The sequence below is a fragment of the Limnohabitans sp. Hippo4 genome, from assembly GCF_003063605.1.
GTDB lineage: Bacteria > Pseudomonadota > Gammaproteobacteria > Burkholderiales > Burkholderiaceae_C > Limnohabitans_A.
Window position 1 is genome coordinate 173,015 of record NZ_NESE01000001.1, and the last position, 57,671, is coordinate 230,685.

43 protein-coding genes and 2 tRNA genes (2 of these 45 running past the window's edge) are annotated in these 57,671 nt (G+C 51.2%); 19 read left to right on the forward strand and 26 right to left on the reverse strand.

Features of this window, described 5'->3' with window-relative positions:
- A protein-coding gene (locus tag B9Z46_RS00775; RefSeq protein WP_158268375.1) for a TonB-dependent siderophore receptor crosses the window boundary here: on the reverse strand, positions 1-2,011 show its 5' portion. The gene continues 827 nt to the left of window position 1, outside the view; 2,011 of the gene's 2,838 nt are visible here — the first part of the coding sequence; it begins with the start codon at positions 2,009-2,011; the stop codon falls past the left edge of the window.
- Positions 2,012-2,343: 332 nt separating this feature from the next.
- On the opposite strand from B9Z46_RS00775, the gene fabI reads away from it, so the two are divergent.
- Both fabI and B9Z46_RS00785 read left to right on the forward strand, forming a co-directional pair.
- Positions 2,344-3,129, forward strand: a complete 786-nt coding sequence (gene fabI, locus B9Z46_RS00780; protein WP_055360735.1) for an enoyl-ACP reductase FabI — start codon at positions 2,344-2,346, stop codon at positions 3,127-3,129.
- A 228-nt stretch (positions 3,130-3,357) separates the two neighbouring features.
- Positions 3,358-6,036, forward strand: coding sequence for a TonB-dependent receptor (locus B9Z46_RS00785; RefSeq protein ID WP_108254205.1), 2,679 nt, complete (start codon positions 3,358-3,360; stop codon positions 6,034-6,036).
- 85 nt (positions 6,037-6,121) lie between these two features.
- Here the strand turns inward: B9Z46_RS00785 and B9Z46_RS00790 are convergent, their stop codons facing one another.
- The 3 genes from B9Z46_RS00790 to B9Z46_RS00800 are packed head-to-tail and all read right to left on the reverse strand — an operon-like array spanning position 6,122 to position 12,613.
- Entirely contained in the window at positions 6,122-9,208 is a 3,087-nt protein-coding gene (locus B9Z46_RS00790) for an efflux RND transporter permease subunit (RefSeq protein ID WP_108254206.1), read from the reverse strand.
- Positions 9,208-10,323 (reverse strand): efflux RND transporter periplasmic adaptor subunit, encoded by a 1,116-nt coding sequence (locus B9Z46_RS00795; protein ID WP_108254207.1) that lies wholly within the window; start codon positions 10,321-10,323, stop codon positions 9,208-9,210. The genes B9Z46_RS00790 and B9Z46_RS00795 overlap by 1 nt, the downstream gene beginning before the upstream one ends.
- Before the next feature lie 16 nt (positions 10,324-10,339).
- Positions 10,340-12,613 carry an arginine/lysine/ornithine decarboxylase gene (locus B9Z46_RS00800; protein WP_108254208.1) on the reverse strand — a complete coding sequence of 758 codons (2,274 nt, stop codon included), beginning with the start codon at positions 12,611-12,613 and terminating at the stop codon, positions 10,340-10,342.
- 118 nt (positions 12,614-12,731) lie between these two features.
- Here B9Z46_RS00800 and B9Z46_RS00805 point away from each other — a divergent pair.
- Positions 12,732-12,822: transfer RNA gene (locus B9Z46_RS00805), tRNA-Ser, on the forward strand.
- Between the two features lie 44 nt (positions 12,823-12,866).
- Complete coding sequence (locus B9Z46_RS00810; RefSeq protein WP_255416900.1) at positions 12,867-14,123, forward strand: MFS transporter; 1,257 nt, start codon at positions 12,867-12,869, stop codon at positions 14,121-14,123.
- On the opposite strand, the gene B9Z46_RS00815 is transcribed toward B9Z46_RS00810, so the two are convergent.
- From B9Z46_RS00815 to B9Z46_RS00830, 4 genes are read right to left on the reverse strand one after another with little or no spacing between them, the layout of a single operon-like run.
- Positions 14,120-15,892, reverse strand: coding sequence for an ABC transporter ATP-binding protein (locus B9Z46_RS00815; protein WP_108254210.1), 1,773 nt, complete (start codon positions 15,890-15,892; stop codon positions 14,120-14,122). The two genes, B9Z46_RS00810 and B9Z46_RS00815, sit on opposite strands and share 4 nt — an antisense overlap.
- 26 nt (positions 15,893-15,918) lie before the next feature.
- The gene (locus B9Z46_RS00820) at positions 15,919-16,977 is read right to left on the reverse strand and encodes an ABC transporter permease (protein WP_055360728.1); all 1,059 of its coding nucleotides are present in this window, start codon (positions 16,975-16,977) and stop codon (positions 15,919-15,921) included.
- A gap of 24 nt (positions 16,978-17,001) precedes the next feature.
- Positions 17,002-17,940, reverse strand: coding sequence for an ABC transporter permease (locus B9Z46_RS00825; RefSeq protein ID WP_055360727.1), 939 nt, complete (start codon positions 17,938-17,940; stop codon positions 17,002-17,004).
- 12 nt (positions 17,941-17,952) lie between these two features.
- Positions 17,953-19,767 (reverse strand): ABC transporter substrate-binding protein, encoded by a 1,815-nt coding sequence (locus tag B9Z46_RS00830; RefSeq protein WP_158268376.1) that lies wholly within the window; start codon positions 19,765-19,767, stop codon positions 17,953-17,955.
- A gap of 240 nt (positions 19,768-20,007) precedes the next feature.
- Here B9Z46_RS00830 and B9Z46_RS00835 point away from each other — a divergent pair, with 240 nt between their 5' ends.
- Positions 20,008-22,038, forward strand: coding sequence for a M3 family metallopeptidase (locus tag B9Z46_RS00835; protein ID WP_108254212.1), 2,031 nt, complete (start codon positions 20,008-20,010; stop codon positions 22,036-22,038).
- Between the two features lie 100 nt (positions 22,039-22,138).
- On the opposite strand, the gene B9Z46_RS00840 is transcribed toward B9Z46_RS00835, so the two are convergent.
- From B9Z46_RS00840 to B9Z46_RS00850, 3 genes are all read right to left on the reverse strand, one after another.
- Positions 22,139-23,305: a branched-chain amino acid ABC transporter substrate-binding protein gene (locus B9Z46_RS00840; protein ID WP_108254213.1), complete on the reverse strand. Its 1,167-nt coding sequence runs from the start codon at positions 23,303-23,305 to the stop codon at positions 22,139-22,141.
- A 120-nt stretch (positions 23,306-23,425) separates the two neighbouring features.
- On the reverse strand, positions 23,426-23,869 hold the full coding sequence (locus B9Z46_RS00845; protein WP_108254214.1) for a DNA polymerase III subunit chi: 444 nt from the start codon (positions 23,867-23,869) through the stop codon (positions 23,426-23,428).
- A gap of 17 nt (positions 23,870-23,886) precedes the next feature.
- Positions 23,887-25,356: a leucyl aminopeptidase gene (locus B9Z46_RS00850; RefSeq protein WP_108254215.1), complete on the reverse strand. Its 1,470-nt coding sequence runs from the start codon at positions 25,354-25,356 to the stop codon at positions 23,887-23,889.
- Positions 25,357-25,379: 23 nt separating this feature from the next.
- Here B9Z46_RS00850 and lptF point away from each other — a divergent pair, with 23 nt between their 5' ends.
- The 5 genes from lptF to B9Z46_RS00875 all read left to right on the forward strand — a co-directional run bounded on the left by lptF (position 25,380) and on the right by B9Z46_RS00875 (position 30,181).
- On the forward strand, positions 25,380-26,489 hold the full coding sequence (gene lptF, locus B9Z46_RS00855) for an LPS export ABC transporter permease LptF (protein ID WP_108254216.1): 1,110 nt from the start codon (positions 25,380-25,382) through the stop codon (positions 26,487-26,489).
- A complete protein-coding gene (lptG, locus tag B9Z46_RS00860; protein WP_055360720.1) occupies positions 26,486-27,592 on the forward strand; it encodes an LPS export ABC transporter permease LptG in 1,107 nt (368 codons plus the stop codon). The genes lptF and lptG overlap by 4 nt, the downstream gene beginning before the upstream one ends.
- Before the next feature lie 21 nt (positions 27,593-27,613).
- On the forward strand, positions 27,614-27,997 hold the full coding sequence (locus tag B9Z46_RS00865) for a sirohydrochlorin chelatase (protein WP_108254217.1): 384 nt from the start codon (positions 27,614-27,616) through the stop codon (positions 27,995-27,997).
- Positions 27,998-28,068: 71 nt separating this feature from the next.
- The gene (locus tag B9Z46_RS00870; protein WP_055360718.1) at positions 28,069-29,010 is read left to right on the forward strand and encodes a CysB family HTH-type transcriptional regulator; all 942 of its coding nucleotides are present in this window, start codon (positions 28,069-28,071) and stop codon (positions 29,008-29,010) included.
- A gap of 10 nt (positions 29,011-29,020) precedes the next feature.
- The gene (locus tag B9Z46_RS00875; protein ID WP_233245866.1) at positions 29,021-30,181 is read left to right on the forward strand and encodes a pyridoxal phosphate-dependent aminotransferase; all 1,161 of its coding nucleotides are present in this window, start codon (positions 29,021-29,023) and stop codon (positions 30,179-30,181) included.
- Here B9Z46_RS00875 and def read toward each other — a convergent pair.
- From def to smc, 4 genes are read right to left on the reverse strand one after another with little or no spacing between them, the layout of a single operon-like run.
- On the reverse strand, positions 30,178-30,717 hold the full coding sequence (gene def, locus B9Z46_RS00880; RefSeq protein ID WP_108254219.1) for a peptide deformylase: 540 nt from the start codon (positions 30,715-30,717) through the stop codon (positions 30,178-30,180). The two genes, B9Z46_RS00875 and def, sit on opposite strands and share 4 nt — an antisense overlap.
- Positions 30,704-32,821: an NAD-dependent DNA ligase LigA gene (gene ligA / locus B9Z46_RS00885; RefSeq protein WP_108254220.1), complete on the reverse strand. Its 2,118-nt coding sequence runs from the start codon at positions 32,819-32,821 to the stop codon at positions 30,704-30,706. The genes def and ligA overlap by 14 nt, the downstream gene beginning before the upstream one ends.
- A 41-nt stretch (positions 32,822-32,862) precedes the next feature.
- The gene (locus B9Z46_RS00890; protein ID WP_108254221.1) at positions 32,863-33,909 is read right to left on the reverse strand and encodes a cell division protein ZipA C-terminal FtsZ-binding domain-containing protein; all 1,047 of its coding nucleotides are present in this window, start codon (positions 33,907-33,909) and stop codon (positions 32,863-32,865) included.
- Between the two features lie 47 nt (positions 33,910-33,956).
- Positions 33,957-37,484: a chromosome segregation protein SMC gene (gene smc / locus B9Z46_RS00895; RefSeq protein WP_055361947.1), complete on the reverse strand. Its 3,528-nt coding sequence runs from the start codon at positions 37,482-37,484 to the stop codon at positions 33,957-33,959.
- 136 nt (positions 37,485-37,620) lie between these two features.
- Between smc and dapC the strand changes: the two genes are divergently transcribed.
- The 5 genes from dapC to B9Z46_RS00920 are packed head-to-tail and all read left to right on the forward strand — an operon-like array spanning position 37,621 to position 43,455.
- Positions 37,621-38,832 (forward strand): succinyldiaminopimelate transaminase, encoded by a 1,212-nt coding sequence (gene dapC / locus B9Z46_RS00900; protein ID WP_055360713.1) that lies wholly within the window; start codon positions 37,621-37,623, stop codon positions 38,830-38,832.
- Positions 38,829-40,001 (forward strand): succinyl-diaminopimelate desuccinylase, encoded by a 1,173-nt coding sequence (gene dapE / locus B9Z46_RS00905; protein WP_108254222.1) that lies wholly within the window; start codon positions 38,829-38,831, stop codon positions 39,999-40,001. Before dapC ends, dapE begins: the two co-directional genes overlap by 4 nt.
- Before the next feature lie 12 nt (positions 40,002-40,013).
- Positions 40,014-40,940, forward strand: coding sequence for a 50S ribosomal protein L3 N(5)-glutamine methyltransferase (gene prmB / locus B9Z46_RS00910; protein ID WP_108254223.1), 927 nt, complete (start codon positions 40,014-40,016; stop codon positions 40,938-40,940).
- Entirely contained in the window at positions 40,937-41,473 is a 537-nt protein-coding gene (locus tag B9Z46_RS00915) for an N-acetyltransferase (RefSeq protein ID WP_055360710.1), read from the forward strand. Before prmB ends, B9Z46_RS00915 begins: the two co-directional genes overlap by 4 nt.
- The gene (locus B9Z46_RS00920) at positions 41,470-43,455 is read left to right on the forward strand and encodes an ABC-F family ATP-binding cassette domain-containing protein (RefSeq protein ID WP_055360709.1); all 1,986 of its coding nucleotides are present in this window, start codon (positions 41,470-41,472) and stop codon (positions 43,453-43,455) included. The genes B9Z46_RS00915 and B9Z46_RS00920 overlap by 4 nt, the downstream gene beginning before the upstream one ends.
- Positions 43,456-43,561: 106 nt before the next feature.
- Here B9Z46_RS00920 and B9Z46_RS00925 read toward each other — a convergent pair.
- The 6 genes from B9Z46_RS00925 to tolB all read right to left on the reverse strand — a co-directional run bounded on the left by B9Z46_RS00925 (position 43,562) and on the right by tolB (position 48,185).
- Positions 43,562-43,637 (reverse strand) — tRNA-Lys (locus B9Z46_RS00925).
- A 26-nt stretch (positions 43,638-43,663) separates the two neighbouring features.
- Positions 43,664-44,467, reverse strand: a complete 804-nt coding sequence (locus B9Z46_RS00930) for a ThiF family adenylyltransferase (RefSeq protein ID WP_108254799.1) — start codon at positions 44,465-44,467, stop codon at positions 43,664-43,666.
- Between the two features lie 13 nt (positions 44,468-44,480).
- Positions 44,481-45,584, reverse strand: coding sequence for a YeeE/YedE family protein (locus B9Z46_RS00935; protein WP_055360707.1), 1,104 nt, complete (start codon positions 45,582-45,584; stop codon positions 44,481-44,483).
- A gap of 3 nt (positions 45,585-45,587) precedes the next feature.
- Positions 45,588-46,361, reverse strand: a complete 774-nt coding sequence (gene ybgF / locus B9Z46_RS00940) for a tol-pal system protein YbgF (protein ID WP_055360706.1) — start codon at positions 46,359-46,361, stop codon at positions 45,588-45,590.
- A 15-nt stretch (positions 46,362-46,376) separates the two neighbouring features.
- Complete coding sequence (pal, locus tag B9Z46_RS00945) at positions 46,377-46,880, reverse strand: peptidoglycan-associated lipoprotein Pal (protein WP_055360705.1); 504 nt, start codon at positions 46,878-46,880, stop codon at positions 46,377-46,379.
- A 21-nt stretch (positions 46,881-46,901) separates the two neighbouring features.
- A complete protein-coding gene (gene tolB / locus B9Z46_RS00950; protein ID WP_369907399.1) occupies positions 46,902-48,185 on the reverse strand; it encodes a Tol-Pal system beta propeller repeat protein TolB in 1,284 nt (427 codons plus the stop codon).
- A gap of 78 nt (positions 48,186-48,263) precedes the next feature.
- Here tolB and msbA point away from each other — a divergent pair, with 78 nt between their 5' ends.
- Positions 48,264-50,081, forward strand: coding sequence for a lipid A export permease/ATP-binding protein MsbA (msbA, locus tag B9Z46_RS00955; protein ID WP_108254224.1), 1,818 nt, complete (start codon positions 48,264-48,266; stop codon positions 50,079-50,081).
- Here the strand turns inward: msbA and rng are convergent.
- The 5 genes from rng to gcvA all read right to left on the reverse strand — a co-directional run bounded on the left by rng (position 50,078) and on the right by gcvA (position 55,146).
- Positions 50,078-51,553, reverse strand: a complete 1,476-nt coding sequence (gene rng, locus B9Z46_RS00960; protein ID WP_055360702.1) for a ribonuclease G — start codon at positions 51,551-51,553, stop codon at positions 50,078-50,080. The two genes, msbA and rng, sit on opposite strands and share 4 nt — an antisense overlap.
- A 20-nt stretch (positions 51,554-51,573) precedes the next feature.
- Positions 51,574-51,858 (reverse strand): DUF4936 family protein, encoded by a 285-nt coding sequence (locus tag B9Z46_RS00965; RefSeq protein WP_055360701.1) that lies wholly within the window; start codon positions 51,856-51,858, stop codon positions 51,574-51,576.
- Between the two features lie 9 nt (positions 51,859-51,867).
- A complete protein-coding gene (locus B9Z46_RS00970; RefSeq protein WP_055360700.1) occupies positions 51,868-52,467 on the reverse strand; it encodes a UbiX family flavin prenyltransferase in 600 nt (199 codons plus the stop codon).
- A gap of 23 nt (positions 52,468-52,490) precedes the next feature.
- The gene (locus B9Z46_RS00975) at positions 52,491-54,122 is read right to left on the reverse strand and encodes a UbiD family decarboxylase (protein WP_108254225.1); all 1,632 of its coding nucleotides are present in this window, start codon (positions 54,120-54,122) and stop codon (positions 52,491-52,493) included.
- 76 nt (positions 54,123-54,198) lie between these two features.
- Positions 54,199-55,146 (reverse strand): transcriptional regulator GcvA, encoded by a 948-nt coding sequence (gcvA, locus tag B9Z46_RS00980; protein ID WP_108254226.1) that lies wholly within the window; start codon positions 55,144-55,146, stop codon positions 54,199-54,201.
- 166 nt (positions 55,147-55,312) lie between these two features.
- Between gcvA and B9Z46_RS00985 the strand changes: the two genes are divergently transcribed.
- The 3 genes in view from B9Z46_RS00985 to B9Z46_RS00995 are tightly spaced (at most 12 nt apart) and all read left to right on the forward strand, a layout consistent with a single transcriptional unit that may run on beyond the window.
- The gene (locus B9Z46_RS00985; RefSeq protein ID WP_158268377.1) at positions 55,313-56,200 is read left to right on the forward strand and encodes a xanthine dehydrogenase family protein subunit M; all 888 of its coding nucleotides are present in this window, start codon (positions 55,313-55,315) and stop codon (positions 56,198-56,200) included.
- A gap of 12 nt (positions 56,201-56,212) precedes the next feature.
- Positions 56,213-56,719 (forward strand): (2Fe-2S)-binding protein, encoded by a 507-nt coding sequence (locus B9Z46_RS00990; protein ID WP_304597960.1) that lies wholly within the window; start codon positions 56,213-56,215, stop codon positions 56,717-56,719.
- A 2-nt stretch (positions 56,720-56,721) separates the two neighbouring features.
- On the forward strand, positions 56,722-57,671 hold the 5' end (the start) of the coding sequence (locus B9Z46_RS00995; RefSeq protein WP_199220516.1) for a xanthine dehydrogenase family protein molybdopterin-binding subunit. 1,447 nt of this gene lie beyond the right edge of the window; only the first 950 of its 2,397 coding nucleotides appear in the window; it begins with the start codon at positions 56,722-56,724; its stop codon lies off the right edge, out of view.

Sequence of the window (57,671 nt, forward strand, 5' to 3'; positions counted from 1 at the left end):
ATACATCGATGTCTTTTGTAGGCGAATAGATCATGCCCAATGAGAAGCCTTTTGATTTCTCTGGTTTCAGATCTGGGTTGGAACCGCCCACACCAGAGACGCTCTTGGAACAATCAGCTTGTTCTGCACCAGCAACGGGTGTTACGCCATCAGGACAACGAATAGGATCAACTGTACCATTCAAGAAGAATTGTGCACCACCAGAAGCTACCTGAGACAGGGCGGGCGCACGGAAGCCTTCTGAGTAAGTACCCCGGAATGCTAAGCCCTCATTGGCAATCCACTTGGCGCCAACTTTAGGCACAAAATTTGTTTTGAAACTTGGATATTTGTCAAAACGACCGGCAAAGTCCATTTCAAAGGTTTTTGAGAACGGCGTACGCACTTCGAAGAAGGAAGAGACGACATCGCGTTTACTTTGAATGGCAGTTGTAGAAAGCCCCAAAATATCCCCGCGAGCATTGGCGGGATCTGGATCGATGGAAAGCCGCTCTTGGCGAGCTTCAACGCCAACAGCCAAACCAATTTTGCCACCCGCCAACTGGCCAAGCTCAGTCGTAGCTTTTGCATCCCATTGAGCAATTTCAGCAATGCCGACATTGGTCAAATCTTTGGTGATGGTGGGATCTGCCGCCAAAGATGCTAACGAGCGCTTGTCAGTGATCAGCTTGCGCAATGTTGGCAAGTACAAGAAGCCGTAGGCTGTTTCTTCACGGCGAGATTGGTTCCAGAGTACAGCGCTCTCCCAATCCCATGCACCTTGAACGCCCTTCAAGCCGCCCAATAAGCGGACATTTTGATTCAGTAAGTCGTTACCTGTTTTAAGATTTTCAAATCGATAAACGACGGCTGAACGTGCATCTGTGAAAGGATTGTCTGGATGGCCAATTGGTAAAATCGCTTGGAAAGGCTCTGCAATACCACCAACTAAGAAGTTGGTGGTTGGCGATGTACCGCTAATGGTTCGTGCAGGAGCGCGATATGTGCGACGTGTGTCGTTGAAAGCAAATTCACTGAATGCAGACAAATTTTCATTGATTCTGAACTTGCCGATTCCTAGCAAGCTGAAATCTTCGCCCTCGGTTTGCACATCGGTAAATGCATCGCCATCGTAGTTACAGAATGTTCGGCCAAACAAGAAACTGGACGAAGCAATACCGTATGCGGCACTGCCCACCAATTGCTTGGATGGATCACAGTTCAGTTTGTTCAATATGTTGGGAGAAGTCGCATTTCCAGTCGTGAAGAACGATTTGGAATTGAGTGCACGCTCTTTGAAGAAAAAAGGCTGATCTGTTGCGTAGCTGTAATACGGGATCAAACGGTTGTTCATTGCTGCGTATTCAGAGGCACGGATGTCAAATGAGCCATCACGCACCGTTGTCTTGTTTTGAGAAGACAAATCGAATGACAACATCAGGCTTTTGCCATCTGCTTTGTAATTGCCAATGCCTACAGTGCCATTGACATTGCGACGACCAAATTCTTGGTTGTCATTGGCACCAATGCTGGTTGAAATTTCGCCACCCACAAAACCGGTTTTGGTGATGAAGTTGATCACACCCGCCATGGCATCAGAGCCATAAACAGCTGAAGCACCGTCCTTGAAAATTTCAATGCGCTCGATGGCAGAGACTGGGATGCTGTTCAAGTCATACAAGGTCGATTGACCATTGTTGGGATTGGCATACGCGGAAGGCGTCATGCGACGGCCATTCAGCAAAATCAATGTAGAGGTAGAACCCAAAGCACGCAGAGATGCGGTGGCCACGCCACGTGAGAAACCATTTTGATCCGGTGTGTCGTTGTAACCTCCCACGCCCATTGAAGGGACCGCCTTCAACAATTGCAAAACACTGGTGGCACCCGATTGCTGAATCTCTTGGGCAGAGATTGTTTGAATGGGAGATGTTCCCTCTTTATCAGCACGCTTCAAGTTCGAGCCAGTGATGGTGACTTCCGCAAGACCCGATTGCTGGGCGAATGCCATGGGCGAAACACCAGCAGTCATGAGAACCATAACAGCCAGGCTAATTTTGGATGGCTTAAACATCAAGCGACCTTTCAAATCAAAAAATAATAGATTTGATGTTTTTAGTCGAAAAGTTACTTTTGTTAACTTGGGAATTACACGAGTAGGGTCTTGATGACGACAAACCTTCGTTTTCTATAGAATTCAAAATATACAGACAACGAATACTTGGTAATTACTTTAAAAATAATATTGATTCATTGAATCAATTCAAAAAGTTAGCAGTGTTGCAAGCAGCCAACAAAGAGCGTCATCGTCTAGTACAGGCCAGCATGTCAAAATGTCGAATTAGATAACTTTCCTTTCACACCATGAGCTTCCTTGCTGGCAAAAAAATCCTGATCACAGGCGTTCTCTCCAACCGTTCTATCGCTTACGGCATCGCCAAAGCTTGTCATGAACAGGGTGCTGAATTGGCTTTCAGCTATGTGGGCGAGAGATTCAAGGACCGGATCACAGAATTTGCGGCTGACTTTGGCTCCAAGCTGATCTTTGACTGCGATGTGGGAGACGATGCGCAAATTGACAAATTGTTCAAAGATTTGTCGCAACACTGGCCACAATTTGACGGTTTTGTTCACAGCATCGGCTACGCCCCCAGGGAAGCCATCGCCGGCGATTTCATTGAAGGCCTCAGCCGTGAAGGCTTCAAAATTGCGCACGACATCAGTGCGTATTCATTTCCAGCCATGGCCAAGGCAGCCCTCCCATACTTGCGCGAAAACGCTGCTTTGCTCACCTTGACCTATTTGGGCGCCCTCAAAGTGGTACCAAACTACAACACCATGGGTTTGGCCAAGGCATCCTTGGAAGCCTCTGTGCGCTACTTGGCAGACTCTTTGGGACCCAAGAAAATTCGCGTCAACGGCATCAGTGCCGGCCCCATCAAAACTTTGGCCGCCAGTGGCATCAAAGACTTCGGCAAAATTCTGAGTGCTGTTGCAGCCGCATCCCCCATTCGCCGCAACGTCACCATTGAGGATGTTGGCAATACAGCCGCATTTCTGATGAGTCCTTTGTCAGCAGGCATCTCTGCCGAAATTGTGTATGTCGATGGTGGTTTCAGCCATGTTGTGGGTGGTATCGGCGAAGCTTAATTTTCTAGTCACATCCCCCTCCCAAAAACAACGTCTTAGGGCGTTGTTTTTTTTTAACATTTCCAAAAATCAGAATAGCAATTTTCACAAATTTGTCAGATATTTAGAGGATGAGTAACTGAAATGTAACTTTTGGTCTTTTCTCAGCCGTACACGAGTGTCTGGTTGTTCCGAAAAGACCATTTTTCACTTCATTCTCATATTCATTTAGTTACAAAAGGATTAAAAATGCCTCGATTCAAAATCAGCACCCTGAACCGCCACTTGTGGCTGGCTTTCGGTGGCACTGCTTTGACCATGGCGAGCCTGCAAGTTGCACAAGCTCAACAAGTCGAAACCGTGACCATCACTGGCTCGTCTATCAAGCGTTCCATCGAAAACCAAAGCGCCCTGCCCGTTTCGATCTACTCTGCAGAAGAGTTGAAATCCGTGGGCGTCACGTCCACTGAAGAAATTGTTCAGCGCATTACAGCCAGCCAATCCAGCACCGGTGGCAGCCAAAGCATTGGCTCTGGCACAGGCGGTGGCTCTTACGCCAGTTTGCGCGGTTTGGGTTCCAACAAAACTTTGATTTTGTTGAACGGCCGTCGTTTGGCTTTCTTCGGTATTGGCGCTAGCGCTGTTGACTTGAATGCCATTCCTTTTGCCGCACTCGAGCGCATCGAAGTATTGCGTGATGGCGCTTCTGCCATTTATGGTACGGACGCCGTTGGCGGTGTGATCAACTTCATCACGAAGCGTGATTACCAAGGTGTTGACATTGCCATTGACAACACATACCCATCACAACAATCTGGCCAAATCAAGCGTTTCACTTTCTCAGGTGGACAAGGTTCATTGGCCAAAGACGGTTACAACTTGTGGTTCTCTCTGGACAACAAAACACAAGCTTCCGTCAAGGCAACTGACCGTGCATTTGGCGCAACGGGTGTGATTCCGTCAGCTGGTTTGAACAAAACCTCAGGCACAACCTTCCCTGCCAACTTCAACTACTACAACACAGCAGGCGCCATCAAGTCAGGCAACGTCACATTGCCCAATTGCGCCCCTCCTGGATCGATCTTCATTTCTGGCACAACTTGCCGTTATGACTACACATCGGCCATTGACATCATTCCTGAAACAGAGAATTTGAACATCAATGCAAAAGGTACGTTCCGTTTGAGCGACAGCCGTTTGTTGACAATTGAAGCCGTTCACTCAGAGAACACCAATATCGCTCGTGTTGCGCCCGATCCAGTGACCGGTATGACAATGCCTGTGACTAGCCCGTTCTATCCCACAACCTATGCCGGTTTGGACGCTACAAAAGGTTTGATCGGTATTGGCTGGCGCATGGTGCCAGCAGGCCGTCGTGAAAACACATCTAACTCCACAGCCAACCGTGTTGTGGCTGATTTGTCAGGTGTTGAAGGTGCATGGGAATACAAAACTGGTTTCTACTCTGCTTCCAGCACAGTTTCTGATGGCCCAACCAACGGTTATGTCAGCAAAACCAAAATTCAAGCGGGCGTCACAAGCGGTTTGTTGAATCCTTTTGGCACTAACACGCAAGCAGCTTTGGATTACATCGATGCGGCCAAAGCACGTGGCACATTCTCTACAGGTCGTGGTACTGCCACAGGCGTAGATGCCCGCTTCAACCGTGACTGGTTCAAGATGGACGGTGGCAACGCCGCTATTTCGATTGGCGCAGAAGCACGTCGTGAAGGTTATTCAACCAACACCAACGACGACCTGGTCAACAGCGTGCCATCCGCTGGTCGCAGCCCTTACCACGTCAATGACGCATCACGCACAGTGACCGCTGTTGTGACCGAAGCCTTGTTCCCTGTGTCCAAGCAGTTGGAATTGCAAGCCGCTTTGCGCGCTGACAATTACAGCGACTTTGGCAGCAGCGTGAATCCTAAAGTAGGCTTCCGTTACACATTGTCTCCCACTGCAGTGATTCGTGGCTCTGCCAACACTGGCTTCCGCGCACCATCCTTGGATGACGTGTTCGGTCCTCAGTCACGCACCTTCTCAAGCAATGCTTATGACGATCCTTTGTTGTGCCCAGGCGGTAAAGCAACTGCATCTGGCATCACATCACGTGATTGCGGTCAGCAGACTCAAGCTTTGAACGGTGGTAATCCTGACGTTCAACCTGAGAAGTCCAAAGCGATCAGCTTCGGTACAGCTTTCCAGCCCGCGAAAAACTTGCTGATGACCGTTGACTATTGGAACGTTCAAGTGAAGAGCCAAATTGGTTCCTTCCCTGAGCAAACCATTTTCGACGATCCAGCCAAGTACGCCAGCAAGATCATTCGTTGCAACACTTTGAGTGCTGCCGAAGCATCTAACTGGGAACGTTGCCAAGTGGTTGCAGGCTCTAACGCCATTGCCTACATCAAAACATTGACCGACAACTTGGGCAATGTGAAGACCAATGGTTTGGATTTCAGCGCTGCTTACGCCACCACCATTGCCGGTTTGAAAACCAACTTCAACTACGATGGCACTTACGTCAACAGCTACAAATACCAACGTGAAATCGGTGGCGAGTACATCGAAAACGCTGGCAAGTACAAAGACTCTAGCCCCATCTTCCGTTGGAAGCACAACCTGACCACCACCATGGCGCAAGGTAACTACCGTTACAGCGCAGGCGTGCGTTACATGTCTGGTTACACCGATGAGAATGCCGATCCTTCATACATCAATGAAGTGAAGTCATACACATTGGTTGACTTCGGCGTGAGCTACACAGGTATCAAAAACCTGACATTGGGCGCCGTGTTGCGTAACGTGTTTGACACAAAGCCACCTTTCACAAACCAAGGTGCTACGTTCCAACAAGGTTACGACCCACGTTACACAGACCCCCTGGGTCGTGCATTGGCTGTGAAAGCGAACTACAAGTTCTAATCACCACAGTCCCAGATCATGACTGGGACTGGCCACAAAAAACCGCTCCTCGGAGCGGTTTTTTTATGCCTGCTCAAATTGAATATTAAGTCGCATCGTCTTTGACAAGGTAAGAGTAAATCACGGGCACCACCACCAAGGTTAAAAAAGTAGACGTCAATACACCACCAATGATGGCGCGTCCCATGCCTGCTTGTAATTCACCGCCTTCGTTCAGCGCCAAGGCCAAGGGCAGCATGCCAAATATCATGGCAAAGGTGGTCATCATGATGGGGCGCATGCGAACTTGTCCAGCTTCCAGCAATGCATCTTTCACTGACAAGCCTCGCTTGCGCGATTCATTGGCAAAGTCGATCAACAAAATGGCGTTTTTGGTCACCAAGCCCATCAGCATCACCATGCCAATCATGGAGAACAAGTTAAGGGTGGTTTGAGTGAGCCACAAAGAAAGCATCACGCCCATCAAGGCCAAAGGCAGCGATGCCATGATGGCAATCGGCTGTTTGAAACTGTTGAATTGACTGGCCAACACAATGTAGATGAACAGCACAGCCATCAACATGGCACTCAAGATGGCCGAGAAGGCATCTTGCTGATCTTTGGTCGATCCTTGCAAATCAAAGTAAATGCCTTCCGGCGGTGTAGTTGCTTTCATCATGGCTTGAACATCAGCGCCTACATCGCCGGCTGGACGGCCTTCAACACTAGCAAAGATGGCTTCACGGCGCATCAAATTTTGGCGCCGGATCACTTCTGGGTTGGCGGTCGGTTCAATCCGAGCCACTCTGGCCAATTCAATGGCTTGCCCTTCTTTGGTGTACGCAACGGGCAATTTGTGCATTTGCACCAAATGCTGACGATCGAGTTCAGGCAACCTTAAAACCACCTGAATCTGCTCACCATCACCTGCCAGCCAGGTTGTGGCAACTTCACCATTGACATAAGCTCTCAGCGTCTGCGCCACTTGCGAAGCGTTCAAGCCCAGTTCACGAATGGCCAATGCATCCAGTTTGACGCTGTAGGCTGTCAGTCCAGGCTTGACGGAAAGGTCCACGTCCACAATGCCAGGAATGCTTTTGATCTTTTCAGAAAAGTCTTTGCTGAATTGCGCCAAACGTTCGGCATCGTTGCCCAACACCGCAATGTAGATCGGCCTGTCCAAGCCGATGGCCACTTCAATGCCTGAGATGGGCTGCGTCAACTTGCGAAGAACTTCTTCAATTTGTTTTTGCGTGCGTTGCCGTTCATGTTTTGGTTTTAAGACAATGTTGACGGCCGCCTGATTTCGACCCACCAAAAATCCAGCATCACTGCCACCAATCACGGTCACGACCGTTTCAACTTCAGGCACAGATCGAATGGCCGCCTCCACTTGGGCCAACTTTTCGCTACTGCGTGGCAAGCTAGACCCCACCGGCAAGCGCATGGTGATTTGAATCAGTCCACGGTCTGTCTGTGGAATGAATTCTGTTCCAACCACTTTGGTCAGTAAAAATGCAATCACCAAGCTCAACACCGCACCCCACAGCACCAACGCACGATGCGACAGTCTCAACCCTGGAACGAGTTCAAACTTGCGAGTGTCAAAAATCCAGTGAACCAAAGACTCGTAAGACGCGTGGCATCCTGCCATGAAACGATCGACCCTCGCAATCAAATAGCCGAGCACGGGCACCCGGTCCAAATTGGCATTGGCGGGCTCTGGCCAAACACTGGACAACATCGGATCCAAGGTAAAACTGACCAACAAAGAGATGATCACTGCGACAACCACCGTGATTCCGAATGGGAAAAACAAGCGACCTGTGATGCCATCCATGAAAGCCATCGGCACAAATACAGCACAAATCGCAAAGGTCGTCGCCAAAACGGCCAAGCCAATTTCTTGAGTGCCTTCCAGAGCCGCTTGGACATGCGATTTGCCCATGGCCAAATGCCGCACAATGTTTTCACGCACCACAATGGCATCGTCCACCAGCAAGCCGATGCACAGTGACAAAGCCATCATGGTCATGAAGTTGAGTGTGAATCCAAAAGCCTGAACGGCGATGAAACTGGAAATGACCGAAATGGGCAGGGTCAATCCTGTGATCACCGTGCTTCGCCAAGACTTCAAGAAAAGCAACACAATGGCCACCGTCAACAAAGCGCCTTCAATCAGCGTTCTTTGGACGCCCACCAATGAAGCCTTTACCCAATCGCTGTTCAAGCTGATTGTGCGAATTTCAACATCTGCGGGAATTTGATTCTTGAGTTCAGCCAAGGCCTCTTTGATGCCCTCGCCTGTGCTCACAATGTTGGCATCTTGCTGTTTGAATACTTCAATGCTGATGGCACGCTGACCGTTGATACGCGCCAAGGATTCAAGTTCTTTTTCGCGCAGGTAAAGATTGCCAAGATCTGCCACAGTCACAGGCAATCCGCTTCGTTGCTGAACCACGGTGGCGTTCAAGTCCAAATAATTTTTGGACCGACCTTCCATTCGCAAAATGCCATCCTGAACGTCATTGGATATCAAGCCAATGGGTGCATCTTGATTTTGAGCTTTGAGGGCATTGCTGATGTCTATGGGAAGAACAGCATTGGCACGCAATTTTTGTTGGTTCAAGTCGATGCGAATTTCTCGCGTGGCATTGCCAGAAATTTTGATGAAGGCAATGCCATCAATTCGTTGCAAACGACGAACCACTTGCAATTCCGCCAACATCGACACATCGCGATGCGTCTTGGATTGCGACAAAACCCCAATCACCGCCACAGGCTCTGAGGCCTCATTGTTAACGCGCAAAACCAAGGGGGTTTTGGCATCTTTGGGAAATGCAGCCTGCACAGCTGCAATTTTGTCCCGCACATCTTGCATGCCACGGGCCATGTTGGCATTCAAATTGAATTCGACACTGGTTTGGCTGCGACCTTCGAAAGAGCGTGAGGTGATGCGTTTCACACCGGCAATGCCATTGAGTGCTTCTTCTATTTTTTTGGTGATTTCTTCCTCCACCGATTGCGGCGACGCACCTGGGTAAAGCACATCGACATAGGCAATCGGCAAGTTCAAATCAGGCAGTTGTTCTACCCCCAACTTGACATAAGAAAAGATGCCCAAGACACACAAGGCAATCATCACCATGACCGCAAAGACAGGCCTTGCAATCGATACACGCGTGACCCACATCAGCGCTTGACCTCAACCTTGGTGCCCTCTTTCAGGCCCTCAAATCGAAGCGCCAACACAGCGTCAGTGGCTTTCAGGCCATCCAAAATGTAAATGCGCTGACCTTGTGAATCCTTCATGCCGGTCGTGACGGTCTGACGTTTGAGCACGCCCTCTTGAATGACCCAAACGATGCTCTTGCCACCTTCTTCTTGGACGGCTGTGATCGGCAAGGTCAAACCCTCTTGGTTTAATGCATAGGCGTATTGCGCCATTCCCATCAAACCCGGGCGAAGCATGGGTGGCAAACTTGCCTGCTCTAGCGTGAGATACACAGGCAGTGCACGAGATCCCGCATCGTTACCAGGACCAATGCGATCCAAACGAAGCATAACGGCCTGACTGACGCCTTCAAATTGAACGGGCATCTTCAAGCCTGGTTTGAGAAATTGACCTGCAGCAGCGTCAACCATGGCCTTGAACTCCAAGCGGACTGGGTTCAGCAATTGAAGCACTTCTTGTTCTGGCGAAATTTTTTCACCTGCGTTGACCAACCGACGTGCCACAACCCCGGCAAAAGGTGCCGTGATCGCAGCATCAGCAACTTGTTTTGAATGTGCCATGGCGGCCGACTCGGCTGCTTTCAACTGCGCTAAATTAGCGGCCAAATTAGCCTGCGAAGAAGCCAAAGCCGTTTCAGAAATAAAGCCTTGTCGTGACAATTCTTGATTGGCTTTGTGCTGCGACAAGCTCAACTGGTAGGCCCGTTGAGCTGAACTCACTGCTGCTTCACGCTCCTCAGTTCTTGAACTTAAGTCACGTATATCTACTTCAGCCAGAATTTGGCCTTTTTGAACCGTTTGACCTTCGGCAACATTCAAACGGAGCAAAGTCCCTGCCGTTTTACTGCGCAATGTGGCTGTTTCAGAGGCAATCAACACCCCCGACATTTCAATCCGTCCAGACAGCGCCTGCAATTGGGCTTGCGTCACCTCAGAGGCTTGGAATACTTTCACCAGGACATCTTTGACTGGCGCTGCTTTGGCCCTTTGATGCTGCCAATACCAAGTACCGCCACCCAAAGACAGCAGCACGATCAAAGCAAGAAATAAGTGGGTTCGTGATTTGAAGTTCATTCAAGGACAGAAGTGATCAATCGACGCGAACGCAATCAGCGTAGTAACGCTTTACACCGTCTTCGCCCTTCTCTTCCACCAAACCGTGAATGTCGGTTTCAAAGCCAGGACACTGCAGATTGAACTCACGAGAGAACTTCAAATAATCCACGATCTTCTTGTTGAAGACTTCGCCGGGCACCAACAATGGAATACCTGGAGGATAAGGTGTCACCAATCCCACGGTGATGCGGCCTTCCAATTCATCGATGGCCACGCGCTCTGTTTTGCGACGGGCAATTTGCGCATAGGCATCTGCCGGGGTCATGGCAGGCGTGAGGTCGGACAAATACATTTCCGTTGTCAGGCGTGCGATGTCATATTTGGCGTACAGCGCGTGAATGTGCTGGCACAAATCACGCAAGCCCATGCGCTCATATTTGGGCTGCTTCTGGCAGAACTCCGGCATGATGCGCCACATAGGCTGGTTGCGATCGTAGTCATCTTTGAATTGCTGCAAGGCAGTCAGCAAAGAATTCCAGCGACCTTTGGTGATGCCAATGGTGAACATGATGAAGAAGCTGTAAAGGCCGGTCTTCTCAACCACCACGCCATGCTCTGTCAAGAATTTGGTCAACACGGAAGCCGGTATGCCCGTCTTGTCAAACTTGCCATCCAAATTCAAACCAGGGGTCACGATGGTGGCCTTGATGGGGTCTAACATGTTGAAGCCATCGGCCATCTGACCAAAGCCATGCCACTTGCTGCCCTTTTTGCGTGAATCGCTGCGAATGATCCAGTCCTCAGCGCGTCCAATGCCCTCATCGACCAAGTTCTCGGGGCCCCACACTTTGAACCACCAGTCTTTGCCGTACTCGTCATCCACTTTGCGCATGGCACGGCGGAAATCCAAAGCTTCGGCGATGCTCTCTTCCACCAAAGCTGTACCGCCAGGAGGCTCCATCATGGCCGCAGCAACGTCGCAGCTGGCAATGATGCTGTACTGAGGGCTGGTGCTGGTGTGCATCAAATAGGCTTCATTGAACAGGTGCCTGTCCAACTTTGTATTTTGAGAATCCTGAATCAACACATGGCTGGCTTGGCTGATACCCGCCAACAGTTTGTGAATGGATTGAGTGGCATAGACCACAGAATTCTTGGGACGTGCGCGCTTCTTGCCCATGGCGTGGTAGGTGCCATAAAACGGATGGAACGCTGCATGAGGCAACCAAGCTTCGTCAAAGTGGAGGTTTTCAACATAGCCATCCAGCATGCCCTTGATGGTCTCGGTGTTGTACAGCACACCGTCATAGGTCGACTGCGTCAGAGTCATGACGCGTGGCTTGACCTTTTTGGCATCAATGCCTTTGAGCAAGGGGTTGGCCTTGATCTTGGCTTGGATGTTGCTCACTTCAAATTCACTTTGAGGGATAGGACCAATGATGCCGTAATGGTTGCGCGTGGGTTTAAGGAAAACAGGAATCGCGCCAGTCATGATGATGGCGTGCAAAATTGATTTGTGACAGTTGCGGTCAACCACCACCACATCGCCAGGTGCCACGGTATGGTGCCAAACCATCTTGTTGGACGTGCTGGTGCCATTGGTCACAAAGAAACAGTGGTCGGCGTTGAAGATGCGCGCCGCATTGCGTTCGCTCTCGCCAATCGCGCCGTTGTGGTCCAACAACTGGCCCAATTCTTCAACAGCATTACAGACGTCAGCACGCAACATGTTTTCACCATAAAACTGGTGGTACATCTGGCCTACAGGACTCTTCAAAAAGGCGACACCACCTGAATGGCCTGGGCAGTGCCATGAGTACGAGCCGTCTTCTGCATAGTCGAGCAGGGCTTTGAAGAATGGCGGTTGAACACCTTCCAAATAACTTTTGGCTTCACGGATGATGTGACGAGACACAAACTCAGGCGTGTCTTCAAACATGTGAATGAAACCATGCAATTCACGCAAGATGTCATTGGGAATGTGGCGCGAGGTTTTGGTTTCACCGTAAATGTAAATGGGCACATCTGCATTCTTACGGCGCACTTCTTCAATGAAGGCGCGCAAACTTAAAACGGCAGGGTCAAGGTCTGGGCCTGGTGTGAACTCTTCATCGTCAATCGACAAAATGAAGGCACTTGCACGCGATTGCTGCTGCGCAAACTGTGACAAGTCACCATAACTGGTCACACCCAAGACTTCAAAGCCCTCGGTTTCAATGGCCTGAGCCAAGGCACGGATACCCAAACCTGAGGTGTTCTCAGAGCGGTAGTCTTCATCGATGATGACGATCGGAAAACGAAATTTCATAGGGGACCTGCCTTGGGTCAAAAATTGGACAACAGGGGCGAAGTGTAATGAATAAACGGGCCATCAGAAGCGGTTTGGGTCAAGAATGTGCCTCTAAACTGCTATACTTGCGGGCTTCGGAGCGGTGGATGAGTGGTTTAAGTCGCACGCCTGGAAAGCGTGTGTGGGTTCATAGCCCACCGCGGGTTCGAATCCCGCCTGCTCCGCCAAATTCAAACCCCGCTAGAACCTTGTTTTAGCGGGGTTTTTCCTTTTGAACATCTTTCGCAGTCCCCTCTTTCAAATTCCCGGCTACCGACGGATGTGGCTCTCCATTTTGTTCAGCAATTTGGGAGGTCAAATCACCATGTTGGCTTTGCCCCTCACAGCGGTGTTCCTGTTAGACGCCAGCCCCACCCAAATGGGCCTGCTCACGGCCATGGAAATTGCCCCCTTTGTGTTGCTCTCACTGCCAGGTGGCGTGCTCATTGATCGCATGCAAAAACTTCCCCTGTACATTGCCGGTGAAATTTTCATGGGCTGTACCTTGCTTCTCATTCCACTGGCGTGGGCGCTGGACATGCTCAACATGCCCTTGATGTATGCGGTCAGCTTTGCACTGGGCACTGTTTACACCATCGCCGGGTCGGCCTCTCAAATTGTTCTGACCCAACTTGTCGGACGTGAAAAACTGGTTGAAGCCTATTCACAAAACGCCATTGCTGGCTCTATGGCAGAAGTACTGGGCCCTGGCATGGCAGGTTTGTTGATACGCGTGTTTGGTGCGCCCTTGGCGTTGGTCATGGATGCTTTGCTTTTGATAGGCTCGGTGGTGATGTTGCGTGGCATCCGAATTCACGAAGTAGTTCCACCTCGGTCCACCTGGAAAGACCGATCATTCAAAGATGAATTGATGAAAGGTGTGAACTTTGTCAAATCACAAAAAATGCTCATCGAAATGGCAGCCACAGTGGGTGCTTGGCAATTTTTTGCGCAATTGGCTTTGTCAGTTCAAATTATTTTTGCTGTCAAAGACTTAGGCTTAGACGAAACCTTGGTCTCAATGAGTTTTGTCGCATTGGGCATTGGTTCTGTGTTGGGCGGCATGGCGGGGCCCAAATTGTCATCGCGCTTTGGTCCTGGACCCGCGCTCATCTTGGGAATCGCCATCACATCGTTTGGATGGATCAGCTTGTTGGCCCTAGAAAGTTACTTGCCAAGTTTGTTTTTGTTCTCTTGGATGCTTCTTTGTTTCAGTTGGGGCGCCACCTTGCTGTTTGTGAATTTCTTATCGCTTCGGCAATCATTTACGCCAACAGAACTCTTAGGCCGCATGACCACCACCATGCGTTGGTTGATTTTGCTACCAGCAGGTCCTGGCGCCATTTTGGGAGGCTGGATGGCCGAACACTGGGGCATGCGAAGCTCACTCGGCGCAGCAGGCGCAGGCACGCTTCTGGTGGTACTGATCGCCTATTCAAGGCCTTATTTGAAAAGCCTTAAGGCCTTGCCAGAAGCAAAAAGTGCTTAAACAGCCATCGCGTGCTGAACTTTGGGAACGGCGGCCAGCAGGGTTTGTGTGTAACTGTGCTGCGGCTTGGCATAAATGCTTAGCGCATCACCTTGCTCCACCACTTGACCCTTGTTCATCACCAACAAAGTGTCAGACATGTAACGCACCACTTCCAAATCGTGCGATATGAACAAATAGCTGAGCCCAAGGTCTTTTTGCAAGTCCTTCAACAGATTCAAAACCTGCGCTTGGACAGAAACATCCAAAGCCGACACGGCCTCATCCAAGATCACCACCTCTGGTGACAAGCTGAGCGAACGCGCAATGGCAATCCGCTGACGCTGGCCACCTGAGAACTCAAAGGGATAGCGCTTCAGCGCTGACGCAGGCATGCCAACTTTGTCTAGCAGCGCCAAAGATTGCTTTTCCCAATCGGCAGAACCAGCGCCAATGCCGTGCAACTGCATGGGCTCGCTCAAAATTTCACCCACGGTAAACCTTGGGTTTAAAGATGCATAAGGATTCTGAAAAACAATTTGAAGACGACGCTTGTACTTGGCAAACGCCTGATTCGACATCTCTAGCAAGTTCTGACCATCAAACAGCACCTTGCCTGCCGTGGCTTCATGCAAGCGCAACAAACACAGCCCCACCGTTGTTTTGCCAGAGCCCGACTCCCCCACCAAACCAACCGTTTGACCGCGCTGTAGTTTGAAGCTGACATCTTCAACGGCGACGAAATCATCACTCTTGAACCAATCGCCAGAACGTTTGAATACTTTGCGTAAATTTTGAACTTCAAGCAAAGCATGCTCAGATGCACTCATGGGAGCATCCGCTGCAGAGGCTGTGATGGTCACAATTTCAGGATTGTCTGAATTGTTTTGAGGTAGATGAGAGGTGGGTTGGGCCGACATCCAATCATCAATGGTTAACAAACGTTTGCCTTGTCGTTCTGCACTGGGTCTGCAACTGAGCAAGGCCTTGGTGTAGGGATCTTGAGGCGCACTGAAAATGGTTTTAACGGGACCGGCTTCACGAACCGTCCCTTTGCGCATTACCACTGCATGATCGGCCACTTCACTGACCAAGCCAAGGTCATGGGTAATGAACAACATGGCCATTCGGCGTCGCTCGCGCAGTTCAGCCAACAGCATCATGATTTGACGCTGCACAGTGACATCCAGCGCTGTGGTGGGTTCGTCTGCAATCAACAACTCTGGCTCACAAGCCAAGGCCATGGCAATCATGACGCGTTGCTGCTGTCCACCTGACAATTCATGCGGATACGCATGGATGCGTTTCTGCGGTTCTGGAATACCCACCTCCTCCAGCAAGTCGCGCGCACGGCTTAAGGCTTCTTTGCCGCTGATGCGCTTGTGAATTCGGAGCATTTCAGCCAGCTGATAACCCACGGTGTAAACAGGGTTGAGCGACGTCATGGGATCTTGGAAAATCATGGCGATTCGAGAACCGCGAATCAACTGCCACTCGGGGCGGCTGAGATTCAACAAGGAGCGTCCGTCGTAGTCAATTTTGGAGTGAATCGCCACCTTGGCATTTTGACTTGGCAAGAGCCCCATGATGGCCAAGGCGCTGACAGACTTGCCACTTCCAGATTCACCGACCAAGGCCACAGTGCGTTCACGTGGAATGACGAAAGAAACTTCTTCGACAGCTCTGACCGGTGCTTTGGATGCACTGATGAAATCAACTGTGAGATTTTTAACCTCCAACAAATTGTCGGAGATGTTGGCAATGGGTGGGGGTGTGCGACGTGTAGCCATGCTTGAAATAGTCTCTCAATATCGTCTCAATGAATCACTTTGGGATCGAGTGCATCCCGCAGTGAGTCTGTCAGCAGTGACAAGGCAGTCACAAAAATCGACATGGCCAATGTTGCTGCCAGCAATTGCCACCAAATGCCAACCAGCAAGTCATTTTGGGCTTCCGTCAACATGGTGCCCCATGACACACCATCCACTGGTACGCCAAAACCTAAGAACGACAAAATGACTTCGGCTTTGATGCATGAAACAGTCAGCAACGAAAATTGGACCAAGATCACGTGACTGACATTGGGCAAAATGTGCACAAACATGCGGCGGTTGTTGGATGCGCCAATGGCGTCTGCCGCCCTCACATAATCACGGTTTCGATGCTTCAGATATTCCCCACGCATCAGTCGATATGTACCAGTCCAACCCGTTGTCCCTAAAATGATGACCACAGCCATGGTGCCTTTGGTATTGAGGACAGCGGCAATTGCCAAGATCAACAAGATGCCTGGAATGGAGTGAAATACGTTGTACAGCCAATTGCTCAAATCATCCACGATGCCGCCGTACCATCCCGATACCGCACCCAACACAGAACCCAAGACGGTTGCCATGAGCGCTGCGGCCAATCCCACCAAAATACTGGTTTCAGCGCCTTTGATGGTTTTCGACAGCACATCCCTGCCCCATTTGTCAGACCCCATTGGCAAGCTGGTGGCCAATGCATTGACTTTGTCACCACTGGGCTTCACGGCTTTTTGAGCGGACTCCCATTGGGCGGCAATAGGATCGACGATGTCAGTGGGTGTAGGTTCATACAGCACAACTTCTGGCATTGATTTGGCGTTGTTTGCTGATTGAATGTCGCCCAGCGCCCAAGAAGGTGGTGCATGACTGACGGCCACCTCTTTTTCCCAATCGTGTGCAACAGAGCCCAACAAGGTCGACAAGACCAGCAGCAAACTGAGGACAACGGTGATGCCACTCCAGACCCCTACTTTGTCTGACTTGAAACGGCGCCAAGCTAAGGCCCAAGCACCTTCACTGGCGGCGATCTGCGGTACAGCAACCGCGTTTGAAATAGATGTTTGCATACAAAAATGAAATTCAATGATGCATCAGCGAAGCTGAACGCGTGGGTCCGTGATGCGATAGAGAACGTCGCCGATCAAGTTGAAGACCATGGTGGCAATGGCCACATAAATCGTGACGGCCTTGATGACCGGAAAGTCGCTGCGTTCGACCGCCAAAATGATTTCACGTCCCACACCAGGAATGCCAAAGAAGCGCTCTAACAAAAACGCTCCCAGCAACAAACCTGGCAAGTTTGAAATGACAAACGTGATCACAGGGATCAGCGCGTTGCGCAGCACATGGATGAACATCACCCGAGGCTCAGACAAGCCTTTGGCGCGCGCAGTGCGAACGTAATCTTGGTCAACCTCATCGAGCACAAAGCTTCTGAACAATCGCGTATTGGGCGCAATGCTGACCAACAAGCCCAACAGGATGGGAAGTGGCGCATAGGTTGTGATGTTTTTCCAGTAGTTGTCACTCCAACCTTGCACTGGGAACCAACCCAATCGATAAGCCAACACATATTGGCCCAGAATGATAAAGACCAAAATACTGACCGACATCAGCGCCGTGAAAACGACCATGGTGCCACGATCGATCGAAGATCCACGGACCCATGCCAATCCTACAGCCAGCACCAAAGCGATCAGTGTTTCAATGACCAGCAAAGGCGCCATCAAGGTCAGTGACGCGGGCAGGCGTGTGGCAAAAATATCGGCCACCGATTCCCCAGTGGTCCAACTGTTGCCGAAATTAAATGTGGCCACTTGTTGGACGAAGATCCACAACTGGATGTGCAAGGGTTGGTCCAAGCCCAATTCTGCGCGGATGCTGTCAATTTGCTCTTGATTGGAAAACAAGCCAGCCAACACGTAGGCCGGGTCACCACCGATCCAATTGAACAAGAAAAAAACCAGCAAAATAACACCCGCCAAAGTGGGAATCATTTGCCATAAACGGCGAAGGATGTAGGCACTCATGCTCAATCCCTCTTAAGGTTTTTGAATGTCATAGTAAATCCAATCACCCAAGATCAAGGGGTGTTTGCGGTAGCCCTCCACACGCTGATGACTGAGGCGTGTGGCAATGCCAGTTGAACTGAGACCCAACACACCATTGACTTCCATCAAACGGTACAAGTTGTGCAGAACTTTGGTTCGTTCAGGACCATCTGGCAAACGTTTGAGCTTTTCAAAGTTGGCGTCGTATTCGGCATTTTCAAAGCATGCGTAATTGTTTTGCCCAATGGTTTTGGAGTACAGCAACTTCATCACAAACTCGGCTTCAGATGAACGCGTCCAACCCAATGCCCAGGATGGAATGGCGCACTGCTTCCCCTGCTTCAGCATTTCTGGAAACTTGTCTTTTTTGACTTTGAGCCGAATGCCAATGCGGTCCATGGATTTTTTCCAAAGTTCATCGCGCTCACGGTCAATGGAAGAAGTCGAGGAATAAATGGTGAAGACCAAGGGCTTGCCATCGGGCATGCTGCGGTAGCCTTTGGCGTCTTTCTTGTAGCCAAACTCGTCAAGAAGTGCATTGGCAGACAGAGGGCTGAATTTCACCAAGCTTTTGTAATTGGGGTCGTGACCCGCAATCACGGGCGACACCATTTGCTGCGCTTTCACTGCTTGACCTTTGCGAATTACCCGAATTTCTTCATCCACATCAAAGCCCATGATGATGGCACGTCGCAGCGCAATCTTCTCGGGTGTGTAACCCCCAATGACAGGGTCTTTCATGTTGAAGAATTGGTAGCGAATGTCGGGCTCAACACTTCTGTACATGTTGACGCCTTGCGCCACCCATGTTTGCTGCAAATCATTTTTGGGCGTTAAAGCTTTTTCGATGAAGGAAGGCGGCACCGCCACCACGTCAATTTCTTTACCACTGAAGGCCAACCACATCGATTGCGGCTCTTCAATGATGCTCACCTCAACGCGACCCACTTGAGGCATTTTGCGACCTTGCATTTGACTGGCAATGCGCAGCTCTACAGGGTTGTTAGCAGGCGGTTCAAAATCCCAAACAAAGCCAGGGTACTCTGGGTTGGCTTTGAGAATGATCTTGGAACCACGGACCCATTTTTCGAGGATGTAAGGGCCCGTGCCCACCGGATTGGCCATCAACTCTTCAAATCCATATTTCTCCACCACTTCTCGCGCCATGCCGCCGGCAAAGGGATTGGTCAAGAGGGAAAGAAAATTGCGATCGGGTTGGTTCAGTTGAATGGCCAAGGTGTAACGATCAATGACATAAATGCCAGGATGACGTTGGTCATAATCAAATTTGCCGCTGGCAACAGCTTTTTTGCGGGCATCCGCAAAGCCGAAAATTTTGTCATCGAAATCTGAGACTTGGGGACTTCTGTTTTTAGGGTCTGCGTGCCTTAACAAGGTGTAGACAAAATCTTGCGCGATCAACTCACGGCGTTGGCCCTTGAAGGCTTCATGGGGCGTAAAAAACAAGCCCTTCTTGACTTTGAAGGTGTAAGTTCTGCCATCAGCAGAAACCTCTGGCATGGCTTCTGCAGCGTGCGGAACAATGCGCGTCGGCATGGCCATCCAGTCGTATGTCACCAGGGGCTGGAAAATTGCTGCGGTAATGGTGTTGGAATACAGATCATTGACACGAACGGGATCAAATCCAGTTTCGGTGCTTGGGAATGCAATTTTCAGAACCTTGTCTGGATCCGCAGGATTGGCTTTGGGATTTGGCCCTGGATTGGCAAAGGCCAATTGCGCGCAACAAAGCCCTACCAGGCCTAAGAAAGACAGGTGTTTTTTGAATTTCAGTTTCAAAAGCATGCCCCATTGATCCAATAGATCTAATCGCGTCGAAAACTCCACAGCCATCCTCTACAACAATGTTAAGACACAGATTCAGACACCGATAATGGGTCAAATTATTCAGCCCTGGAGAATAATCTAATTCAAAGAAGTTCCCTTGAACTTTTTAAAATTGAAGGGCTATTTAAGGGGCTTTGCCCCACACCTCAGGTAAACCCTTAAAGTCAAAATTCCGTTCGCACTCATCAAAATACTGACATGACCAATCCTTTATTGCAAACATGGCAAACGCCTTTTGGCATGCCCCCCTTTGAGTCGATTCAAGCGTCTCATTTTGAAGAAGCCTTTGACAAAGCCTTGTTGCAGCATCAGGCAGAAATTGCCGCCATTTCTAACAATTCAGAACCCCCAACGTTTGAAAACACATTGATTGCGCTTGAAGCCAGTGGCGATTTGTTGAATCAAACCTCCAATGTTTTTTTCAACCTCAGCGCCTCCCACAGCTCGCCTGACATTCAAAGCCTTGAAAGAAATCTAGCGCCCAAATTGGCCGCGCACAGTGCCGCGCTGTACCTGAATGCAGCCCTCTTTCAGCGCATTGATGCACTGAATCAAACCAAACATCAGCTTCAATTGGATGCTGAAAGCATTCGTTTGATTGAACGTTATCACTTGGACTTTGTGCGAGCAGGTGCCAAGCTCCAAGCAAAAGACCGCGAAAGCTTCGCTCAAAACAGCGAAAAGTTGGCCAGTCTGTTTACACAGTTCTCGCAAAATGTTTTGGCGGATGAGTCCAGCTTTTGCCTCACACTCACCAAAGACGAGGAGCTTCAAGGCCTGCCTTCCTTTGTGCGTCAATCTGCACAAAAACTTGCAAAAGACAGAGGTCTGACAGAACCCAACGCACATGCTTTCACTTTGTCGCGATCTTCCATCACGCCCTTCATGACGTTTTCGGAGCGACGGGACCTTCGCAAAACCATGTGGAACGCATGGTGCCAGCGGGGTGAGCATGCGGGTGCGCACAACAACGAGCCCATCATGAAGGAAATTCTCAAGCTGCGATTGGCGCAGGCTCGGCTACTGGGTTACAAAGATTTTTCGGAATATGCACTGGCAGACACCATGGCAGGTAGCGCCCAACAAGCGCGCGACTTGCTGATGCGCGTCTGGCAACCCGCTCGCTTGAAAGCTTTGCAAGAACGTGAAGACTTGAAAAAACTATCTGGCTTGAATGACCTTGAAGCTTGGGACTGGCACTTCTGGACAGAACGTGTCCGAAAAGAAAAATTTGATTTGAACGAAGCTGAAATCAAGCCCTATTTGCAACTGCACAAACTGATGCAAGCCATGTTTCATGTGGCCAACCGTTTGTTTGGCGTGAATTTCAAAGAAGTCAACAACATTGCCAAGTACCATGACACTGTGACGGGCTGGGAAGTCACAGATGCCAACGGCCAACATGTGGGTTTGTTCTTAAGCGACAACTTTGCGCGCAACACCAAACGGTCTGGCGCGTGGATGAGCACCTACCGTGATCCGATGCACCTCAGTACGTCGGTCAGGCCGATTGTTGTGAACAACAACAACTTCTCCCAAGGCCCCGAAGGTCAACCCACCTTGCTTAGCCTGGATGACGCCAGAACCTTGTTCCATGAATTTGGACATGGCTTGCACGGTCTGTTGTCACAAGTGCGTTTTCCAAGATTGTCTGGCACCAGTGTGTTGCGAGACTTTGTCGAATTTCCTTCTCAGGTCTACGAAAACTGGTTGATGCAGCCTCAAATTTTGAAGGAATTTGCGTTGCATGCTGAAACCGGCCATGCCATGCCCGATGACTTGATTCAAAAGATTTTGGATGCTCAAACTTTCAACCAAGGCTTTTCAACAGTCGAGTATGTTTCCTCTGCGCTGGTAGACCTGGCTTTGCATGAAACCACCGACCTAGACGCTTTGAACTTCAAGGACTTTGAAGCCCGCACGCTGAAGGCCATCGACATGCCACCGGCCATTGGCATGCGCCATCGCTTGCCGCATTTCTCTCACCTGTTTTCATCCAACAGTTATGCATCTGCCTATTACGTTTACATGTGGGCAGAAGTTTTGGACGCTGATGGCTTTGACGCCTTTTTGGAAGCAGGTGATTTGTTTGCACCCGAACCAGCCCACAAGCTTTACGAGCACATTTACTCAGCGGGCAACAAGCAAGATCCAATGCAAGCCTACATTGCGTTCAGAGGCCGTGCGCCCACTGTGACACCCTTGTTAACCAAACGCGGATTGGCCTGATCAGCAGCCAAGATCCAACAAAAAAGCCCCGACAGTGTCGGGGCTTGATAGGTGCAAAAAGTAGGGCTTGAAGGCCCTACTTTTTTGAGCCGGCTATGGCTTAACGAACCACAGCGATTTGTTCGCGCTTGCCACCTTTGTAAGTGTACAAAGTCAAAGCGCCGTTTTTGATGTCGCCTTTTTCGTCAAATGCGATGTTGCCAGTGACGCCTTTGTAGTTGATCGCTTTCAAAGCGGGCAAGTACTTGGCTGGATCGGAAGAACCGGCCGTCACCATGGCTTGTGCCATGACTTTCACAGCGTCATAAACGTAAGGTGCGTACACCTGCACGTCAGCGTTGAACTTGGCTTTGAAGTCAGCACGGAACTTGTCCATGCCAGCTTTTTGTTCGCCTTCAACACCACCGGCTTCAGCGCAGAAAACGTTTTCGTCGGACATGCCTTCAGCAGCCAATTTGGCCAATTCTGAAGTGCAGATGCCGTCGCCACCCATGAACTTGGCGTTGATGCCCAGTTGTTTCATTTGCTTGAGCATGGGGCCCGCAACAGCGTCCATGCCACCGAAGAACACGACGTCAGGCTTTTTGCCTTTGAGTGTGGTCAGAATGGAATTGAAGTCAGAAGCTTTGTCAGTTGTGAACTCGTGACCCACCAAGTTGCCACCAGCCGCTTTGACTGCTTTTTCGAATTCTTCTGCAACGCCTTGGCCGTAAGCAGTACGGTCGTCGATCACGGCAATGTTTTTGCCTTTGAGTGTTTCAACAGCGTACTTGCCCAATGTGCCACCCAAGTGCACGTCGTCAGCCACAACGCGGAAAGCACCAGCGTAACCTTGGCGTGTGTACTTGGGGTTTGTAGCGGAGGGAGAAATTTGGGGAATGCCAGCTGCGTTGTACAACTGTGATGCAGGAATGGTGGTACCAGAATTGAGGTGACCGATCACGCCTTGAACTTTGGCATCGACCAATTTTTGAGCAGCTGCAGTACCTTGCTTAGGATCGGCTGCATCGTCTTCTGCCAACAATTCAAATTTGACAGCTTTGTCGCCAATTTTGATGCCAGCTGCATTCAACTCTTCGATCGCCATTTTGGCGCCGTTTTCATTGTCTTTACCCAAGTGGGCAATGGCACCGCTGGTAGGGCCAACGTGACCGATTTTGATGACTTGAGCGTCATCACCACCTTTTTTGCCACAGGCAACAAGTGTCAAAGCAACAGCGGCTACAGCAACAGCTGTCAGAGGGGTCTTAAGGGAAGACAAGTTCATTCAAAGCTCCGAAATTAAAGTGGATTTGCTTCAATCAAGCAAGGCGTAACAATACCGCAAAAATGGGGGCTGTCAAAGAGGCTTTTCATGAATAAAGGCACTTTTTTGACAAAACCAAGCTCAGGCGGGTCCGCTGCTCGCCAAATCGTAACGATTGATTTGAAATCCAAGTTGGGTGTAGTGCTTCCAGCGCTGTCTTGCTGAGGCTTTGTCCTCATCGTCAGGGCCGACCACCTCAATCAATCGAGGCACTTGGTTCAAATCATGTGGGACAGAATGATTCAAATTTAAATAAACATCAAAGCCTTGCAAGCTCCGAAGTTGGACCCAATTTTCAGCCATGACAACAGTTGAACGATCAACACATTCGGGGGCTTCGCTGATCCAACAATGGGGCACAAAATCAGTTGGCCCCAGCTGCCACAAATCTTGATTGAGACGCTGAATCTTTGCGGACTCACCCCAAACACCCACACGTTTTCCTTGCGCATTGGCTTTGCGCAACAAACGGCTGAGGTACAGCCATTTGTCGGGCGCATTGAAATGAAAGTCAACTTGCGTCATTTGCAAATCTCATTGATTTACTTGGCGCGCGCTTTGGTCTTGCCTGTGGTTTCTTGAGACAACACATAGTTCAGCAAGAGGCCAACTGGACGCCCTGTAGCGCCTTTGGCCGCGCCACCCTTCCACGCCGTTGCGGCAATGTCCAAGTGGGCCCAAGGGTATTTTTGAGCAAAGCGGTGCAAAAATTTGGCACCAATGATGGCGCCACCGGGTCGACCACCCACATTGGCGACATCGGCAAAGTTGCTCTTCAAAGCCTCTGCATATTCGTCATCTAGAGGCATTCTCCAGCACAGGTCCATGGCGTCATCGCCAGCTTTTTGCAAAGCATCTGCCAGGGCATCTTCTGTGGCAAAGAGGCCAGATCGAACAGCGCCTAGCGCAATCACGCAGGCACCCGTCAGAGTGGCAATGTCAATCACCGCCTTGGGTTTAAAGCGCTCTGCGTACGTTAAGGCGTCGCACAAAATCAGTCGCCCTTCAGCGTCTGTGTTCAAAATCTCGATGGTTTGACCGCTCATGCTGGTCACGACATCACCAGGCTTGATGGCTGTGCCATCGGGCATGTTTTCGCAGGCAGGAATGAGGCCAACCACATTGACCGCTGGTTTCAAAATACTGAGTGACTTGAATACGCCAAGTACGCTGGCTGCGCCGCCCATGTCAAACTTCATCTCATCCATTTCTGGCGCCGGCTTCAGTGAAATACCCCCTGTGTCAAAGGTAATGCCTTTGCCAACCAAGACGGTCGGCGCTTCGGTTTTGGCAGCGCCTTGGTATTTCAACACGATGAAACGCAGAGGTTCGGCCGAACCCTGAGCCACAGCCATGAAGGATCCCATGCCCAATTTGGCCACTTCCTTGGGGCCGAGGACTTCACAGGAGATATGACTCGCTTTGGCCAAAGTTTGTGCCGCCTTCGCTAACAGTGTGGGGGTGGCGTGGTTGGCTGGCCGATTGGCCCATTCTTTTGCGAATTCGATGCCTTGCACCATGGCAATGCTTGTTGCAAAGGCATGCTGAAGCGTGGCATTGGCGCCCACAAGGCCCAAGTCAACTTGTTTTAAGTGACGCGCTACTGGATTCGATTTTGTGCTTGTGTAAACATAGGTTGAATCCGCCAAAGTCAGCACCGCGGATTGCAGGGCCTCTGCGGTCGTCGCTTCTGAAAAAACCATCACCGCATTGGCTGTTTTTGCTGTTTTGAGATGCGCAGCAACAGCCGCCACCGCTGTTTTTACGTCGGCCGCACGGGCTTCGCCTATTCCGACCATCAGAATCTTGGCGGCCTTCACGCCAGGTAACGCGTAGGCATTGAGCAGTTTCCCCGCCTCGGCTGACAGGTCCTTGGCCTTGATGGCTTTGCCAATCAAGTCAGAAAGAGGGTCTTTCCCTGCTTTAAAGTGCTTAGAAATGAGGACAATCAGGGTGTCCGTCGAAGATTTGGCAGCAGCTGCCAAGGAAAGTGTTTGTAATTTGAAGTTCATAATTGAGGTTTAGTAGCGCATCAATGTTATTCCATTCTTCCATTCGAAAAGACTTGGCTCGAAGTTTTGGTGCCACGGTCGTGGTTTTGGCCACCATCGTGATGACCATTATTTTGATCCGAACGCTGGGTCAAGCTACGCGCGGGTCGGTCAATCCCTCAGAAGTCATGTTGGTGATGGGCTTGACAGTCATCGGTCATCTGACCACGATTTTGACGCTGAGTTTGTTCATTGCAGTGGTGTCTACCTTGTCTCGCATGTATGCAGACAGTGAAATGGTCATTTGGTTTTCGAGTGGCAGAGGCCTCGTTTCTTTTTCAAAACCGCTGTTGAGATTTGCATGGCCTATCTTGTTGGCCATTGCTTTGCTTGCCTTGTTTGTCTGGCCCTGGAGCAACCAACAAATTCAAGACTTGAGGGATCGCTACGAACAACGCAATGACATCGAGCGCGTCGCACCCGGTCAATTTCAAGAATCCGCTGGTGGCAAGCGCGTATTTTTCATCGACAAGGACAGTCCTAACAATCAGACGGGGCGTCATGTTTTTGTTTCAAGCATTGAAGGTGCCATCGAAACCATCACCACGGCCCAGCAAGGTCAAATTGAATGGCATCAGGGCGAACGTTTTTTAAGCCTGCAGCAAGGGCAGCAAATGTTGCGCAATCATCAAACAGGTGAAGTACGCATCACCGAATTCAAAGATTACCAATTGTTGATCGACCCCACGTCCAAGTTGGTCAACACCGATGTTCAAAGCCGCATGATCAGCACCTTAGGATTGTTGAAAGCACCCACGGCCATCAACCTGGGTGAATTGTCCTGGCGCCTTGGATTGGCCTTTGCGGCATTCAACCTGATGATCATGGGCTTGGCGGTGGCCAGCGTCAATCCTCGCGTTGGTAAAAGTTATCACCTGGCTGTGGCCTTGTTTTGTTTTGTGGGCTACTACAACATGGTCAATGTGGGCCAAAACTGGATCGCATCGGGCAGAACCACCCTGCCCGCCTTCATGCTGCTGCTCCATGGCGGTGCTTTTTTGCTCGCCATCAGCTGGCTCACAGTTCGCCATCTGAATTTGTCTTGGCGAAGTTTGTTCACGCTAGTCCAGCCGAAAACCAGGAGTGCGGCATGAAAACCGTCCGAAAACTCATTCACAGCGAAATCATTCGCGCGGTCAGTTTTGTCGCTTTGGGCTTCTTGGCTTTGTTCGTCTTTTTTGATTTGGTAGACCAACTTCAAACCCTGAGCAAAAACAAGTTACAAGGCTATCAGCTGCAACATGCCTTGATGTATGTGGCCTTGCTGATTCCCAATCACTTGTATGAGTTGCTGCCTATCTCGGTCTTGATTGGCTCTATCTTTGTCATGGCGCGATTTGCGCAAAGTTCCGAGTTCACCATCCTTCGCACTGGGGGACTTGGACCTTGGCGGGCGCTGCAAACCTTGTTTCAACTGGGCCTGATTTTTGTCACAGTGACTTTTATTTTTGGTGATTACATTTCGCCTTGGTCCGATCGGCAAGCTCAACTTTTGAAGGCCAACTACCAAGGCCAAATTACGGTGGGTCAAACGGGCGCTTGGCTGCGTGAAAAACAAACTGATTCACAATTTGCTGTCAACGTTCGCGGCCTTAGTAGCACCGGTCAGCCAGAGAACATTCGCATCAGCGAGTTTGACAACGATGGACGTTTGAAATCGATCACCTTGTCTCCTCGCGCTGAATTCACTGACGACGGTGCTTGGCTGCTCAAGCCTGTCGATCGACGTGTGTTCCACATGACCCGTGGCGACGAAGCGCGCATTGAGGTCATTCAATTGCCTGAATGGAAATGGCAAACTGAGATCACTTCAGAAATGATCAGTGCAGCGCTACTGAGTCCAGATCGCATGAAAACGATTGATCTGTTTCAGTACATGCGCCATTTGGCGGCCAATGGTCAAAGCGCACAAAAGTACGAAATTGAATTTTGGCGAAAAGTTTTCTACCCACTCAGCTGCTGGGTGATGTTGACCTTGGCTTTGCCATTTGCTTATTTGCACTTTCGCTCGGGCAACATTGCTGGCTATGTTTTTGGTGGCGTAATGGCAGGCATTAGTTTTTACCTCTTGAACAATGTCTTCGGTTTCATGGGCAATCTGCAAAACTGGCAACCTTGGCTCACAGCTGCGGCACCGGCCATGATTTACAGCATCATTTCTTTGGCCACTTTTGGGTGGTTGGTTCTCAGGCAGTAAGGCTGCGTTGATTGGCAATTCATGACATCTCCATCTCGTCAGCAAGGCATTATTTTGTTTGCGCATGGCTCACGCGATGCCCTCTGGCGCTTACCCATTGAGGCCGTGGCTCAACGTATACAAACCGTGTCGCCCCAAACCGATGTCGCTTGCGCCTATCTGGAATTAACAGCGCCTGACTTGCCCACCACGGCGGCCATGATGATTGCGCGCGGCATTCAACACATCGTCATCGTTCCCATGTTTTTGGGTGTGGGAAGGCATGCCCGCGAAGACCTGCCCGTTTTGGTACAGCAGCTTCAAAAAGATCATGCAGACGTTCAGTTCGATCTTAGACGTGCCATTGGGGAGGAACCCCAATTAACGCAGGCCATGGCCAACATCGCCTTGGCTTCCTTGCCCTGATTGAAGCAGCAAAGCACGCCAGCTATAGATCTGTAAGGCATAATAAACACATTCTTACAGGGTTTATTGATATGAACTTACATCAATTCCGGTTTGTACAAGAAGCTGCACGGCGCAACCTCAACCTGACCGAGGCGGCCAAAGCGCTGCACACCTCACAACCAGGTGTCTCCAAAGCCATCATCGAGCTTGAACAAGAACTGGGCATCGATATTTTTGCCAGGCATGGCAAGCGACTCAAGCGGATCACAGAACCTGGCCAGCATGTGATGAAAAGCATTGAAGTCATCATGCGAGAAATCGGCAACTTGAAGCGCATTGGTGAGCAATACAGCGCGCAACACAACGGCACGCTGTCGATTGCCACAACGCACACGCAAGCCCGCTATGTCTTACCTGTGCCCGTTGCACGCCTGCGCGAACAATACCCTCAAGTCAACATCAGTTTGCACCAAGGATCACCCGATCAGGTCGCACGCATGTTGTTGGATGACACGGCAGAAATTGGCATGGCCACAGAATCATTGGCAGATTATGATGATTTGGTCACATTGCCCTGTTACGAGTGGCAACACATGTTGGTCTTGGCGCCCGACCATCCTTTGGCCAAGAAAAAACACCTGCATTTGGAAGACATAGCCAAAGAACCTTTGATCACCTACCACCCTTCATTCACAGGCCGCACACGCATTGACGCAGCGTTTGAAAGCAAAAAGTTGCATCCCAGAATTGCCCTGGAAGCCATTGATTCAGACGTGATCAAAACATATGTGCGATTGGGACTCGGCGTCGGCATCGTGGCTGAAATGGCTGTCAAAGACGATCCTGTCGGAGATTTGGTGGCGAGGCCTTTGGGCGACTTGTTAGGCAAAAATGTGGCGCGCGTGGCCTTCAAACGTGGCGCTTATTTGCGTAACTTTGTTTATCAGTTTGCCGAATTGTTGAGTGACCGATTGACGGCTGCTTTGGTTGCAAAAGCCATGACAGGCCATGTGAACGACTATGACATGTGAGGCAGCCATCATGACACCGCAAGTAACTTCCAAACATCCCAAGATGGGCACCACCATCTTCTCCGTCATGTCGGCCTTGGCGGCTGAAACTGGTGCTGTCAATTTAGGCCAAGGCTTTCCAGATTTTGAATGCGACCCCCACTTGGTCGATCAAGTGACGCAGGCGATGAAAGAAGGCCTGAACCAGTACCCGCCCATGCCGGGCGCGGCGCCCCTTAGAGAAGCAGTCTCCCAAAAAATTGAAGCCTTGTATGGTCGTCATTACGACCCTCAAAGCGAGATCACGGTCACCGCAGGTGCCACCCAAGCCATCCTAACGACCATGTTGGCTGTGGTTCATCCAGGTGATGAAGTCATTGTTTTAGAACCTTGCTATGACTGCTACGTACCTAACATTGAGATGGCAGGCGGCATAGTTGTACGTGTGCCGCTAACGCCTGGCACATTCAGGCCAGACTTCGTCAAAATTCAAGCAGCCATCACACCCAAGACCCGCGCCATTTTGATCAACTCACCGCATAACCCCAGCGGCATGGTCTGGCGTCACGAGGACATGCTCAAGCTTCAAGACATTTTGGCGCCCACCCAAGTGCTGTTGATCAGTGATGAGGTCTACGAACACATGGTGTACGCCCCATTGAAACATCACAGCGCTTCTAGTTATGCAGGTTTGGCGGCAAGGGCTTTTGTAGTGTCTAGTTTTGGCAAAACATACCATGTCACTGGCTGGAAAGTTGGCACAGTTGCAGCACCCGCATCGTTGACTGCTGAATTTCGCAAAGTGCATCAGTTCAATGTCTTCACAGTGAACACGCCAGTTCAGCATGCACTGGCCAGGTACATGCAAAATCCAAGGCCTTACTTGGATCTTCCGCAGTTTTACCAACGCAAGCGCGATTTGTTCAGAGACGGACTTTCCAAGACGAACTTCAAGATGTTGCCTGGTGAAGGCACCTATTTCCAATGCGTCGACATCTCTGAACTGTCTGTACCGGAAAAGAATTTGGGAGAGTCCCAATTCTGTCAATGGCTAACGCGGGAAATTGGTGTGGCCGCCATTCCCATGTCGGCCTTCTATGGAGATGGCTTTGACCAAAACGTGATCCGGTTTTGTTTTGCCAAACAAGACAGTACTTTGCAGTCTGCGTTGGCACGTTTAGCCAAGCTTTAAGCCGATTTTTCAGGGGCCAACTCGGGGAACAAAACTGAATTGAATCCAAACTTAGAAAAATCACGAACGCGCTGAGGGTACAAAATACCCATCAAATGGTCACATTCATGTTGGACCACTTTGGCATGGAAGCCCTCAGCGGTTCGGTCAATGGCGTTGCCCAATTCATCAAAACCTGTGTAGCGAATACTTTGCCAGCGAGGCACCACAGCGCGCAAGCCAGGCACAGACAAACAACCTTCCCAATCGTTTTGCAACTCATCACTCAATGGTGTGATGATGGGATTGATCAGCACGGTATAAGGTACTGGCGCAGCGTCGGGATAACGTGAGATGACTTGACCCGTGCCAAAAATAACCACTTGCACATCCCAACCGATTTGAGGTGCTGCCAAACCGGCGCCATGGGCCGCCAGCATGGTTTCTTTCATGTCTGCCAAACCTTGAATCAATTCGGGCGTGTTGAACTTTTCGATAGGTTGTGCAACGCGCTGCAAACGGGGATCGCCCATTTTTAATATTTCACGCACTTTCATCTTGATTTCCTTGAAGCAATTGAATCAAGCCCGCTTCATCCAAAACTGGAATGCCAAGGGCTACCGCTTTGTCTAATTTACTGCCGGCTTCTGCGCCCGCCACCACATAACTGGTTTTTTGGCTAACGGAACCCGCAACTTTGGCACCCGCAGCTTCCAGCATTTCTTTGGCTTCATCACGGCTGAGGGTAGGCAAAGTTCCGGTCAATACCACCGTTTTACCCGACAAAATTTGCAACTGTCGTTCTGCTGGTGGCCCCTCATCCCAATGAACACCACATGCACGAAGTTGGGCCACGATTTCTTGATGGTGGGCTTGTGCAAAAAAAGTGATGACACTTTTGGCAACCACAGGACCCACATCTGCAACTTGCAAAAGTGCTTCTTCATCTGCATTCATGAAAGCATCCAGGGTACCGAAGTGCCTTGCAAATTCTTTGGCTGTCGCCTCACCGACGTGACGAATACCCAAACCGTAAATGAAACGTGGCAGCGTCGTGGACTTTGAAGCTTCTAATGCTTTGAGAATGTTGAATGCTGACTTTTCAGCCATTCTGTCGAGTTGAACCAAGGCGGTCAGACCCATCTTGTACAAATCAGGCAAAGTATTGACGATCCCTGCGTCGACCAATTGATCAATCAATTTTTCACCCAGTCCGTCCACCTCTACGGCGCGGCGCTGGGCGAAATGCAGGAAGGCCTGTTTTTGCTGAGCTTTGCAAAACAATCCACCATTGCAACGGTAGTCTGCTTCACCCTCATCCCTCAGTGCAGGACTGCCGCAAACGGGGCAAATTTTGGGCATGGTGAATACCAGCGCTTCGGGCTTGCGCTGGTCCAAGACCACGCTAACCACCTCAGGAATCACATCCCCCGCACGGCGAACAATGACCGTATCACCTATTCGCACATCTTTGCGACGGGCTTCATCTTCATTGTGCAAGGTTGCGTTGGTCACAGTGACACCACCCACAAACACGGGGGCCAATTTGGCGACGGGTGTTAACTTGCCAGTGCGTCCCACTTGGACATCAATGTCCAATACCTGTGTCATTTCTTCTTGGGCTGGGTACTTGTGTGCTACAGCCCATCTGGGCTCGCGCGTCACAAACCCCAACTGCGCTTGAAGCCCAAGAGAATTGACTTTGTAAACCACGCCATCAATGTCATAGGGCAAGGCATCTCTTTCAGCGGCAATTTGCGCATGAAATTCAATCAAACCTTCCGCGCCTTGAACGCAGCGCGTTTGTTCTGCGACAGGAAAGCCCCAGCGTTTTAGGCTTTGAAGCAATTCATAGTGCGTTTGAAAGGCTTGAAATGCTGACGAGCCCTCTTTAACCTCGCCCAAACCATACGCAAAAAAACTCAAAGGACGCTGTGCAGCGATGTTGGAGTCCAACTGGCGAACAGCCCCTGCAGCGGCATTGCGTGGATTGACAAAAGTTTTCTCCCCTTTGGCGCCTTCCGCAATTTTTTGACGCTGCCGCTCATTCAAGGACTCAAAGTCATCACGGCGCATGTAAACCTCGCCACGAACTTCCAAAACATCTGGAACGTCTGATGGCAGTTGCAAAGGTATTTGACCGATGGTTCGAATGTTGTGCGTCACATCTTCACCAAACTCACCATCACCGCGTGTGGCGGCTTGAACAAGCACACCATGCTCGTAACGCAAGCTCATGGCCAAGCCATCAAACTTCAATTCAGCAACATAGTCAACTGCAGGATCGGCATCGCTCAGGGCCAGCTCTTTCCGCACCCGCGTATCAAATGCAATGGCGCCACTAGATTCGGTGTCGGTCTCTGTGCGAATGCTCAGCATAGGCACTTGATGGCGAACGGTCTGAAATTCAGGCAGCACAGAGCCGCCGACGCGTTGGGTCGGTGAATCGGGTGTTCTCAAATGGGGGTGTGCAGACTCCAGCGCTTGCAACGCACGAAACAAACGATCGTATTCAGCATCAGGTACCTCGGGCGCATCGAGGGTGTAATAGCAATGCGCGTGATGGTGAAGCTGTCTTCTTAAGTTCGCTGCTTGCTCAGCGACATCCGCAGCAGGTGACGCTTTGCCATCGTTAGGATCTGAAAATAAATCTAGATTCACGGTCTAACCATGCCGAGTCTGAGGGGCAAAAACGCAAACGCTTAGGAGAACAAGCGTCGTGCTTGAGGCGAACCTGCAGAAAGCTCTCGCTGATCGAGGGCGTCGTACAGTTGCTCCAAGTCGGCTGCAATGGCGTTCAAGTCATCGTCAGTTAATGCGTGTCCTGCACCGTCTGTGATCACGCCATCCATTTCGTTCCCCAAGATGCGGGCTGCTTCACGCAAGCGCGCAAACGCATGCTCATCACGAGGTACTTGTGGCACATCCAAGCTCAAAGTGAACTCACGAATGGCAGACAAGGCAGGGTCATCGGCCATGGCAGCCTGAGAATCAAAGGACAAAGACAAAATGGGTGGCAAGCCTTGTACAGGCGCAGCCAACACCATGCGGCCGGGAATAACGCCCGCCACAAAACCCCATCGCGCAGCATGCTGTTGAATGTAGCCAGGACTCCAAGCAGATGACGTTGCACAAATGGTGAAGCTCAGTTGCGCGTCATGCTCACTGGCAAATTGATCCAACTCGCGCCCACGTGCCACCTCTTCCAACATGTCTGGAAACTCAGGGGCACCATTGATAGCGTCGGCAAAAGCTTGGGCTTTGATGACGAATTCAGAAAATTCAATTTCGTTCAAGGGGCCCACGCGATTGGCCAATTGCACACCCGCTTGAAATGAGTGATATCGGCGGCCTGCAACAGGGGTCTCCCATTCACCACTGGTGTCACTCAGACCTTCAACGGCAAATGGCTTTGTTCCGACACGGCGGGTAGCAGGCAAGGCTGCCAAGGCTGCATCGCCAGACACTGCCGCGTCGACTTCAATGGGAGCAATGACGTCGATCAGCGCATCCAAAGGTGGCTTTTTATCGGGAACAGGCAAAACATCCAAAGCATCGTCCAAGAAGCTGGGATCCTTGGGTCCAGCGGATGGATCTGGCTCGTGAATTTGAAGGCCAGGGTCTTGCGCGGCAGAATCTGGATCAGCTTGCCTCGGTGCATTTTGGCGTGCTATCCAAAAGTTGTACAAAACAACTCCCACAAGTGTCAAACCACCGACCAAGGCCAAACTGTTTTGCAATGAGCTCATGTGTGATGTGCGTAAGTGAAGGTTGAAACAGGTGCGCTCATTTCAATTCAAGTGAGCTCGGCCATCGAAACCGCAGCTTCCATGTCCACAGCCACGATGCGAGATACACCCTGCTCTTGCATCGTGACGCCAATGAGTTGCTCTGCCATTTCCATTGCGATCTTGTTGTGGCTAATGAACAAGAACTGTGTTTCCTTGCCCATGCTTTTCACCAGTTTGGCATAGCGCTCGGTGTTGGTATCGTCGAGTGGCGCGTCCACCTCGTCGAGCAAACAGAAAGGTGCTGGATTGAGCTGGAAAATGGCAAACACCAAGGCAATGGCTGTGAGGGCTTTTTCGCCACCCGACAACAAGTGAATGGTTTGGTTCTTTTTGCCAGGCGGCTGAGCCATCACCTGAACACCCGAGTCCAAAATTTCGTCACCCGTCATCACCAAGCGCGCGTTACCGCCCCCAAACAATTCAGGGAACATGCGGCCAAAGTGCTCATTCACAATTTTGAAGGTACCACCCAACAAGTCGCGTGTTTCAGCATCAATCTTCTTGATCGCGTCTTCCAAGGTGGTCATGGCTTCCGTCAAGTCAGCCGTTTGCGCATCTAAGAAGACTTTGCGTTCGCGCGCCGCAGTCAACTCGTCCAAAGCCGCCAAGTTCACAGCACCCAAAGCCGCGATTTCTCGGTTCAAACGGTCAATCTCAGACTGAAGGCCCGTCAATCGAACATTGCCTTCTTCAATCGATTTGGCCAAGGCTTCAAGATCAGCCTCTGCATCGACCAGCAACTGCGTGTATTGCTCCAAACCTAAGCGAGAGGCTTGCTCTTTCAATTGCAACTCAGTGATGCGTTGTCGCAAGGGGTCCAGTTCGCGCTCAAAACTCATACGACGCTCATCGCTGGCGCGCAACCTGGCAGTCAGGTCGTCGTATTCACTGCGTTTTGCACCCAAGACCTGCTCGCGCTCCATCTTCATGGCGAGGGCATTTTGCAGACCTGCTTGTGCAGCTGCATCGGTCAGGCGAGACAGTTCATCTTTCGCACGTTCTTGTTCAGCCGCTATGGATTGGATTTGTTGTGCGGCTGTTTCAAGTCCACGTTGCAACTCTGAACGACGCGCATCCAAGCTGCGCTGTGAAAACGTGGCTTCTTGCGCCAAACGCTCCAAGGTCCGTTGTTGTTCGCGGCACTCTGACAATTTGCGTTCGGCTTCAATGACACGTTCGTCCAATTGGGCGTGACGCTCCTGGCTGTCGGCCAATTGCATGTCGAGTTCTTCAAATCGTCCTTCCGCGGTCATGCGGCGTTCTTGCAAATCTTCAAGGCTCAAGTCGACCTCGGCCAAGTCGCTGGCAATTTGATCACTGCGTGCACGGGTTTGCTCAGCCCACTGGGACAAGCGCAAAGTTTCAACTTGGAGTTCGTACGCTTTAGATTGGGCTTCAGAAGCCTCTTGACGCACAGACACCAAACGTTGTGACGCATCTGAGTAAGAGGCTTCTGCGCGGACAGAAGCCGATCTGGTTTCCTCCGCAATCAGTGTTTGTGCACGCAATTGTTTTTCGAAATTTTCAATGTCTTGCGCACGGGCTAACAGACCAGCTTGTTCAGAATCTGGTGCGTAAAAACTGACACTGTGTTTGCCAACCGCATGACCCGCCTGAACCACAAAGCATTCGCTGCCTTGCAGTTGATCGCGCCAAGCCATGGCATCTTCCAAAGAAGGCGCCGTGAAACAACCTTGCAACCAATCCGTTAACAGTGCAGACAAACCTGCATCGGAGAGGCGCAACAAATCAGACAAGGGTCGGCAGGCTGAGGGCAAGCCTTTGCGAGCCACAGTGGCAGTGCCATTGGGAGGCGCATAAAAAGACAGCTTGGCAGGTGGGGCGTCTGAAGCAAAGGCCTTGACCATGTCGAGGCGAGAAACCTCAAGGGAAGACAAACGCTCACGAAGCGCAGACTCCATGGCATTTTCCCAGCCGGGCTCCATGTGGATCTTGCTCCACAAACCTTGCAAATTGTCCAAGCCATGCTTGTTCAACCAGGGCTTGAGCTTGCCGTCGGTTTTTACCTTTTCTTGCAAGGATTTAAGCGCCTCGATCTTGGCAGACAGATCGGCCAACTTGGCAGACTCATCGTTGACTGCTTGCTGCTTGTCACGACGTTCTTGGTCCAAGCGCGGTGTTTGTTCTTCGAGTTCCTGCAAGCGTGCACTGGACTCTTTGGCCAATTCTTCGGCTTGTCCCAATTGCGCTTGCAAATTCAGCAAGCGCTGTTCGTCAGGGGCGTCCAAGGCATTGCGATCAGCAACCAAGCGCTCACGGCGCATGGTCAGTTGGCGGGTTTGGTCTTCAATGTTGCGTTGATCTGCGGCCAACACTTGAATTTGCTGCTGGACTTGAACCACACTGCTGCGCTGTTCGTTGGCTTTGGCTTGCGCTTGGCGCAGAGCTTCTTCCAAATCTGGCAAGGCTTGGGCTTGCTCTTCGACTTGAGCGGCCAAAGTGAGGGTTTGATCTTCGGCTTGGAGGGCTTGCTCTGCCAAAGACTCCAACTCGGCTTGGGCTTGAACTTGACGGTCTGACCAATCGGCCGTTTGTTCTTGCAATTGCGCCATTCGCTGTTCAGCGCGCTGACGACCTTCCACCACAAATCGAATTTCGGCTTCCAAACGGCCGACTTCTGCGCTGGCCTCGTACAGCAAACCTTGAGCTTGATTGACTTGATCACCTGCGGCGTAATGCGCTTGACGAACTGTTTCCAGATCGGCTTCAACGTGCCGCAAATCGGCAATGCGGGCTTCTAAGTCAATGACAGCTTTGTCAACGTCGGCCTTGATTTTGACTTGATCAGATTCGGCATCTGCACGTTTGAAATACCACAGCTGCTGTTGCTTTAATGTGCTGTCGGACTTCAAGTCATTGAAGCGCTGCGCAACTTCAGCTTGCTTTTCCAACTTCTCAAGGTTGGCGTTGAGCTCCCGCAAGATGTCTTCAACACGCGTTAAATTCTCGCGCGTGTCAGACAATCGATTTTCAGTTTCGCGTCGACGCTCTTTGTATTTGGACACGCCAGCAGCCTCTTCCAAAAAGAGGCGCAACTCTTCAGGGCGAGACTCAATGATTCGGCTGATCGTGCCTTGGCCGATGATGGCGTAGGCGCGGGGTCCCAAGCCTGTCCCCAAAAACACGTCTTGAACGTCGCGGCGTCGAACAGGCTGGTTGTTGATGTAGTAACTGCTGTTGCCATCGCGCGTCAGCACACGTTTCACTGCAATTTCTGCAAACTGGCCCCACTGACCACCCGCACGGTGATCTGCATTGTCAAAGACCAACTCCACGCTGGCGCGGCTGGCTGCTTTACGGGTATTGGTGCCATTGAAGATCACGTCTTGCATGGACTCGCCACGCAACTCAGACGCTTTGGACTCGCCCAAAACCCAGCGGCATGCGTCCATGATGTTGGATTTGCCGCAACCATTAGGGCCAACAACTCCCACCAATTGGCCAGGCAGCACAAAATTGGTGGGTTCTGCGAAGGATTTGAATCCTGATAATTTGATGGAATTAAGGCGCACAGCAGTCAGAAATTGGGTCAAAAGGCACACCTTGTGCCTCAAGCCTCCATGTTAACCGACCCGAACCAAGGATCTGACGCAGATTTCCCCTCAAATTGGGGAGAAATTGACCACAACTATCCCGGATAATTGAGGAATGAATCCATTATTGGCCACCCTTCAGCCCTACCCCTTCGAGCGCCTCCGTCAGTTGTTTGCCGGTGTCACCCCCCCAACCAACCGCAGCCCCATCAGTTTGGGCATTGGTGAGCCCAAACATGCAACGCCCGAATTCATCAAAACAGCCCTGATTCAGTCCCTTGATACCGCCCTGTCTGGCTATCCCGCCACCTTGGGTGAGTTGCGCATGCGTGAAGCCTGTGCCCAATGGCTCAAGCGTCGTTATGCCATTGAAGTCAACCCAGCCACTCAAATTTTGCCGGTCAATGGCTCGCGAGAAGCCTTGTTTGCGTTGGCGCAAGCCGTGCTAGACCCCACCAAGCCGGGCGCGAAGGTGATCAGCCCCAACCCCTTCTACCAAATCTACGAAGGCGCGACGCTTTTAGGTGGTGCTGAACCGTTTTACGTGGCCAATGCGCCAGAAACCGACTTTTCAGCCAATTGGGACGCCGTGCCCGATGCCATTTGGGCCCAAACCCAGCTGGTATTTGTTTGCTCCCCAGGCAACCCCACAGGCAAGGTCATGCCGCTGGCAGAGTGGAAAAAACTGTTCGAGTTGAGCGAAAAATATGGCTTCGTCATTGCCTCCGACGAGTGCTACAGCGAAATCTATTTCCGTGATGAGCCGCCATTGGGTGGCTTGGAAGCTGCCAGCCAGTTGGGTTACAAAGAGTTCAAACGTCTGATTTCATTCACCAGCCTGTCCAAGCGAAGCAATGTGCCTGGCCTGCGAAGTGGATTTGTGGCAGGTGACGCAGCCATCATCAAAGACTTTTTGCTTTACCGCACTTACCACGGCTGCGCCATGAGTGGCGTGGTTCAAGCTGCCAGTGTGGCTGCTTGGAATGATGAAGCCCATGTGGTGGAGAACCGGAACATGTATCGCACCAAGTTTGCCCAAGTCACCCCGGTCTTGGCTGAGGTGATGGACGTTCAATTGCCCGACGCCAGTTTTTATTTATGGGCAGGTGTGCCATCTGCTTGGAACAACAGCGATACAGACTTTGCACGTGAACTCTATGCAGCAGAAAACGTCACTGTTTTACCCGGCAGCTACATTGGCAGAACTGCCAACGGCCTGAATCCCGGACAGGGACGTGTTCGCATGGCCCTGGTTGCTGAAACCGAGGAGTGCTTGGAAGCCGCCCACCGCATCGCACGCTTCATTCGCGCGGGGCGAACAGCATGAGCGCCACTTTGCGATTGGCAGAGCAATTGATTGCACTGCCCTCCGTCACACCAGAAGACGGCGGCTGCATTCCATTGATCAATTCACACCTTGAGCCTCTGGGTTTCAAATGCGAAGTGATCGATTTGGGTCCCGAGAATTTCCGCGTCAGAAACTTATGGGCCAAAAAAGCCGGTTCGTCGGGTCACACATTGGCCTTTGCGGGTCATACCGATGTGGTGCCTACTGGCCCACTGCAAAAGTGGACCAGCGACCCCTTCACCCCTACGCACCGCGATGGCAAATTATTTGGTCGTGGCGCCAGTGACATGAAAACCTCATTGGCTGCCATGGTGGTGGCCACACAAGAGTTTTATCAAGAATGCCCAGAACCTGCTTTGGGCATTGCATTCCTCCTGACCAGTGATGAAGAAGGCCCAGCTCTGGATGGCACTGTGCGCATTTGCGACATGTTGCAGCAGCGCCATGAAACGCCAGACTTTTGCATTGTGGGTGAACCCACTTCGGTCAAACAATCTGGCGACATGATCAAGAACGGGCGCCGGGGATCTCTCAGTGGCAAACTGATCGTCAAAGGCATTCAAGGTCACATTGCTTACCCGCAGTTGGCAGACAATCCCGTTCACCGTGCAGCACCCGCTTTGGCTGAATTGGCCAGCATGGTGTGGGATGAAGGGAACCAATTTTTTCCACCCACCAGCTGGCAAATCAGCAACGTACAAGCCGGCACTGGTGCCACCAATGTCATCCCGGGCGAAATGGTGATTGATTTCAATTTCCGCTTTTGTACCGAATCAACAGAGGCCACTTTGAAACAACGACTCACAGATGTCTTGATCAAGCATCAGTTGAAGTTTGAGATTGAGTGGACATTGGGCGGGCTGCCATTTCTCACCACACCAGGCACCTTGGTCAAAGCCGTACAAGAAGCCATTCTCGAGGTGACAGGTTTGAACACAGAGTTGTCCACAACGGGCGGCACCAGTGATGGTCGGTTCATTGCGCAAACCTGTCCTCAAGTGATTGAATTAGGCCCCCCCAATGCCACCATTCACAAGATTGACGAGCACGTGGCATTGGCTGACATTGAGCCTCTGAAAAACATTTACAAAAAAGTATTGCTGAACTTGAATCAGGCTTGCGCACGCCAACATGGCAAGACACCTTAAAACACGCACGTCATGGATTTAAAACAACTCATCCAAAACAGTGCCCAGCAATTAGAACAAGCCAAAGTGGCTTATGGTCACGGCACCTTGAATGCACAAGATGAAGCCACTTGGCTTGTGTTGTGGCAACTCCAATTGCCTTTAGACCTGGACTTGTCAGACGATACACAAGAACTGCAACAGCAAGTTGGCGCATTGAACCCCTCCCTCCATGTTCAAGACATTTCACAAGCGCATATTGCAGCTTGCCAAGCCCTCATTGAACAACGCATTCAAACACGCAAACCAGCGGCCTACCTCACCCGAGAAGCTTGGCTTCAAGGCATTCCTTTTTATGTGGATGAACGCAGCATTGTGCCGCGCAGTTTCATTGCAGAGCTGATTGCCGATGGCGCGTTTGATGGTTGGCTTTCGGAAAACTCGCATTCTTTTTTGGACCTCTGCACTGGCAACGGCAGCTTGGCCGTGTTGTGTGCCATGGCTTATCCAGATATTCAAGTCACTGGCGCTGACATTTCGTCAGAGGCATTGGCAGTGGCCAAAATCAATGTCGAAAAACACCAACTGACTCAACGCATTCAACTCATCGAGAGCGATGGCCTCAAAGGGCTCCAGCAAAAATTCGATTGCATCATTTGCAACCCGCCTTATGTTTGCGAAGCCAGCATGCAGGCTTTGCCTGACGAATACAAAGCAGAGCCACTGTTGGCATTGGCTGGTGGCTCTGACGGCATGGACTTTATTCGGCAGTTGCTGCAAGACTTGCCTCATCGCATGAACGACAAAGCCATCTTGGTTCTTGAAATCGGCAATGAAAGAGAACACTTCGAAACCGCATTTCCAAGACTTGAAGCCGTTTGGCTTGAGACGAGTGCCGGCGAAGACCAAGTCTTACTGCTGACCAAAGAAGCGATTGAAAAAGTATCCCCTTTGTCATGAGCGCGCAGTTAGACCCCTCTCATTTGTCGACACGCCTCATTGAATCAACGCAAGATTGGCAACAATTCGACAAGCTCTTGAGAACCTATGCTGCGACCGATTTGGACCAACCCCACCTCAGCAGCATTTGGAAGGACCTCGATGATCTACCAGCACGTTATGGCCCGCCGCATGGCGCAGCCTTCCTGCTGATCGCTCAGAGCAATACAGATCTGGAGGCAGAGGTCATTGGCTGCGGCGCACTCGCATCCACAAAAATGCAAGGTGCATGCGAAATCAAACGACTCTTCATTCAGCCAGCATTTCGGGGCCAAGGCGGCTCCAAGGTCTTAATTCGAGACCTTTTAGAAAAAGCCCAAGCCGAAGGCTATGATCAAGCGGTTCTCAGTACATGGCAAAGCAATTCAACGGGTTTGGCCCTGTACCAAGCTTTAGGCTTCTTGCCAGTCCCTTCTTTTAAATCACACCCTAATTCAGAATTGATCTTTCTCGGCCGCTCTTTGCGAGCAACCGACGCTCATACTTCTCCATGATTCAACTGAAAAATGTCACGCTGCGCCGTAGCGCCAAAGTGTTGCTCGATGCTGCCTCGGTCACCATCAATCCTGGTGAAAAAGTAGGCTTGGTCGGCCGCAATGGCGCAGGCAAGTCCACGCTATTTGCCCTCTTTAACGGCACCCTGCACGAGGACGGTGGCGACTTCTCCATGCCCAAGCAATGGCGATTGGCGCAAGTTGCTCAAAACATGCCAGAGACAGATGAAAGCGCAACGGATTTTGTTCTGGGTGGCGACACACGATTGGCCGAATTGCGAGCTGCGCTGCATGCAGCCGAACTTTCTGAGGATGGCATGGCCATGGCCCATGCGCACGTTGACCTGGCAGATGCTGGAGAGCACGATGCCGTGCCCAGAGCACAGTCATTGATCTTAGGTCTCGGTTTTCGATCGGCCGAATTGAACCAGGCCGTCAACAGTTTCTCTGGTGGCTGGCGCATGCGTCTGCAATTGGCCCGCGCTTTGATGTGCCCTTCTGACTTGCTGATTCTGGATGAACCCACCAACCACTTGGACTTAGATGCCTTGGTTTGGCTAGAAGCATGGCTAAAGCGGTACACAGGCACCATGATTGTGATCAGCCACGACAGAGAGTTTTTAGATGCGGTCACCGATGTCACCCTGCACATTGAACACGCTAAGTTAAATCGATACGGTGGTAACTACAGTGCCTTTGAAACACTGCGGTCTCAACAACTTGAACTTCAGCAAGCCTCATTTGCCAAGCAACAAGACAAGATTGCACATTTGCAAAAGTTCATTGACCGCTTCAAGGCCAAGGCCAGCAAAGCCAAGCAAGCACAGAGTCGCGTCAAAGCGCTTGAGCGCATGGAGAAAATTGCGCCGGTCTTGGCAGATGCAGATTTCACCTTTGAATTCAAAGAACCTCAAAACTTGCCCAACCCCATGCTGGCCATTTCAGATGCCAACTTGGGTTATTCGGTAGAGGGCCAAGACAAAGTCATTGTCAAACAAGTCAACAAGTCGGTGCTCGCTGGACAGCGTATCGGCATTTTGGGTGCCAACGGTCAGGGCAAGTCAACCTTGGTCAAAACCATTGCGCGAAGCATCAAGGCGCTGTCAGGCGAATTGACCGAAGGAAAAGGTTTGAACATCGGCTATTTTGCACAGCAAGAATTAGACGTCTTGCACCCAGCCGACAATCCGCTAGAGCACATGATCCGCTTGGTCAAAGAGCTGGGCAGCATTCCGGGTCAATCCTCACGTGAGCAAGACTTGCGTAATTTCTTGGGCACGTTCAACTTCACCGGCGACATGGTGAAGCAAAGTGTTGGCTCAATGAGCGGCGGTGAAAAAGCGCGTTTGGTTTTGGCCATGATTGTGTGGCAGCGTCCCAACTTACTCCTACTGGACGAACCAACCAACCACTTGGATTTGGCAACGCGCGAAGCTCTGTCCATGGCGCTCAATGAGTTTGAAGGCACGGTGATGCTGGTCAGTCACGACCGTGCCCTGCTACGCGCTGTGTGTGATGAGTTCTGGTTGGTGGGTCGAGGCGAAATCAAACCCTTTGACGGTGATCTTGATGATTACCAACGTTACTTGCTTGAAGAGTCTAAGCGTCTGCGCGAAGAAGCCAAGGCCAATGATGCAGCAGCTTTGTGGGTACCGGTTGCGCCCATCGAAGTGGCCGTCAAACCAACTGCGCCTTTTCAAAACAGAACAGCAGAGCAAAAAAAAGAGGATGCCTTGCTGCGTCAGCAGCGATCAGCACTGACCAAACCTCTGAAAAAATCCATTGAAAAAGCGGATGCTGAATTGATTCGACTTCAGACAGAAAAAACTGCGCTGGAAGAGAAATTAACGCAAGCCTTGTCACCAGCGGACATTGCCGAAACTGGCAAGCAATTGAAGACGGTCAACAATTCGTTGGAAGCCTTGGAGGCACAGTGGTTGGCATGGTCCGAAGAGCTTGAAAAACTCGAACAAAGCACATAAAGCCCTCACTTGCAAGGTGCATTGCGAGGTGCAAAAATACCTTGACCCAAGAAAAAACCCCACAAAGCGAAAGCCTTGCGGGGTTTTTGAAATGGACATGAGTAATTGGTGGGTCGGGCGAGATTCGAACTCGCGACCAACGGATTAAAAGTCCGCTGCTCTACCGACTGAGCTACCGACCCCCCTACTCAAGCCTTAAATTATAGCGTCATTTTTTGGGTTTTTCAAACCCTGTTGCAAGAAAATTCAATATCAATGATGCTGCCACCATACCAAAGCTAGCAGTAACCGTGACAACGGATCCGTAGCCATGACAATTCAAGCTGCCATCGCCTTCGATGTTGCATGAGGCATCAGGTGGCGCCACATTTTCTCGACTGAAAACACAATGGACCCCCATCTTTTTGCCATCCTTGGGCGCACCTTTTTCTTTGCGCAGACGGTAGCGCAATTGGGCCAACAAAGGATCGTGCGTGACCAACGATAGATCGCCCTGCTCTACACGATGAGCCTCTCGCTTGCCGCCTGCAGCCCCTAGAGTTACCAAAAACTTCTTGTGTCGAATGGCCCAGTCGGCCATGGTCACTTTGGCTTTCACTTGGTCACATGCATCGACAACAGCCATGATGGGTGATTGACAAGAGGGATCGGATTGAACTTGGTGCAAAATTTCAATCCAATTCTCAGGTGAAACAAAATCGTCCACCACATGAACACAACATTCAGGGTTGATTTGGGCAATGCGTGCCTTCATGGCCAAGACCTTGGCTTGGCCTACGCTGGATTCAAGTGCGTGAATCTGCCGATTGATGTTGGACTCTGCAATGTGGTCCATGTCCACCAAGGTCAACTCGGTTACACCACTTCTGGCCAAGGATTCTGCAACCCAGGAGCCAACCCCGCCAATGCCCACCACCATGACATGTGATTGCGCAACCCTGGCTGCGCCGCCAACACCATAAAGTCGGGTCATTCCGCCAAAGCGACGGTCATTGAGAGAGGCTTGCGTCATGAAATCTTGCGCGTCACGCTTGCTGCATGTCTCGCCAGAGTGCCGCATAGGCACCCAACAACATGCCCAAGCATGCAATCAGGCTTGCCAAACTGAAGGTGGACATGCCGCTTAAGCCTTGACCGATGGAGCATCCCATCGCCAGGACCGCGCCTACCCCCATCAAGCACCCACCACCAAGGTGCCTCAATAAATCAGCTTTGTTGACAAAGGCTTCCACCCTGAATGTGCCAGACCAGCGCGCACTGAAAAATGAACCCATGCAAATGCCAAGCACACTCACCATGCCCAAAGTGAGACGCTTGGTGCCATCGCTGAAATACAAGAGTGCATCCAAGTTCATTGCGACGGGTGCCGTCAGGCTGAGGGCTTCCATTTTTCGACTGGTGGTCGCCAAAAAGAATTCATCCAAGGTATCGGGATGTTCCAAGCCATGCCCCCATACGCCTGAAATGAACCATACCGCACAAATTACCAAGCCGACAGACAAACCAGTCCCTACATTGAAAGACGTCAAAAAGCTTCGATCTTTGAAAATCCAGAAGGACAGTAAGACGCTTCCAAACACAGCAGCCATGAATACGCCCGAGGCCAATTCAACTTGAAAAATGGATGAGAACCACTGGCCTGCAAAAACACCCTGCGTGGGCGCCCAAGTCAGTGCTTCTAAATAATGAACGCGCGGATAGGCCAACATGCCTTTCATTGCCACCAAGGCTGAAAGACCCATGGTGAGCAAAACAAGCAAAGACTTTAAATTGCCTGCACCCAAGCGTACCAAAGCCTTGGCGCCGCAACCCGAGGACAACACCATTCCCCAGCCAAACAGCAGGCCACCAAAGAGTGAGGAAAACCAATAAATGACGGGCGTTGCATAAACCGACTTGAGGGGCGAGATCAGCCCCGCCAACGACATAAACCCAAAACCCAACAATGCAACCACCAAGGCCAATGCCAGCTGACGCAAGCGGTCAAAATTTTGCATGACCACCGCGTCACTCACAGCGCCCATGGTGCAAAAGTGGGTGCGGTGCATCAAAGCACCCAAGAACACCGAGACGAGGCCCGTTGCGCCCAAGACCATCCACTGCAACTGTGCAAGTTGATCTTGGGTCATGCTTTAACGCAAACGTGCCAATCGGTCTTTGGCTGTTTGAGCAGCCTCAGACGTGGGGTACTGCTTGACCAAATCTTCCATGGCTTTTTTGGCGGCTTTGATGTCTTTCAGTTCCACCAAACAATTGGAAATGGCCAGCATGGCCTCAGGTGCGCGAGCGTGTTGCGGCGCGATGCTGAGCAGTTTTCTAAAATTGACAATGGACTCTTTGTAGTCCTTGGTTGCGTACTGCGCGTTGCCTAGCCAAAACAAAGTCGATGACGCGTAACCACTGGTGGGGTACTTGCGCAGAAAGGCCAACAAACTGTTTTGTGCCGCTGCAAAGTCACCTGTTCTGAACACAGCCAAAGACGCCTCAAACTCTCTCTTTTCTGCCGGGTCAGCCTGAAACTCCAAGCCATCCAACACAACTTTGACGGGTTCAAACTTACTGAGTCGCGTGTCGACAGTCTGCAACACATCTTTTTGTTTCAACTGAATCTCAGTTAACTCACGCAGCAATTGCTCGTTGGCACCTCGGAGTGCAGACTGTTCTGCTTTCAATGCCTCAATTTGATTTTGAAGTTCAAACAATGCTCTGCGCAACACAGCAATGTCTTCAGTTTGGGACTTCAAACCTTGCTGCGTGACATCCAGCTTTTGGCGCAAATCCAAAATGGCGCGACGCGCTTCATTGTCTTCAAACAAAGCCGCGTGGGCAATGAAACTGAAGCCCGCCAAGAGACCTACCAAACCCAATTGAATGGCGCGATAGAACACCGAGTGTTTCAGGGTCATGACTTCAGCTCAAGATCAGTATTTGATTTCAACGCGGCGGTTCTTGGCAAACGCTGCCTCGTCAGAGCCGCTGGCTGCTGGTTTTTCTTTGCCAAAACTCACAGCTTCAAGTTGTGCGTCACTGACACCCAACAAGGTTAAAGCGCGGCGAACTGTTTCGGCACGCTTTTGACCCAATGCCAAGTTGTATTCACGGCCACCGCGCTCATCGGTATGACCTTCCAGTTGCACTTTGAATTGCTTGTTGGCTTGCAAATGCGCAGCATTGCGCTCCAAGACGGCACGCGCTTCAGGCTTCAATGCAAAACTGTCGTAATCAAAATAAACCACATTGACGCCAGCGGGTGCAACTCCTTGTGTGCCAGCCTTGCCGCTCACGACAGCAGCGACGCTGCTTTGTGCACCGTCAGCACTAGAGGCGTTTTTGTCTTCAACGGGTACATCGCTTAATTTGACGCCTGAAGAACAAGCTGACAACACGGCGGTGAGCGCCAAAATCCAAAGACTGCGTTTGATCATGAAAAAACTCCAAAAAGAAAATTATCGGTAAGGACCCCAGGCAGGCTCACGAATGTCACCACTTTGTCCGGACAACTTGGCTTTGATCTTGCCGTCCAGTGTGCTGGTCATGAGCGCCTCACGTCCTTGAAACACGGTGGCAAAAACAATCAACTTGCTGTTGGGTGCAAAGCTAGGGCGCTCATCTGCTGTGGTGTCAGTGATGGCGCTGGACTGGCCGGTGCTCAAGTTCATCACTTGAACTTTGAACTGCCCCCCAACGCGGCTGATGTAAGTCAACCACCGCCCATCTGGGCTAAGTGCGGGTGAGATATTGTAACTTCCACCAAATGTCACTCTTTCGACCGAGCCGCCTGTGGCTGACATTCTGTAAATCTGGGGGCTGCCACCACGGTCGGACACAAAATAGATTTTGGAGCCATCCTGGGTGTAAGTGGGTTCGGTGTCGATGCCTGCATTTTGGGTCAGCCGTTTGGCCTCGCCTGAACTCACATCAATTTGGTACAACTGTGAACCACCATCTCGGCTCAGTGTGGCCAACAGAGTGCGACTGTCTGGCGACCAAGCAGGCGCACTGTTGGAGCCCTTGAAATTGGCCATGACCTTGCGCTTGCCCGTGGCCAATTCGTGAACATAAATAACCGGCTTGCGCGACTCAAAAGAAACATAAGCCAGTTGCGTGCCCTTAGGAGACCAGGATGGCGAAATGATGGGCTCTGAGCTTGTTAAAGCCGACTGTGCGTTTTCACCGTCTGAGTCGGCAATCCAAAGGCTGTACTTTCCCGTGGTTTTGGTGATGTAGGCAATTCGAGTTGCGAAAACACCCTTCTCTCCGGTCAGTTTTTCATAGACCCAATCGGCCAGGCGGTGGGATGACAGTCTCAGATCAGCCGCAGCAACCGTTTCACGGTAATCCCCACGGTCTTGACCCGCCACCACATCCCATAATTTGGCGCGAACCTCATAACGTCCATCGGCCAATCGCGTGGCGCTTCCGGACACCAAGGCATCCGCATTTTTTTGCCGCATCTGAGGAAAATCGGGACGGCTTAATTCGTCCATTGCGACCCCAGTCATGGGGATGGCTCTGAATTGGCCGCTTCTCTCCAAATCGGCCAAAACGATGGCAGAGGTTTTCTGCGGTGCCGCATCTTCACCTTTGAATGTGGCAATGGCAATGGGTACTTGTGTCATCCCAACGCCTGACACTTCAACTTTGAACTGCGCCAATGCCGCCGTTGAAAAACACAACAAGGCCAGGCTCAAAATGCCCAACTGCCGCTTGGAATGAGAAAAATGGGTCAAAAGTGAGGTCTTCTTCATACGTAAAGTCTGCCAAAACACCGCTAATTTAGCATTGTGACACGCAGTAAAATCAAAATAATGACACAAGCTGCCACAGAGACCGCATCCAAGGAAATTTCATTCCTCAAAAGGATGCTTCGCCTATGGCCCTTTTTTGGCCAACAACGAGCCGTTTGGTTCTTGGCCATCACTGCCACCGTCGTGGCAGCCTGCACTGAGCCCCTTATCCCCGCCCTTTTCAAACCCCTACTGGACGAGGGATTTTCAGAAAAATCGCTGCCACTCTGGTGGGTGCCCATTGCCGTGATTGGCATCTTTCTCATTCGCGGGCTGGCTTTTTTTGTGTCGCAATATGCCTTGGCCCGAATCGCCAACGATGGCATGCAAGCATTGCGTGAAGCCTTGTTTCAGCGACTGATTCAAGCCGAAATGTCTATTTTCGGCAAACAATCTGCCAGCACGCTCTCCAACACCCTGGTCTACGAGGTGCAAAACGGCGCTACGCAATTGATTTCTGCACTGCTGGGTTTGTCGCGCGACGGCTTTACCTTGCTGGCCTTGATTGCTTATTTGATGTTCCTTAATTGGAAGCTGACCTTGGTTGTGTTTGTGGTGGTCCCCGGCTCAGCCTGGATCATGAAGAAGCTGTCCAAGCGACTCTACGGACTCACGCGTGACAGTCAGGCCGCTACCGATGAGTTGGCCTACGTGGTGGAAGAAAACGTCTTGGCGCACCGCATCATTCGACTTCATGGCGCTCAAAATTCACAAACATCCAGGTTTCAAATTCTCAGCCAACGCCTCAGAAGCTTGGCACTGAAATCCACCATTGCGTCAGCCGCCATGTCGCCCTTGACGCAATTGATGGCTGCTGTGGCCCTGTCTTCCGTGCTGGTGATTGCACTGATTCAAAGTCGCAGTGGCCTTCAAGGCGCCACAGTTGGCGGTTTTGTGGCCTTCATCACGGCCATGCTGATGCTGGTGTCTCCCATCAAACGACTTGCCGACATTGCCACACCCATCACAAGAGGTTTGGCTGCCCTTGAACGAGGCTTGCAACTTCTAGAAGAAGTGGCAGTTGAAAGCGAATCCGCCGACGAGACCAACGCGGGGCAGGCTTCAACGCAAAAGGCTTTCAATGCCGCGTCGCAGCCCATTGAATTTGAAAACGTCACCGTACAGTATCCCGGTGACGCACCTGCTGCGCTTCTCAATTTCAACTTGAAAATAAATGCCGGTGAAACCATTGCATTTGTCGGCCCATCGGGATCTGGCAAAACCACCTTGGTGAATTTGCTGCCCAAGTTTGTGCTGCCATCCCAAGGGCAAATCAAGCTCAGTGGCGTCGACATCGCAAGCTGGCCATTGACGGCATTGCGATCCCAATTTGCCATGGTGAGCCAAGATGTGGTGATGCTCAATGACACGGTGGGTGCCAACATTGCACTGGGCCAAGAGATCGACAAGCAACGGGTCATGGCATGCTTGAAAGCGGCCAATCTGTCCGAACACATTGAGCGACTTCCATCCGGAATCGACACGGTGCTAGGCCACAATGCCACGCAGCTTTCGGGCGGTCAAAGACAACGTTTGGCCATTGCACGGGCGCTTTACAAAGACGCCCCCATTTTGATTTTGGATGAGGCCACCTCTGCACTCGACAATGAATCAGAACGACTGGTGCAAGAAGCCTTGCACAACCTGATGAAGGGTCGTACGACCTTGATCATTGCGCACCGCTTGTCGACCATTGAGCATGCCGATCGCGTGGTGGTCATGGCCCAAGGTGAAATTGTTGAACAAGGGCGACATGCCGACTTGATTAATTCAGGCGGTGCTTATTCAAGACTGCAACACAAAGGCGACATGGGGTCATCGCCAAATGAGACACATTAGAGCAAGACAATATCGTATTGCTCTTGTCCCATGACCGACTCACTTTGCAATGAAATCGGTTTTGCAATGAAGTCAGAAAGCGCAGCCAAATGTTGGCTTTCTTCGTCCAGCAACATTTCCACCACCGATGGCGAAGCCACCACCCTGAACTCGCGTGGATTGAACTGTCTGGCTTCACGCAAAATTTCACGCAGGATGTCATAGACAACGGTTCGCGTTGTTTTAACACTGCCCTTGCCTTCACAACTGGGGCAAGGCTCGCACAGCATGTGCGATAAAGATTCTCGTGTGCGTTTGCGCGTCATTTCCAGCAAACCCAACTGTGAAAAGCCACCCGCCATTGTTTTAACGCGGTCTCTGGCCAATTGCTTTTTGAACTCATCTAACACTGCGCTCTGATGTTCTTCGCGGGCCATGTCGATGAAGTCAACAATGATGATGCCGCCCAAATTTCGAAGGCGCAATTGGCGCGCAATGGCGTGCGCCGCCTCTAAATTGGTTTTGAAAATGGTGTCGTCAAAATTGCGCGCGCCCACATAAGCACCCGTGTTGACGTCCACCGTGGTCAATGCCTCGGTTTGGTCAATGATCAAATAACCACCCGATTTCAAATCCACCCTTCGACCCAAAGCTTTGGCGACTTCTTCGTCAATGGCGTACAAGTCAAAGATGGGGCGCTCACCCTTGTACAGTTGAAGGCGCGCAGCAGCAGCAGGCATGAATTCTTTGGCAAATGTCAGCAAGCCATCAAACTGCTCTTTGGAATCAATGCGAATGGTTTGCGTTGACTCAGACACCAAATCACGCAACACCCGTTGCAGCAAAGTTAAATCTTGATGCAACAAAGACTGAACAGGAAGCCGCGTCGAAGCATCTTTGATGCGGGCCCACGTTTTTCGCAGATAAGCAATGTCATCGGCAAGCTCTGCGTCACTGGAGTCCTCAGCATTGGTTCTGAGGATAAAGCCACCGCCTTGATTGCCGACCAAGTTTTGCAAACGCTGACGAAGCGCATCCCGTTGTTCAGTAGGGATTTTTTGTGAGACCCCAATGTGATCATCTTGCGGCAAGAAAACCAAATGTCGCCCGGCAATACTGATTTGGGTGGAGAGCCGTGCGCCTTTTGTGCCAATGGGATCCTTGACCACTTGAACCATCAAGGCCTGCCCCTCAAACACTTGTTTTTCAATGGGCACCAAAGGCTGCGAACTTCTGGCAACTTGAGGGGGCTCGCCCTCGGGTTGCCTTTGCCAGACATCGGCCACATGAAGGAAGGCCGCACGCTCAAGGCCAATGTCGATGAAAGCCGACTGCATGCCCGGCAAGACCCTTGCCACTTTGCCTAGGTAAATATTGCCCACCAAGCCACGCTCGAGGGACCGCTCGACATGCAGTTCTTGAACAGCGCCTAATTCGACCACGGCAACGCGTGTTTCCTGCGGGGACCAATTGATCAAAATGTCTTGTTGCATGCTGCTTTTCTAACAGATTTTTATCGCAATGGGATAAAAAACTCAGCCATTCTTTTTGGCGGTAAGCCATGCGCAATGGCCAAAGCTGCAATGCTGTCCATGATTTCTTGCGTGACGCCTTTTTCGTGGCTGTAAATTTCCATCCAAGTTTCAATGCCCTCTGGCGTGGCTTCTGGTCTTTGCATCAACGATGTACTGAGGCCAGACCACTTTTGCCTCAGTTCATTTTGGAAAGCTTCAACTTGGGGTCGCCACTTGTCGTGTTCTGTGACTGGCAATTTGTAATACACGAACAAGGTTTGCATGGTGACTCTTTATTTGTTTTGGCCCATGCCAGCCCAGCGGCTGACCAGCGCGGTTTCGATGTCAAACAAATCCAAGCAACGGCCCACGGTGTGATTGACCATGTCGTCAATGGAGTTGGGGCGTGCGTACAGCGCTGGCACAGGCGGCATCAAGATAGCCCCGTTTTCAGAGGCTTGAAGCATGGTGCGAATGTGACCTGTATGAAGCGGTGTTTCGCGAACCAACAAGACCAAGCGACGACGCTCCTTGAGAACCACATCCGCGGCACGAGACAACAAACCACCCGTCATGCCATACGCAATTTCTGACAAAGACTTGATGGAGCAAGGTGCGACCACCATGCCCATGGTTTTGAAGGAACCCGACGAGATGGTGGCACCAATGTTTTTGGCGCTGTGGACTTCTGTGGCCAAGGCTTCAACCTCTTTCACACTCATGTCCAACTCGGTGGCCAAGGTCATGCGAGCCGAGTCACTCATCACCAGGTGCGTCTCAACGTCAGAATGCTGCAGAACCTGCAGCAAGCGAACACCATAAACAATGCCAGAAGCACCACTGATGCCGACGATCAATCGTCTTTTTGTTGAGGAGTTTGTGGTCTGTGTCATGGTGTTTCAGGGTTCTGTGACATTCAAACTTCGTCAGGTCTGAATTTGGACTCAGCTTTGACATCGTTGCGCTGATGTTTCAAGCTGATCTTGCCATTCTCTAAATAACGGCCTGTGGCTGCCCGTTCTGCGGCTTCGTCCCACTGGGGCAACCAATCGCCCAAAGAGTAACCAAACCATGGCGCTTGCGGGCGTAATTTGGGCAAGCCCAATTCTTCCCAAATGGCTTTGGATCGCTCCATGTAGGGCTGAGTCGGCAAAGCCAAAGGCGGCATGTCGCCTTTCATGGTGGCGTCCATCAGCAAAGTCGAATCTTCTTCGCCATCGTTTTCGCGCTTAGGGCCATGACCTTGTCCACGGTGGTCCAAAGTACGAACGTCAGCAACGGGGTTCATTCGGTAAGCCATGGCCCAAAGCAAAGCATCCGCGTTGTCTGGATCGATGTCTTCATTGACCGCAATCACAATCTTGCCGCAGTCGCCTTTGAAAAAAGCAGCGCCATACAAGGCGCGCCAAATTTCTGTTTTGGGGGTGGTCTTCTCAAAGGTCACGATGGTGACGCGCAGCAAACCCGTGAGGGGTTCATGCAAAGACACCTTCTTCACGCCGCGAATGCCCAAAGAACTTCGCAAATGTGCCAAGAACAAAGGCTCGTAGGCCACGCGCTTGATCACGCTGGATTCGCTTGGCGCCACTTGGCTGATGTAAGAAGGAATGACTGGCTTGAATCGATGTGTGATGGCCGTGATTTTCATGGGAAGGTTGTACTCTTCCAACGCAACGTGGCCATGTGATTCACCAAAGGGTGCCTCAGGCTCGAGCATGTCCAAGTCGATCTGGCCTTCGATCACAATTTCAGCTTGAGCGGGAACACGCAAATCAACGGTGCGGCCCTTGGTGATTTGAATGGGGACGCCAGCCAAGCCGCCAGCCACATCAAATTCATCCATGCCAATTGGCAATTTTTGCGGCCCCATAAAAGCCACATAAGGCGGACATCCCAAGACCACTGCACAAGGCATGGTTTTGTGACCCGCTTTTTTCCAAGCTTGGTAATGCAAATAACCCCCTGCACCCCCAACACGAGTGGCCATGCGAACCACCATGCGGTCGGGCGCCTTCAAGGCGCAACGGTAGGTGCCCATGTTTTGAACACCTGTTTCGGGATCGACCGTGATCACATTGGTCGCCGTCAAAGTGGGCGCACTGTCGAAACCAGGGGTTGAGATAGGAATGGGCAACATGTCAAGGCCATGTCCCTCACCTTGCAGATCATCGCCTTCATGGATCACTTCCTGACACTCGGCTTTGTCCACCATTTGCGGTGGAATGGGATTGGCGATGGCCTTGTCCCAATGCGCTTGAATGTCTTCGACTGAAGACCCCATGCCCACACTGTAAATTTCGCGGTTGGCAGCCAAGGCACCGACCACCACGGGAATGTCGTAACGGCGACCCTGCGCATTGACGATGTTGGTAAAGAGAAAAGCTTTGCGTTCTGCTTCGTCCATGCCACCCACAAATTGCCAACGAACCAGGGGGTGTAATTCTGAGTCTTTGTCGATGGGACGATCAATGACTTGCAACAAGCCTCGTTGTTTCAGGCTTTCCAAATGATCGTGGAGGTCGGGGTAACCGGTTTGTGTTTGACTCATGACTGCAAATTCAATATGAAGCTTGAATGATGCACGCAATGTTTTTGAAATGCATCAGACCAAACCCGAGAAATACTCACACAGCAGAATGGCCAGAAATGGTCCATCCCATGGTCTCGGCCAATTGATCAATTGACTGTTCGGTGTCTTGGCCTTCTTTCAGCAACCATTCACAGAAACCTTCAATGACGGGACTCTCTTGTGAGCTGAGGGGCGCATTGGCGTAATAGCGACGCTGTCGCGCGCCCAACAAACCAAAGGGCGCGCACAGTCGACCTGCAATGATGTCGTCTGCCACCAAAAAGAGAGGCACCAACACCACGCCCAAACCTTCTGCGGCGGCCTGCAATGCAAAGTACATCTGCTCAAACTGCAAGGTGTGAGAGACGCGCAAATCGGCCTGACCCGCCATTGGCAGCCACTCGGACCAAGCCATCGGTTCGGTGTCGTAGCTGATCAGGGTGTGATCCTTCAAGTATTGCGGGTCAGACAACCTGTCTTGTTCCATGAGGTCTGGGTGACAAATCGGCACAATGGTTTCCGTCATGAAGGGCACCGACAGCATGCCAGGCAAAGGCTGATGAGAGCCCCGAATGGCAACGTCGTAAACACGGTCCTCAAAATTAACGGGTGCAGTTGATGTGGTGAGCTTCACTTCCACCCCACCCCTGCGCCTTTGGAACGCAGAAATACGGGGAATGAGCCAACGCATGGTGAAAGTGGGCGGTGCACTGATGCGCAAAGCAGTTGGCTCGGTTTGCTCCAGCAATTGCATGGACGTGACGGCAATTCGGTCCAATGCAGGCGTGACCGCCGCCAAAAAGGTGCGCCCTGCATCGGTCAGGCTGAGCTGAGACTGCGCACGATTGAACAACGTGGTGCCCAACCAGGTTTCCAGTGTGGCCACTTGTTTACTGACCGCACCGTGTGTGACAAAAAGTTCTTTGGCGGCTTTCGTGAAGCTGACATGGCGTGCGGCCGCCTCAAAAGCCCGCACCGCATTCAAAGGAGGAAGTTTTCTCATACCGCTATCTTACATAAGCTTTAGATTTCTTGCTTGGATGTGAGTTTTCCTCGAAGTCGGTGAAATAAACTGATTTGCATCGCCCTTTTAATGGGCTGAAACTGTCAAGACATTCAAAGGAGTCCTGCGTGAGAAAAAGCAAGTTGTCGAAAAGGAGTGCATGCGCATGAAAGCCGCACCCTTTGACTACGTGAGAGCTGACTCACTGTCTCACGCCTTAGAGACATTGAACCAGTTCGGCGGAGACGCCAAGTTGATAGCGGGCGGCCAAAGCTTGGTGCCCATGATGGCCATGCGACTGGCCAGGCCCACCTGCCTAATTGACATCAACCGCTTAAACAGCCTGAAAGACATCCAATTGCAAGCGCACGAAGTGAAACTGGGCGCAAGCGTGAGGCAACGTGATTTGGAGTTTCACCCCCAACTGAACTCCCACTTGCCATTGATCGCAAAAGGCATTCAATGGGTGGGTCATGAGCAAACTCGCAACCGCGGCACCGTGGGTGGCAGTTTGGTCCATGCCGATCCTTCCGCAGAACTGGCATTGGCCGCTTTGGTATTGGATGTGCGTTTGCAACTCGAATCGCAAACGGACGGCGTGCGAACATTACAGGCAGCTGATTTCTTTTTAGGCCCCATGTTCACCGCAGTAGGAGAAACAGAAGCTTTGACCGACATCACTTGGCCCGTATGGCAAGGAGGTCGCATCGGAACCGCCTTTGAAGAAACGGCCATCCGAAAAGGTGATTTTGCAATGGCCTCAGCAGCTTGCCAAATTCAAACCTCAGCAGATGGTGCCATCACGAAAATCAGTTTTGGCCTGGGTGGCATCGATGGCACGCCTTTGGTTTACCCAGAATTGGCCGCCTCGCTGATGGGTCAAAACATGACCCCAGAACTTGCGCAGCACATTGCACATGCAGCTGCACAGCAAAGCCAGCCCGGTAGCGACATGCACGCATCGGCTGAATACAGAAAACATTTGGCGCAAGCCCTGTTGACACGCGCCCTGCTGAGCGCCTACCAGGAATCACTGAATGCGCAAGCCGCTTAAAGATCGATGACCATGAGCACCCCTACAAGTAACAACACACGCATCGATAAGAAGCCGATTCAAATTCAAGTGAACGGCGTGATGCAACAACGACACGTTGAACCTCGAACCAGCTTGGTCGATTTCCTGCGCGATGAACTGGGCCTCACTGGTACGCATGTGGGTTGTGAGCATGGCGTTTGTGGCGCATGCACCGTAATGCTCAATGACGAACCCGTTCGCTCTTGCTGCATGTTTGCAGTTCAAGCCGATGACATGCGTGTCACAACCGTTGAAGGCTTGGCACCAGAGCGTGGCGTCATGACCAAAATTCAAGATGCCTTTTGCGAAAAACATGCCCTGCAATGCGGCTACTGCACCCCTGGCATGCTGATGGCTTGCCACGCGTTGGTTGCGCACAATCCGCACCCAACTGAAGATCAAGTGCGCGATGCCATCAGCAGCAACATCTGCCGCTGCACTGGTTACCAACAGATCGTGGATGCCGTGATGTACGCCACGCAAGTTGAGAAGAAATGACCATGAACAAAGCACCTTTTCGATTCATTGGCAAACACCGCAGAGCGGTAGAGCACAAACGCTTTGTCGTGGGCAAAGGCCGGTATGCCGCCGACATTCAATTGCCCGGCATGTTGCACATTGCTTTGGTGGCGTCCCCCTATGCAAGCGCCAAAATCAAAAACATCGATGCATCTGAAGCCTTGGCCATGCCTGGCGTTCATGCCGTATTAACAGGGGAAGAGTTATGTCGCCACATTGACGCCATGCTGCCTGGCGTTGATGCCCCTCAAGTGACACGTTACCCCTTGGCATTCGACGTGACGCGTTATGCGGGAGAATGGGTTGCGGCTGTTGTGGCTGACAGCAGGGCTTTGGCAGAAGATGCCGCCGAGTTGGTCAATGTCGATTACGAACAATTGCCATGTGTTGTGGATCCGCAAGAAGCCTTGAAACCCAACGCAACTTTGGTGCACCCTGCACATGGAACCAACGTCATTTTTCACAGAAAATTTGTCTGGGGTCCGGTTGAAGAAGATTTCGCCAAATGCGACCATCAACTGAGCTACCAAGTAAGTTGGGCGCGCAATGCCACCGTGCCCATTGAAACCTTTGCTGTTGCATGTCAATGGAATGATTCAACAGGCATTCTGGATGTATGGGCGTCCATTCAAATGCCGAAGTTTCCTGACCAAGTGGCCAAGGCACTGCGCTTACCTGGCAATGCTGTTCGCGTGCACTTCGATGTGGATGTCGGTGGCAGTTATGGCGTGAAACGCGGCTTGAAGCATTCCATTTTGGTCGGCTATTTGGCCAAAAAATTAGGCCGCCCAGTCAGACTGGTTGAAGACCGATTAGAAAACATGCGCGGTGGCGATATGCAGGGCCCTGATCGCGTGTTCGATGTCACGCTGGGTTTTCAAAAGAACGGCGAAATCAAATCCATGAAGATGCGCGCAGTCGATGACATTGG

Excerpts from the sequence above, each read along its gene's own strand:
- fabI (WP_055360735.1), top strand. The coding sequence starts at position 2,344 with ATGAGCTTCCTTGCTGGCAAAAAAATCCTGATCACAGGCGTTCTCTCC.
- lptG (WP_055360720.1), top strand. The coding sequence starts at position 26,486 with ATGAAAACCGTCCGAAAACTCATTCACAGCGAAATCATTCGCGCGGTC.
- B9Z46_RS00890 (WP_108254221.1), bottom strand. The coding sequence starts at position 33,909 with ATGAGCTCATTGCAAAACAGTTTGGCCTTGGTCGGTGGTTTGACACTT.
- dapE (WP_108254222.1), top strand. The coding sequence starts at position 38,829 with ATGAGCGCCACTTTGCGATTGGCAGAGCAATTGATTGCACTGCCCTCC.
- B9Z46_RS00875 (WP_233245866.1), top strand. The coding sequence starts at position 29,021 with ATGACACCGCAAGTAACTTCCAAACATCCCAAGATGGGCACCACCATC.
- B9Z46_RS00845 (WP_108254214.1), bottom strand. The coding sequence starts at position 23,869 with ATGACGCAAGTTGACTTTCATTTCAATGCGCCCGACAAATGGCTGTAC.
- pal (WP_055360705.1), bottom strand. The coding sequence starts at position 46,880 with ATGATCAAACGCAGTCTTTGGATTTTGGCGCTCACCGCCGTGTTGTCA.
- B9Z46_RS00965 (WP_055360701.1), bottom strand. The coding sequence starts at position 51,858 with ATGCAAACCTTGTTCGTGTATTACAAATTGCCAGTCACAGAACACGAC.
- B9Z46_RS00830 (WP_158268376.1), bottom strand. The coding sequence starts at position 19,767 with ATGCTTTTGAAACTGAAATTCAAAAAACACCTGTCTTTCTTAGGCCTG.
- B9Z46_RS00790 (WP_108254206.1), bottom strand. The coding sequence starts at position 9,208 with ATGTGGGTCACGCGTGTATCGATTGCAAGGCCTGTCTTTGCGGTCATG.
- B9Z46_RS00825 (WP_055360727.1), bottom strand. The coding sequence starts at position 17,940 with ATGAGTGCCTACATCCTTCGCCGTTTATGGCAAATGATTCCCACTTTG.
- B9Z46_RS00795 (WP_108254207.1), bottom strand. The coding sequence starts at position 10,323 with ATGAACTTCAAATCACGAACCCACTTATTTCTTGCTTTGATCGTGCTG.
- B9Z46_RS00985 (WP_158268377.1), top strand. The coding sequence starts at position 55,313 with ATGAAAGCCGCACCCTTTGACTACGTGAGAGCTGACTCACTGTCTCAC.
- B9Z46_RS00785 (WP_108254205.1), top strand. The coding sequence starts at position 3,358 with ATGCCTCGATTCAAAATCAGCACCCTGAACCGCCACTTGTGGCTGGCT.
- B9Z46_RS00820 (WP_055360728.1), bottom strand. The coding sequence starts at position 16,977 with ATGCAAACATCTATTTCAAACGCGGTTGCTGTACCGCAGATCGCCGCC.
- rng (WP_055360702.1), bottom strand. The coding sequence starts at position 51,553 with ATGCAACAAGACATTTTGATCAATTGGTCCCCGCAGGAAACACGCGTT.
- B9Z46_RS00865 (WP_108254217.1), top strand. The coding sequence starts at position 27,614 with ATGACATCTCCATCTCGTCAGCAAGGCATTATTTTGTTTGCGCATGGC.
- msbA (WP_108254224.1), top strand. The coding sequence starts at position 48,264 with ATGACACAAGCTGCCACAGAGACCGCATCCAAGGAAATTTCATTCCTC.
- def (WP_108254219.1), bottom strand. The coding sequence starts at position 30,717 with ATGAAAGTGCGTGAAATATTAAAAATGGGCGATCCCCGTTTGCAGCGC.
- lptF (WP_108254216.1), top strand. The coding sequence starts at position 25,380 with ATGTTATTCCATTCTTCCATTCGAAAAGACTTGGCTCGAAGTTTTGGT.
- B9Z46_RS00915 (WP_055360710.1), top strand. The coding sequence starts at position 40,937 with ATGAGCGCGCAGTTAGACCCCTCTCATTTGTCGACACGCCTCATTGAA.
- B9Z46_RS00835 (WP_108254212.1), top strand. The coding sequence starts at position 20,008 with ATGACCAATCCTTTATTGCAAACATGGCAAACGCCTTTTGGCATGCCC.
- B9Z46_RS00935 (WP_055360707.1), bottom strand. The coding sequence starts at position 45,584 with ATGACCCAAGATCAACTTGCACAGTTGCAGTGGATGGTCTTGGGCGCA.
- B9Z46_RS00920 (WP_055360709.1), top strand. The coding sequence starts at position 41,470 with ATGATTCAACTGAAAAATGTCACGCTGCGCCGTAGCGCCAAAGTGTTG.
- dapC (WP_055360713.1), top strand. The coding sequence starts at position 37,621 with ATGAATCCATTATTGGCCACCCTTCAGCCCTACCCCTTCGAGCGCCTC.
- B9Z46_RS00840 (WP_108254213.1), bottom strand. The coding sequence starts at position 23,305 with ATGAACTTGTCTTCCCTTAAGACCCCTCTGACAGCTGTTGCTGTAGCC.
- B9Z46_RS00930 (WP_108254799.1), bottom strand. The coding sequence starts at position 44,467 with ATGACGCAAGCCTCTCTCAATGACCGTCGCTTTGGCGGAATGACCCGA.
- gcvA (WP_108254226.1), bottom strand. The coding sequence starts at position 55,146 with ATGAGAAAACTTCCTCCTTTGAATGCGGTGCGGGCTTTTGAGGCGGCC.
- prmB (WP_108254223.1), top strand. The coding sequence starts at position 40,014 with ATGGATTTAAAACAACTCATCCAAAACAGTGCCCAGCAATTAGAACAA.
- B9Z46_RS00990 (WP_304597960.1), top strand. The coding sequence starts at position 56,213 with ATGAGCACCCCTACAAGTAACAACACACGCATCGATAAGAAGCCGATT.
- B9Z46_RS00975 (WP_108254225.1), bottom strand. The coding sequence starts at position 54,122 with ATGAGTCAAACACAAACCGGTTACCCCGACCTCCACGATCATTTGGAA.
- B9Z46_RS00850 (WP_108254215.1), bottom strand. The coding sequence starts at position 25,356 with ATGAACTTCAAATTACAAACACTTTCCTTGGCAGCTGCTGCCAAATCT.
- ybgF (WP_055360706.1), bottom strand. The coding sequence starts at position 46,361 with ATGACCCTGAAACACTCGGTGTTCTATCGCGCCATTCAATTGGGTTTG.
- B9Z46_RS00870 (WP_055360718.1), top strand. The coding sequence starts at position 28,069 with ATGAACTTACATCAATTCCGGTTTGTACAAGAAGCTGCACGGCGCAAC.
- B9Z46_RS00970 (WP_055360700.1), bottom strand. The coding sequence starts at position 52,467 with ATGACACAGACCACAAACTCCTCAACAAAAAGACGATTGATCGTCGGC.
- B9Z46_RS00800 (WP_108254208.1), bottom strand. The coding sequence starts at position 12,613 with ATGAAATTTCGTTTTCCGATCGTCATCATCGATGAAGACTACCGCTCT.
- B9Z46_RS00815 (WP_108254210.1), bottom strand. The coding sequence starts at position 15,892 with ATGGCTACACGTCGCACACCCCCACCCATTGCCAACATCTCCGACAAT.